This is a genomic window from Escherichia sp. WS1451, assembly GCF_046487365.1.
In the GTDB taxonomy this organism is placed as follows: domain Bacteria; phylum Pseudomonadota; class Gammaproteobacteria; order Enterobacterales; family Enterobacteriaceae; genus Escherichia; species Escherichia coli.
The window spans coordinates 1-41,606 of sequence record NZ_JBJQJP010000030.1; the positions used below are offsets into that span (position 1 = coordinate 1).

A 41,606-nucleotide genomic window follows, 5' to 3' on the forward strand; every position below is an offset into this window, starting at 1 on the left:
GTCATAAAACCGGTGGTTGTAAAAGAATTCGGTGGAGCGGTAGTTCAGTCGGTTAGAATACCTGCCTGTCACGCAGGGGGTCGCGGGTTCGAGTCCCGTCCGTTCCGCCACTTATTAAGAAGCCTCGAGTTAACGCTCGAGGTTTTTTTTCGTCTATATTTCTATTATTGCTTAAATCGCAAAAATCCTCTGCGTTTTACGCCCTTTTTCCGCAACATTCTAAAGCCCATAATCACTTCAGTTAACGAAAATAGCATTAAAAGAGGCATATTATGGCTATCCCTGCATTTGGTTTAGGTACTTTCCGTCTGAAAGACGACGTTGTTATTTCATCTGTGAAAACGGCGCTTGAACTTGGTTATCGCGTAATTGATACCGCACAAATCTATGATAACGAAGCCGCAGTAGGTCAGGCGATTGCAGAAAGTGGCGTGCCACGTCATGAACTCTACATCACCACTAAAATCTGGATTGAAAATCTCAGCAAAGACAAATTGATCCCGAGTCTGAAAGAGAGCCTGCAAAAATTGCGTATCGATTATGTTGATCTGACGCTAATCCACTGGCCGTCACCAAACGATGAAGTCTCTGTTGAAGAGTTTATGCAGGCGCTGCTGGAAGCCAAAAAACAAGGGCTGACGCGTGAGATCGGTATTTCCAACTTCACGATCCCATTGATGGAAAAGGCGATTGCTGCTGTTGGCGCTGAAAACATCGCTACTAACCAGATTGAACTCTCACCTTATCTGCAAAACCGTAAAGTGGTCGCCTGGGCTAAACAGCACGGCATCCATATTACTTCCTATATGACGCTGGCGTATGGTAAGGCCCTGAAAGATGAGGTTATTGCTCGTATCGCAGCTAAACACAATGCGACTCCGGCACAAGTGATTCTGGCGTGGGCTATGGGGGAAGGTTACTCCGTAATTCCTTCTTCTACTAAACGTAAAAACCTGGAAAGTAATCTTAAGGCACAAAATTTACAGCTTGATGCCGAAGATAAAAAAGCGATCGCCGCACTGGATTGCAACGACCGCCTGGTTAGCCCGGAAGGTCTGGCTCCTGAATGGGATTAAGCCTCTCTGACAGCTCCTCCGGGAGCTGTTTTTACATGCTCGCTAAGGAAATCGATAAAAGCCCGGATGCGTGTACTTACCGCACGGTCGCTGTAATATACGGCACTGAATGGCATTTCCACTGGCAATACTTTATCTGCCATTAACTCCACCAATTCTCCGCGAGCGATTTCTCTGTCGATCATGTAGTCGGACAAACACGCAATCCCGTTGCCACTCAGGCAAAGCTGTTTCAGTGTTTCCCCACTATTGGATGACAAACCGTACTTCACCTCATGTAATTGTCCATCACTACAGGCTATCGGCCAGGTATTGAGGGAAGCGGGTTCAGTGAATCCCAGGCAAATATGTTGCTTTAAATCGTCGATCGTTTCTGGCTTCCCGTAGCGGGAAATATAATCGGGGGAGGCGATAATTTTTCGATAACTGTTAAATAACGGCCTGGCACGTAAGCTGGAATCCGTTAACGTACCGGCGCGTATCGCGACATCCACTTTTCTTTCGATCAAATTAATAATCGTTTCGGAGGAGACTAGCGATAAAGTGACTTCCGGATAGCGTTCACGAAAAGGCTTAATCAACGGCATCAGAAAGTGCAGCACCACTGGAGTTGCGGCATCGATCCGTAACAGTCCACGCGGTGTATTACGCGTCTCCATAATTTCTGATTCTGCCGCTGCCATCTCCTGCAAAATTGACTGTACGCGACGAAAATAACGCTCGCCTTCTTCCGTCAGGCTAAGTTGTCGCGTGGTCCGATTAAGCAGGCTAACGCCAAGTTTCATCTCCAGCTTTTTCACCGCCCGGCTTACCGCTGAGTTTGCTTGCCCTAATTGTTCCGCTGCCCGGCTAAAGCTGCCGCTTTCGACGACTGAAACAAAAATGGCGAGTTCTTCCGACGTGGCTTTCATTTTTGCTCCTGTTGCAAAATAGAAGAGATATTTTGAATTTATTTGTCATTAAACCATCAGGATGCGAGATATGTCATCCGATTTAATGTTCTCAATAATGAGCAAATTTCTGACCGGTGTAAGCACTTGCTTACATAGCAATATACAATTGCTCGTTGAAAGAGTGAGCTAAAATCCCTATAACAGTAGAACCCTCCCGAGTGCGGAAGGGTTGACGTAATAGAGGTTTCAAAGTCAAAAGTGCGAAAAAACACCTATGCCATGCGCTATGTTGCCGGACAACCTGCGGAAAGGATCTTACCGCCGGGGTCTTTTGCGAGCATCGGCCAGGCATTACCACCTGGAGAACCGTTAAGTACCGAAGAGCGTATTCGGATCCTGGTGTGGAACATATACAAACAGCAACGCGCTGAATGGTTGTCGGTATTAAAGAACTACGGCAAAGATGCACATCTGGTGTTATTGCAGGAAGCGCAGACAACGCCAGAGTTAGTACAGTTTGCGACCGCTAACTATCTTGCCGCCGATCAGGTACCCGCTTTCGTGCTGCCACAACATCCTTCCGGTGTAATGACCCTTTCGGCGGCGCATCCAGTGTATTGCTGCCCGTTACGTGAACGAGAACCCATTTTGCGTCTGGCGAAGTCGGCCCTGGTGACGGTCTATCCATTGCCTGACACCCGCCTGTTGATGGTGGTTAATATACACGCCGTCAATTTCAGTTTGGGCGTGGATGTCTATAGTAAGCAGTTACTTCCTATTGGCGATCAGATAGCTCACCACAGCGGCCCGGTCATTATGGCGGGAGATTTCAATGCCTGGAGCCGTAGAAGGATGAACGCGTTATATCGCTTTGCGCGGGAAATGTCGCTGCGCCAGGTGCGTTTTACCGATGATCAGCGCCGTCGGGCGTTTGGCCGCCCGCTCGATTTTGTTTTCTACCGTGGTCTGAACGTCAGCGAAGCTTCTGTACTGGTTACGCGCGCTTCCGATCACAATCCGCTACTCGTTGAATTCAGTCCCGGCAAGCCTGATAAATAAGGTATGTCAGGTCTGCCACAGGGCAGACCAACGTTTGGCGCTGCCCTTTTTAATCAAACAATAAAAGGACAGCGCAATGACAACACAATCCCACCATGACCACGTAGAAAAGCAGTTTAGCTCGCAGGCCAGTGAGTATTTAACCAGTACCGTACATGCATCCGGGCGAGATTTACAGCGCCTGGCGGTGCGTCTGGCTGATTATCCTGATGCAAGCGTACTTGATATGGGCTGCGGAGCAGGGCATGCCAGCTTTGTCGCTGCGCAAAACGTGAGCGCGGTGGTGGCGTATGACTTATCTGCCCAAATGCTGGATGTCGTGGCACAAGCTGCCGAAGCCGGGCACCTGAAAAATATCGCCACCCGCCAGGGATATGCCGAAAGTCTGCCATTTGCCGATAACGCATTTGATATTGTTATCAGCCGTTATTCTGCCCATCACTGGCATGATGTTGGTGCAGCACTGCGAGAAGTGAATAGGATATTGAAACCTGGCGGTAGGCTGATTGTGATGGACGTAATGTCTCCGGGTCACCCAGTGCGCGACGTCTGGTTACAGACGGTAGAAGCATTACGCGATACCTCTCACGTACGAAACTACGCCAGCGGTGAGTGGTTGACGTTAATCAATGAAGCCAATCTGATAGTTGATAATTTAATTACAGATAAGTTACCGCTGGAATTTTCTTCATGGGTCGCGAGAATGCGTACGCCAGAAGCGTTAGTAGACGCTATTCGCATTTACCAACAGAGCGCATCGACAGAGGTGAGAACGTATTTTGCCTTGCAGAATGACGGCTCTTTCACCAGTGATATCATCATGGTAGAAGCACATAAAGCGGCATAAATAAAAAAGGCACCGGGGGAATCGGTGCCTTTTGATTATCTGATTTGTCAGGAATCTGGCATGTTGTTGTTTTTCACAAACAACGTCAGCTTATCGCCTGGTTGCAGATTCGCAGTGTCGCTGTTCCAGCGCATCACATCTTTGATGTTCACGCCGTGGCGTTTAGCAATGCTTGAAAGCGAATCGCCTTTGCGCACACGATAAGTAATGCTATCGCTGTTGTTTGCCAGTCGCTGTGCGCTACTGCCTGCGCCAATCGTCAAACTTTGGCCTGGCTTCAGCTTAGATCCGCGCAGTTTGTTCCACTGCTGCAAATCTTTGGTGCTTACGCCGAGACGTGAAGCGATACTTGAAAGCGTGTCGCCAGAGCGTACGGTGTAAACACGGCTGTTAAGCGGCGTATTGTCGGCAACCAGCGTCGACTGTACAGCAGCAATTTCGCCTGAAGCCAGAGATTCACGCAGTTGATCTGCATGCTTCTTTGGCACCATCACGTACTGCGGACCACTTGCGCCCAGCGTGGAGCCTTTCACGCCTGCGTTGAATGTCTTCAGCTTGCTGACGGAAATCCCCGCCATATCTGCAACCTTCGCCATTTCAACCGGGCTGCTCAGGTGCACACGCGCCAGAGCACGGCTTTCATCGGTCGTTGGCAGACGTACGCCATAACGCTTGCTGTTTTTGAGAATATCACTCAATGCCAGCATTTTAGGCACGTACTGCTTCGTTTCCTGCGGCAACGGTAACGACCAGAAGTCCGTGGATTTCCCACGCGCTTTGTTCGTTTTAATTGCCTTCATGACCCGACCTTCGCCGCTGTTATAAGCCGCTACGGTCAGAAGCCAGTCGCCGTCAAACATCTTGTTCAGACGCTGCATCATGTTCAGCGCGGCAGTTGTTGAAGCAACAACATCGCGACGCGCGTCATAATTGCGGGTCTGTTTCAAACCATAATTGCGCCCCGTGCTCGGAATGATCTGCCAGATGCCCGCGGCATTGGCGCCAGACGTTGCGTGAGGATCAAAAGCGCTCTCCACTATGGGTAGTAGTACCAGTTCCATAGGCATGTTACGTTTTTTAACTTGCCCGGCTATCCAGTACATATACGGCTCTGCCCGTAAAGTTACATCGTGGAGATAGCTCTTATTGCGTAAATATTTCTGTTTCTGTTCGCGAATCCGGTCGTTTTCCGGAATTCCCATCTTTAGCTCGTCGCCAATGAAAGCCCACAAGTCACCATCTGGCGCGATAGACGTCCCATCGTCCATCCATCGTGCCTGACTTGTAAACTTTGCTGCTTCCCCTTGACCAGCTGCAGAAAGGCTCTGTGCGTGCTGTTGAACGTTGCCGGTGCTCTGGCAACCCACGAGCAGGACAGAGGCGAGTAATATCGCTTTTGCCTTCATGTGTGTGTCAATAGTTGCTTAAAAGACGACCGATCATAACGGCGAACGGAGCCGATGACAAGAAAGTTTTATCAGAACCTATCTTTCTTTGACCTTAACCATGCAAAACGTTCTTCAGGTTGTTGCAATAATGTTTCTTCATTAATTACATTAATTAAATCAATATCTTCCGTTCTTAAAAAAACATTAATTTGCCGCTCATTTTTCAGAATTACGGGTAGTGTTATTTGATTTTTTGCCCGTAACTCCTTAACTTTACGATAATAATCATTTATGGACAAATCGTGCGGAAGAATACTCAAAGCAAACTTCATATTTGATAAGGTATATTCATGAGCACAACATACCAATGTATCGTCAGGTAACGCACTTAACTTTTTAAGTGATTGATACATTTGTGATGGTGTCCCTTCAAACAACCGACCACACCCACCAGAAAACAGCGTGTCGCCGCAAAATAGATAAGGTTTACTGAAGTAACAGATATGTCCTAAAGTGTGACCCGGTGTGGCAATTACACTAAATTCATGCCCTAAAACGAAGGCAGTTTCGCCATCTTTGACTACCTGTGTTGTTCCCTTATCTTGTGTCTCTTGTGGACCATACACCACAATTTGCGGAAACTTTTTCACCAGTTCTTTTACGCCGCCAACGTGATCGTGGTGATGGTGGGTGAGAAATATGGCCTCCGGTTGCCAGTTATTGGCGGCAATGGCGTTTAATACTGGCTCTGCGTCTCCGGGATCGACAATCAGGCAGCGACCTGCTTCATCATTCAAAACCCAGATGTAATTGTCATCAAAGGCGGGAATACTGTTAAGATTCATAGATTACCTCTCAGTGTGAAACGGAAGGTTGTGATGAAACCGGCAAGAGTCCCTCAAACTGTCGTGGCTCCTGATTGCTGGGGCGATTTGCCCTGGGGAGAGCTTTATCGCAAGGCGCTGGAGCGCCAGCTCAACCCGTGGTTCACTAAAATGTATGGTTTTCATCTGCTTAAGATTGGCAATTTAAGCGCAGAAATCAATTGCGAAGCGTGCGCGGTTTCTCATCAAGTGAATGTTTCTGCGCAAGGACTGCCCGTCCAGGTGCAGGCGGACCCACTTCATCTTCCTTTTGCCGATAAATCCGTTGATGTTTGTCTACTGGCACATACATTGCCGTGGTGCACCGATCCGCATCGTTTATTGCGTGAAGCCGATCGGGTACTGATTGATGATGGCTGGCTGGTGATTAGTGGCTTCAATCCCATAAGTTTAATGGGATTACGCAAACTTGTACCGGTATTGCGCAAAACCTCGCCCTATAACAGCCGGATGTTTACTCTGATGCGGCAGCTGGACTGGCTCTCTTTGTTGAATTTTGAAGTGCTACACGCCAGCCGTTTCCACGTTCTCCCGTGGAACAAACACGGTGGAAAACTATTGAATGCGCATATTCCTGCGCTTGGTTGCTTACAACTTATTGTCGCCCGGAAACGGACTATTCCTTTAACGCTAAATCCGATGAAACAGAGTAAAAACAAGCCACGAATTCGCCAGGCGGTTGGAGCCACCCGGCAATGTCGTAAACCACAGGCTTAAACTTCGACTTGATAGCCCGTATCTTCCAGTGTGGGATTCATCGCTGCGGCACGAGCCAGTTCATCGCAACGTTCGTTTTCTGGATGACCGGCATGGCCTTTAACCCATTCCCATTTGATTTGATGCTGCCCCAGCGCAGCATCAAGACGTTGCCAGAGATCGACATTTTTTACTGGTTTTTTGTCTGCTGTTTTCCAGCCACGTTTTTTCCAGTTATGGATCCACTGGGTGATACCCTGGCGGACATACTGGCTGTCGGTACTCAAAATGACTTCGCAATGTTCTTTTAACGCCTCCAGCGCGACAATAGCGGCCATCAACTCCATACGGTTGTTGGTGGTGCGGGTGTAGCCTGCGCTAAAGGTTTTCTCGCGTCCGCGATAGCGTAAAATAGCGCCGTAACCCCCAGGTCCAGGATTACCCAGACACGAACCATCGGTGAAAATTTCTACCTGTTTAAGCATCTCTGGTAGACTTCCTGTAATTGAATCGAACTGTAAAACGACAAGTCTGACATAAATGACCGCTATGAGCACTGCAATTACACGCCAGATCGTTCTCGATACCGAAACTACCGGTATGAACCAGATTGGTGCGCACTATGAAGGCCACAAGATCATTGAGATTGGTGCCGTTGAAGTGGTGAACCGTCGCCTGACGGGCAATAACTTCCATGTTTATCTCAAACCCGATCGGCTGGTGGATCCGGAAGCCTTTGGCGTACATGGTATTGCCGATGAATTTTTGCTCGATAAGCCCACGTTTGCAGAGGTAGCCGATGAGTTCATGGACTATATCCGCGGCGCGGAGCTGGTGATCCATAACGCAGCGTTCGATATCGGCTTTATGGACTACGAGTTTTCGTTGCTTAAGCGCGATATTCCGAAGACCAATACCTTCTGTAAGGTCACCGATAGCCTTGCGGTGGCGAGGAAAATGTTTCCCGGTAAGCGCAACAGCCTCGATGCGTTATGTGCCCGCTACGAAATAGATAACAGTAAACGAACGTTGCACGGGGCATTACTCGATGCCCAGATCCTTGCGGAAGTTTATCTGGCGATGACTGGTGGTCAAACGTCGATGGCTTTTGCGATGGAAGGAGAGACACAACAGCAACAAGGTGAAACAACAATTCAGCGCATTGTGCGTCAGGCAAGCAAGTTACGCGTTGTTTTTGCGACAGATGAAGAGCTTGCGGCACATGAAGCCCGTCTCGATCTGGTGCAGAAAAAGGGCGGAAGCTGCCTCTGGCGGGCATAAATACCTGTAAAAGGCGCTAAAATTAGCGACTTGGGCGATTTTTGCAGCAAACGATTCAAAAGATGAGAAAAACCGTTGACGAAGGGTGAGGCAATCCGTAATATTCGCCTCGTTCCCAACGGAACACAACGCGGAGCGGTAGTTCAGTCGGTTAGAATACCTGCCTGTCACGCAGGGGGTCGCGGGTTCGAGTCCCGTCCGTTCCGCCAATATTCAGAAAGCCCGAATCATTACTGATTCGGGCTTTCGTCGTTTTGGTGAAGCGAGAATTTTTCACTCCGCAAGTAAAACGAATATGATTTAAAAAATGGCCAGATAATATAAATTCTGGCCACTTCTGTTACTCCAGCGCATCCCATTTTTCCAGCAGTTCTACTGGAATTTCATTTATTACCTCCGAGAAGCGTTTTCCGACCAGGCGTTCTGCCTGGCGCAGCAAAGGAATGGTCGGGCTGCTCGGTTCGCTGTGCTCAAACCAGCGACGGATGACACGCAGGCGTTCCAGCGCGTCGTTCCGGTCGCGGATCTGCCGGGGTTCTGCGCCGGACATCGGCGATATTTCCTCCGCGATATGCACCGGTAGCGCAATCTGCTCTGATGATATCTCTTCAGTATGAACGATGGTGGTGCTCTCCGGCTGTTCAGCCACTGGTTGTGGCAGGATCTCCGGCGTGGTGGTCCGTATCGCTCCCGGCAACAGGGCCAGCAATTGTGTCAGACGGGATAGGTTCGGTGCCTGGTCATTCAGCGTTTCACGCGCATGGCGTTGCAGCCGCTCAGTGGTCTCTGCGGCCTGGCGAAAGGCATCCAGCGGCAGTTTGCCGCGCGCCTCCAGGTCGGCCAGTTGCTGGCGTACCGATTCTGGTGCCAGCGCATCCGCCGGGCGTGATGCAGACAGCGAACGCTCCACATCCCGTACCTGAAGGCGTATGGCAGCATTGTTTGACAGTGTAATGCCACGAATATCCGCTATTACGCCTTCATGGTCCAGCAACGCCGCCAGGGCGTTACTACGTGCCACTGCCGCCTCTTCGGCGGTGATATCTTCAGTCGCGAGCAGTTGAGGATGGATGGCGTTCGGGTACGTGGCGCACAACGTTTCCAGCAGCGCGAGCGCCTCCGCCAGTCCCCTGGCACCGGCCTGCTGGATACGGCAGCGCAGCAGGACAACCAGAATGCGGATATCTTTGCTGCGCGTCAGCAGGCGGCAGGCATCCCGCTCAAGCTCCGCCCAGTTAATGGTTTCCGGCGTACTGACAAAATCGCCGTATTGCGCTTCTTCACGCGGTGCGGCGCGCGTGAACAGTAGCAGGTATTCCGGATCGTACTCCAGATCCGGGCCGCAGGGGCATTCTGCCGAAATTGGGTCAGACAGGGATGTATCCATTAAATTATCCTCAGTGCGCCAGGTAGTGTTCTGGTTCGAAAATCATGCCCGTCACCGGGTTTTCGTGCATGGCTTTACCCGCCCATGCGGTCCAGCCCAGTTGGTACGAACCACCGGTAACAGCCGGAGGGGCGGCGTGGGGCTTTAGCTGTAGCTCAATTTCCCAGCAGTATTCAAAACCGCTAAAGGCGCGGACCAGTTCTGTCAGGACTGGCAGGTTATTGCCGCCAGGCAGAAAACGTTGGTAATCCTCCAGCGTCAGCGGGCCGATAACCAGCCGGAACTTATACTGCATGTCCGGCACGGCCTGGCCGATGAGTGCACCGTTGCCAATAACGGAAGAGGGGGCTGGCATCCCCAGCCGGGTGATCTCATCGTCCGCCACGGCTATCCAGTGCAGGACATACTCCTGTATCCGGAAAGGTACACCGAAATAGTGCGCCAGCGTGGTGGCCAGACCGTCCGGATTGCGGGACTCACGCACCAGATGGGCCGATGCCGCCAGGCGAGCGTGATCCGGCAACGGGCTGTCGGCGCTCTCCCGCAAATCCTGCCCGCTGAGGCTGGCGATATAAAAGGCAAAACGGTCATGTTGTGGTTTATCCAGACCGCCCCCAGCGGACTGGGCGCTGCGCCATGCCTGGTAAAACTGCGTCAGCCAGCGGTGATGAAAAAGATCAGAAAAACGGGTTAGCGTCGGGTCTCTTCGGCTTTCAGTCCGGTTGCGCGCCAGTTCGGTGTAGTGCAGCGGCAGTGGACCGTTCGGCCCCCACAGCCCGAGACTGTACAAACTGATGTGCAGCCGCTCTTCCTGCCAGCTCACACTGGCGATTTCCCGTGGCGCAAAGGTCAGCGCGGGAGTTTGTCCGAGGCGAAATTTTTCCATCCGTGGTTGCCAGGTGTTGCCTGCCGGAACAGTACACAACTGCACATCCACGCGGCGCATCAGGTTCAGAAAACCGTAACGCCAGGGGGTTTCCTGCGCCTGAGTGAAATCGTCGCTCATACGCTTCCCCGCTGTCCCGCCCTGGCAGGCCAGGTCATAATTTTGCCGCGCTGCATGCTGTGCAGCGTCATCTGCGAGAAGGTATTAATGGAAACATGACGGGCGATATAGTGCTCCAACACCAGACCGAACAGATACGGACTGATACCGGAGAACCCCTCCTCATCCACGGTCAGTTCACAACTGACGCCGCGCCCATAGACCAGCAGCCCGGAACCGGGCAGACGGCGGGTGACCGGGGTGGTGTTGCAGCCAATCAGGCTGCGCACCTGGCGCGACTGCGGACTGTCATGCGCCGGAATAAACAGGTTAAGCAGATCGCGCAGCGCCTGACCACCGGTACGGTGATCCAGATCGGCCAGCGGCAGATAGTTAAAGGATAACTGGCGGATCAACCGCCAGGCCATTTCACGTTCAGCCAGCGGAGGCTGCGGCGGACGCGGCGGACGGATAAGCCCCACGCCCGCCACAGGGATGGCCGCATCCACGGTCAGATCGTCCCGTCCATTGCGGGCAATAAGACAGGGCAGATCGCGGTTGGTGACCATAGCCGTGATGGTGATATGGCGCAGATTTTCCGGGTACGGCGCTTCATACTGGTCAACCAGCGACAGGAACACTTCTGATCCTGTATAGGAGGTGCGGGTGCCATAGCGGCGGGCATTTTCCGACAACCGGCGCGGCTCCCGGCGCAGGGAAAAATAACGTCCGTGATTGCCTTCATCATTATTGCGGGTGTGGTAGAGCGGGCGAAAGGCCATCTTCCGTGTGGTGTCAGTTTCCAGCCCTTCCACTTCCTGGACCGAGAACACCTCATAATCCAGCGGATGGGTTCTGTCCACCACCAGATGCTGTTCCGTCGTGCTGTGCGTGACATCGATCCGGGCGGCGACGCGGGGAAACAGGTTTATAACCGGGGTACAGAACAGGCTGAACTGTGCCGCGTTTGTCTGGTGGATCAGCCAGTCCGGCGGCAGGCGGTTCAGCAGGATAACAATCTCCGCCACGCCGCCGTTAATTTTCTGTAACCCGGCAGACAGGCCTGTCGGGGTGAAAAAAAAGAAGCGTTCCGGACAGGTAAAATATTCATGTAGCAGGTTATGGCCGTGAAACACATTCCACGCCAGCGGCAACAGTCCCTGATCCGGATCCAGGCCTTCGTACATAACGGGCTGTTTCAGATTCACATCCAGTGCGCCGTCAAAATGCCCCGGAATGCCAGCCAGGCTCGCGATGGCGCTGGTATGCAGTAGTTCGAACAGGTGTGAGGCCGTGCGCTCCTCGCCGCAGAGATAAAATGGCAGCTTGTTCAGCCCTGCAAGCTGACTGAACGTCAGTTCACCAAAGGTGCGCAGGGTAATACGCAGCGCACCAGCGACGTGAATGTTGGCTGGCAGGTAGCGGTGCAGGGCAGGCATATCCGGCGGCGCGGCGGTCAGCCGCACCTCTTCGATGGCAAGCGGCCACAGCGTCACATTCTGGCTGCTACGAAACTGGCAGGCGGTACTTTCGCCTTCCGGAATGGTGGAAAAAAAGGCCGTGTTGCGCGGGACGGTGAATCCCTTCGCCAGATCGCCTTCTTCCGGATCGGGATGAAGCTGCGCCACGCTCATTGAGGGCGTGGGTGTGACGTAATTGGGGCTGACCACTTCCAGCAGACGCTGGGTGAAACGGGGGAATTCAGCGTCAATTTTTAGCTGCGTGCGGGCGGTCAGGAAGCTGAAGGCCTCGACCATTCGCTCCACATACGGATCGGCAATATCCGTTCCCTGCATACCCAGTCGGGCGGCGACTTTAGGATGACGGGCGGCAAATTCGGCTCCCGTTTCCCGCAGATAGCTCAGTTCGCGGTTGTAGTATTCCAGTAGCCGTGGATCCATCGGTTTCTCTCTGAATTAAAAAAACGTAATGCGGCTCTGTTCCATATCCAGCGCGCTGCGTACCCGGAATGCCATCGGGTAGGGCTGCGTGAGGATCTCGCCGCGAATTTCAAACTGTAATGTGTTATGGCCGCTCTGGTGGCGCTCATCCTGAAGTGGGATGATTTGCAGGGTGGACGCTTTCAGCCGGGGTTCAAACCGGATGATGGTACGCAAAATGGCCCTGCGAATATCGTCCCACTTGTGTTCATACAGAAAGCTGCCCGCCAGTGGCGGCAGGCCGTAGTTCAGTACGGACGCTGCCGCGTCCGGATAACGTGCAGCATCAATATCATCTTCATGGCTGACGGTGTTGAGCAGAAATGACAAATCCCGGCGAATGATCTCCTTAAGCTGAACCGGGCTGACGCTGATATCGTGGTCGCGTTTCTGGTTTGGGGCATCATCACACAGGCGGTCAAACAGCGTGGGCAGCAGGTGATTGCCCGGACGCTGGCGGGAAGCGCTCACGCGTCGCTTCCTTCAGCGGTGTTAAAGGTACAGGTGGACAAATCCAGCAGGCTGATATCGCCGTGACCGGTGAGCCACACCCTCTGACCCAGCGCCTGTACCAGAGTCTCTCCCGGCCCGTCCTGCCAGACCGTTTCCCGGCACAGACGCAGGGAGTCGGCAGCCTTTTCAGAGCCGCTGTAGCGGGAAAACAGCCAGGCACTGTGTGTGTCGCCATTATTCAGTGTGACGTTGACGGGTTTCCAGATCAAATCGGTCAGATGCGCAGGCCGCGGCGATTTTAGCGAACAGATTTGTGAAAACGGCAGCCAGATATATACTCCGCCCGCGATGAGTTCGAGTACCGGACCGGTACGGGAGTCGCTGTCGCTAATCCAGTCAAATGCGCCGCCATTCCACTGCCCTGCAGTATCTGTTATGGCCTCAAGTGCGCGGCTGCGGTGGGCGTCAGCTTCCTGCGCTTCACCACGAGCGTTACAGGCGAGGGCGGTCAGCAGATCCTCCATCCAGGCGGGCGGCGGGAGAATACAATCGGGCCGCTGTTCTCCCTGAAAGCAGGCGTGGCGGTATATCTCACAGCGTATCAGCTCGCCAAATACCTGCGCTTCGCGGGTATAATTTGCGTCCATCCGGGCGCATAGCTGGATCTGTTGCAGTGCCCGCGACCAGTAGCCTGCCACGCACAATAACTGAAATAGGCTGTGGCGGCGGGAGGCCTGCGCCGGGTGCATCCTGACCTGCTGCTCTGCCATTTGAATGCCCTCCGCCACGGAATAATCCCGCAGCAGCGCCGACAGGGTAGCCGGTAGCTCGTTATTGTTTGTCATGAGATATCTCTCCGTGTTGTGCCGGGTTTATCCGATAATGGCTGTCAATGCCAATGATGCGATGCTCTTTGCGTGTCAGGTCGGGTAGAACGGTGTTATGCGCTGTTTCCGGTGCGCATTCCGGGGATAGCAGGTGCAGGATATCTGGGGGCGTCTTTTCGGCAGGCCAGGCGGTTTCCCCTTCGCCGGTGGCGTCCAGGACATCGAGAATAGCGTCAATGCTTAACCCGCCAGTGACCATATCCTGCAATGTCTCGGCTTCAGTGACCAGATCACGCAATGAATCCAGATCCTGTGAGGAGGGCTCTTCGTTAAAGGGAAAAGGATCAGCATGGCGATGAAGATCTTGTTCAGGAGATAACAACGCCTCGCGGTATTCCTGATAAAGTCGAGTCAGGGCATTTTCTTTTTGAGCATCTTCTCCAGTGGAGGAGGCTCCATGAACAGGAATGATATCGAATGGATTTTGTGATGTCAGATGCTGCTGCCTGAACCAATCCAGATCCAGATATTCGGTTATTGTTTCCGACATGGTGGCAGTCTGCGATGTCGTTTTTACTGCGCTCAGGCCCGGAGATGATGGATTGCCGTGCACAAGGCACCATGAAGATAACCCCCATTCTATCAGGTCGCCTTCATTCAGACGCATACGGTGATGAGGTTCCACAATCTGGTCGTTTACCGTACAGCAATATTCGGTAGACTGATTGATAATCCACCATGCTTCTTCGTGGCGGGTCAGACTGAGGGCAATCTTTACATCATCATTCACCGCAAAAACAGGAATCCAGGGTGAGGTAACGGTGAAGATAATTTGGGTTCCTTCAGTCGCGTAAATTGTGTTATCGGCGATCCCGTGCGCCTGTATTTTTTGGAGTCCCCACGTAATATTTGGTTTCATTGTGTATCACTGTGTAGAGTGTTTCTTTCAAAAGAATAAGTTTTCTAAATTTTAGATAAGCAATGCTGATCAATTTACTTTATCAATATAAGTTTTCGCGGAAATATATAGTGGCGATTTTCAAATTAATATATTCATGGTATGTATGAAATTGGCTTGCTCTATTGAATATCACCATGAAAAAGATACTACCTGCTATATTACATTGTGTTCTGTGATATGCATCATTGTTTCATTCGGCCTTTTTGATAATTCTATTAATTAGAAGTTTTAATCGGTACAGTTATGTTTATGTATCATTTATATGTTCTTACATCATTAGGTGTAACAGATGGACACTCCTGTTTCGCGCAGTGCACTGTATGGAAAGCTAACCAAATCTTTGTTTAGATCTTTGGAATCTGCGACGACGTTCTGTAAATTACGCGCTAATCCTTATGTCGAACTGACGCATTGGTTGCATCAGTTAATACAACAACCAGAGAATGACATTCACAATGTGCTTCGACATTATCAAATAACATCTGCTGATGTTGAGAAGGCGTTAATTCAGCAATTGAATATATTGCCTGCCGGAGCGAGTGTAATTAACGATTTTTCCCATCATATCGATCTTTCTGTTGACAAAGCCTGGATGTTGGCAAGTATCCGCTTTGGTGATCAAAAAATTCGTAGTGGATGGTTATTACTTGCCTGGTTAACCACGCCAGAATTGTATCGGGTGTTAAAAAATATCTGTGCGCCATTGGCAGGGCTACCGGTAGATGAACTATTAGATATTCTTCCGTCTTTAATCGCTTCATCTCCTGAATTAACAGAAATACCTTATGACGGCTCGGATTTAAATTTTGCAGTACCGGGAGAAGCTAGCCAGGTCTTTGCCGGCAAATCAACCGGAAGTAAATCCGCGCTGGCGAAATACTGCCAGGACATGACTGCGCTGGCCCGTGAAGGCAATATCGATCCGGTCACCGGCCGCGAACACGAGATCCGTACTATGACGGATATTCTGCTGCGCCGTCGCCAGAACAATCCGCTGCTGACCGGCGAGGCGGGGGTCGGGAAAACGGCAGTGGTGGAAGGATTCGCGCTGGCGATTGCCGGGGGGGAAGTGCCGCCTTCACTGCGTAACGTGCGGTTGCTGTCACTGGATGTTGGAGCGCTGCTGGCTGGGGCGTCCATGAAGGGTGAATTTGAATCCCGCCTGAAAGCTTTGCTGGAAGAGGCCGCGCGCTCGGCGCAGCCGGTGATACTTTTTGTTGATGAAGTTCACACCCTGGTGGGCGCTGGTGGTACATCCGGTACGGGGGATGCTGCCAACCTGCTGAAACCGGCGCTGGCGCGTGGCACTCTGCGCACCATCGGCGCAACCACCTGGAGCGAGTACAAACGCCATATCGAAAAGGATCCGGCGCTGACCCGGCGTTTTCAGGTATTGCAGGTTGCTGAGCCGGAAGAGGTTGCGGCTGTTGAGATGGTGCGCGGATTAGTCACCACGCTTGAAGAACACCATGATGTCCTGATTCTTGATGAGGCCGTGCGCGCCGCTGTACAGCTTTCTCACCGTTACATTCCGGCCCGGCAACTACCGGATAAGGCCATCAGCCTGCTGGATACGGCGGCGGCCCGTGTAGCGCTGTCGCTGCATACCCCGCCTGCGAGAGTCCAGTATCTGCGCCAGCAGCTCAACGCTGCCGAACTGGAGCAGGAGTTGTTATTAAAGCAGGAAAAAATGGGTATCCGCTCGGAGCGGGGCGATGTACTGACGGCGCGGATTATATCGCTTAATGCCGATCTTTCTGACACCGAAGCGCGGTGGCAGCAGGAACTGGAGTTGGTTCGCAGTTTACAGGAGCAACGCGGCGCAGCGCCTGGCGAGCGCGACGAAATCACTCTACAACAGGCAGAAACGGCATTAAGAGGCTGGCAGGGTGAAAACCCCGTCGTGTACCCGGAAGTCAGTGCAACCGTGGTGGCAGAGATTGTCTCCGACTGGACCGGTATTCCCGCCGGACGGATGGTGAAAGATGAAGCCAGTCAGATACTGGAATTGCCCACCCGTTTGGCGCAGCGTGTTACCGGGCAGATGGATGCGTTGGCGCAGATTGGCGAGCGTATCCAGACCGCGCGGGCGGGTTTAGGTGACCCGCGTAAGCCTGTGGGTGTCTTTTTGCTGGCCGGGCCGTCCGGAGTAGGCAAGACTGAGACCGCGCTGGCACTGGCAGAAGCAATCTATGGCGGTGAACAGAATCTGATCACCATCAACATGAGCGAGTATCAGGAGTCTCACACAGTCTCCACTCTGAAAGGCGCGCCGCCCGGCTACGTCGGCTATGGCGAAGGCGGTGTGTTGACGGAAGCGGTACGCCGCCATCCCTGGAGCGTGGTATTGCTGGATGAAATTGAAAAAGCCCATCACGACGTCCACGAGCTGTTCTTCCAGGTGTTTGATAAGGGGGCGATGGAAGATGGCGAAGGTGTCCACATCGATTTCAAAAATACCACGCTGTTGTTGACGACTAACGCGGGGGCGGAACTTATCAGCCAGCTCTGTGAGGATCCGGCGCTGATGCCTGATTCGGCAGGACTAAAAGAGGCGTTAATGCCGGAGTTACGTAAACACTTCCCGGCGGCTTTCCTGGGGCGTGTGACGGTTATTCCTTATTTACCGCTGGATGAGACCGCGCGTGGTGTTATTGCCCGCCTGCATCTTGGCAGATTGATGGATCGGATGGCGGAGCAGCATGGCGTTTCACTGGTGTATGGCGATGAACTGATTACGCATATTGTGTCGTGCTGCCCGATGCACGAAACCGGCGCTCGTTTGCTCATCGGCTATATCGAACAACATATCCTCCCACAACTGTCCCGTTATTGGTTGCAGGCGATGACAGAGAAAACGGCCATCACGCAAATCCGCATTCGTGTTGATGAGGATGAACAGATTATTTTTGAAACGGATTAATGGAGCATCCTTATGGCAAAAGAATTAAGTGGCGCACTGTGGGTCAGTCGCTTTCCTGGAAGTTCTTCCACTAATGATTTGCAGGGGACTTTTCGTGCATCGGTAGATAATTTTTTGCGCGCGCTTGGTAATGCGCGTGCAAGGGTCAGTATCTCTGCAACATATCGCCCTCCCGCCAGAGCATATCTCATGCACTGGTCATGGTTGATTGCTCATGAAATCGTTCAGGCAAAAAACGTCCCGGCGATGGAGGGGGTGGATATTGAGTGGGTTCACCCGACTGAGCAAGCCTCGCTTGAAGCGGCGCAGGCTATGGTTACGGCCTATGGTATGAATAATCTGAATGTCGCGCCTGCACTGAGCTCCAACCATACACGCGGTACTGCGATAGATATGAATATCAGCTGGAGCGGAACATTAACAATTGCGGGGAGCAATGGGCAGAATGTCGCAATTAATACACTGCCTCGAACCGGAATGAATGCCCAGCTTCAGGCGGTAGGTCTGGGTTACGGCGTCAGAAAGTTTGTAGGCGGAAATACAGATATACCCCACTGGTCAATTGATGGACATTAAGTATGACATTTCGTTATCCGGTGTTGTGGACATTCCTGTTAATGATGTTCGCTTTCAGTGTTCAGGGGGAACCGTCTTTACCACAGGATGTACAGCATTTTCTGAGTAATGCGGAAATGTGCCAGCATCTTGCTGGTGAATGGGACAGTTCTTTACCAGAGAAGGATAAAAGAGACATCGAAAAGGGGGTTGATACCTGGTGTCCTCCGGCAAAGAAATCACTCCCTGTGCTGCGGGAAAAGTACAAAGAAAACAAAGAGATTATAAAAATACTCTCTGCGTATGATTTTTAAACTGTACCGTCGAACCGCTCCCCTGGTGGTCGTCGGCTCACTGATAAGGAAATGAAGGATTATGGCTATCAACAACAGCGCGCAGAAGTTTATTGCCCGCAACCGCGCGCCCCGCGTGCAGATTGAGTATGACGTTGAGATTTACGGCTCCGAGAAAAAAATCGAACTGCCGTTTGTCATGGCGGTGCTGGCCGACCTGGCGGGTAAACCGCGTGAAGAGCTGCCACCGGTCACCGATCGTAAATTCCTTGATATTGATATCGATAACTTCAACGAGCGGATGAAAGCCATTGCGCCGCGCGTGGCATTTGCTGTCCCCAATACGCTGACGGGCGAAGGGCAGTTAATGGTCGATATCACGTTAGAGAATATGGACGATTTTTCGCCTGCGCAGATTGCCCGTAAGGTGGATGCCCTGAATCAGTTGCTGGAAGCACGTACTCAGCTTGCCAACCTGCAAACCTATATGGATGGTAAAGCGGGAGCAGAAAATCTGATCAACAAACTATTACAAGACCCAACGTTACTGAAAGCTCTGGCCAGCGCGCCAAAACCTGTCGCTCAACAGGAAAGTGTCTTATCAGGTGAAACGGGAACAGCAGACTAACTGCGATTTTATTAAGGAACTTTCATGGTAAACGATACTCTTCTGGCGACTGGCGACCTCTCTACTACGCAAACCACTGCCTATCAGGAAACGGAATTTGATTCGCTGCTGGATAAAGCCTTCCGTCCCAAGACACCTCAGGCAGCAAAGGCTGTTGAGGCGGCAGTTCAGACGCTGGCCCAACAGGCTTTGACAAATACGGTCACTGTTAGTGATGATGCTTATAAAAGTATTGCTGCGATTATTGAGCAGATCGATTTCAAATTAACTGAGCAGATCAAACTAATCCTGAGTCATCCAGAATTTCAGAAACTGGAGTCCTCCTGGCGTGGGATGGAACATTTGGTTTACAACACTGAAACCGATGAAAAATTAAAAATCCGCTTTATGAACCTTTCAAAGGATGAATTGCGGAAAAATATGAAACGTTACAAAGGGATCGCGTGGGATCAAAGCCCCATGTTCAAAAAGCTGTATGAAGCCGAATATGGGCAGTTAGGCGGAGAACCTTACGGTTGTATTATTGCGGATTATTATTTTGATCACACGCCACCGGATGTGGATCTGCTCGGCTCCATTGCCAAAGTGGCAGCCTCAGCCCATGCGCCGTTTATTGCCGGGGCCTCTCCATCAGTGTTGCAGATGGATTCCTGGCAGGAACTGGCTAACCCACGCGACCTCACCAAAATTGTGACCCAGAACCTCGAATATGCACCGTGGAACTCACTGCGTAAAAGCGAGGATTCCCGCTACATCGGCCTGACGATGCCGCGTTTTCTCTCCCGTTTACCTTATGGTGCGAAAACAAACCCTGTCGATGAGTTTGATTTTGAAGAAGATGCAGATGGCGCAGACCACAGCAAATACGTCTGGAGCAACGCAGCCTATGCGATGGGCGTGAATATCAATCGTTCCTTTAAACATTATGGCTGGTGTACGTTGATCCGCGGTGTGGAATCCGGCGGCGCGGTGGAAAACCTGCCCTGTCATACCTTCCCGACCGATGACGGCGGCGTGGACATGAAATGCCCGACGGAAATCGCCATCTCTGACCGCCGTGAAGCGGAACTGGCGAAAAATGGCTTTATCCCGCTGATCCACCGCAAAAACTCCGATTACGCCGCCTTTATTGGCGTGCAGTCTCTACAAAAACCGCAGGAGTATTACGATCCGGACGCTACGGCCAACGCCAATCTCTCAGCTCGTTTGCCATATCTTTTCGCCTGTTCACGGTTTGCGCACTTCCTCAAATGTATCGTGCGCGACAAGATCGGCTCGTTCAAAGAGCGCGAAGATATGCAGCGCTGGCTCAATGAGTGGATCATGAACTACGTCGATGCCGATCCGGTGAACTCCTCACAGGAAACCAAAGCTCGTCGCCCGCTGGCAGCTGCTGAAGTGGTGGTGGAAGAGGTGGAGGGGAATCCGGGCTATTACGACGCCAAATTCTTCCTGCGCCCGCATTTTCAGCTTGAAGGGTTAACAGGATCACTGCGTCTGGTGACAAAACTGCCGTCAGTAAAACAGGGTAATGCCTGATTTATTATATTTCATAAAGCTTGTGATGCAGATTTTTTAGAGGGTAAATAAAATGGGTAGGCCTTCATTTAATGAGGCATGGTCGGCATTTGGAAAAGTGAATTTTCCCGTTGCTGATGTCGGTCGTATAATTGGCGGGAATGTTGGGCAAAATATTTCAGGTGGCTATTTTGAAAATGCTTGTCCAATTCGTATGAGTTATGTTTTGAATGCTACGGGATTTCCGATATCCCGTAGTTCTCCCTATGCAACGGTTAGTGGTGCTGATAAGAAATTTTATATTTATCGCGTGAATGATATGATTGAACATCTGACCCAGATTATGGGAAAGCCTGATCTTGTCATTAATAATCCAACTCCTGGTGACTTTACAGGTAAAAAAGGCATCATTGTTGTAAAAGGCCATGGCTGGAGCAATGCTCGGGGACATGTAACATTATGGAATGGTAGTATTTGTTCAGATCAATGTCATCTACTAAATGATCCAGATAATGGAACATTTGTTCCTGAAGTCGGAATCCTGTGGATACTGCCATGAAATGGCTGAAATTAATATTTTGGGGCTTCTGTGGGCTACAGATATGTCAATTATCTTATGCTCAGGAAGCATTGACTGAAAAATATTCTCAGTCAGAGCTTTTACGCAATTGGGCTTTGAGCCATTGTTTGTCATTGGTGTATAAAAATGATGCCGTTCGGGATGATGCCAGAGCTACAGCCAGTGCTTATCTTGAATATGGTCAGCAATCTGTAGAAATTTATCGTGAAATAGATGCGATAGCGAGAAAATATGCATCATTAAAATATGATGGTTCTATAGCATCAGACTTCAGCACTATGAAATGTATAGATTTCATTCATGGAAATGAATTGGATGAGTTGATTTCCAGGAGTGTTAAGAAATGAAAGATATTCAATCCTTTATTCTGCCGATTCCATATGTGGAAGAGTGTTGTAAAGTAGTGGTTTATTTGTAAGCGGATAAACCAAAATTAATTTAAATAAAAAGGTGTGAAATATGTCTTATGATATTTTTCTGAAAATTGACGGCATTGACGGCGAGTCAATGGATGACAAACATAAAAATGAAATTGAGGTGTTGAGCTGGCGCTGGAATATCCACCAGGAGTCCACCATGCACGCGGGTAGCGGTCTGGGATCCGGCAAGGTATCCGTAACTAATCTTTCATTTGAACACTATATCGATCGCGCCAGCCCGAACCTGTTCAAATACTGCGCCTCAGGCAAACACATTCCGAAAGCCGTGCTGACCATGCGCAAAGCAGGCGGCAACCCACTGGAATACCTCAAATACAGTTTTACTGATTTGATCGTAGCAATGGTTTCGCCCAGCGGGAGTCAGGGGGGAGAAATTGCTTCTCGTGAGTCAGTCGAACTCTCTTTCAGCACCGTGAAGCAGGAATACGTGGTGCAGAACCAGCAGGGCGGCAGTGGCGGCACTATCACGGCAGGTTACGATTTCAAAGCTAACAAAGAAATTTAAGCAACATTTTCCCGGCCAGGTATATAGCCTGGCCGGTTTTTATTATTTGATTTTAAAGGAAATTACAGTGAATAAATGGCGTAACCCCGGTGGGTGGTTATGTGCGGTAGCTTTGTCTTTAGTCTTCCTGCTTTCCGGGTGCAGCATTGACAGCGACGACGTGCCGGACCTGATGTCACAAAGACTCGATCTGGTGATTAAGGCTTCCGATAAGGTGAATCCTGACAATCAGAAAAAAGCCGCGCCCATAGAGATACGCGTTTATGAACTGAAAATTGATGCAGCTTTCACGGCGGCGGACTGGTGGTCCCTTCAGGACAATGACAAGGCTGTTCTTGCCGATGATTTACTCCACCGCGACAGCTTTATCCTGCGTCCGGGCGAGGAGAAAAAATTACGCCGCGCCCTCAATAAGGAAACTACCACGCTGGGGATCCTCGCCGGATACCGCAATCTGGGAAAATCGGTCTGGCGGGCTACATATAAAATTCCTGATCCACCGGAAAAAAGTTGGTACAGCCGCTTTATGCCAAAGAAAAAAGTCGAACTGGATGCTGGCATAGAGCAAAGCGCCATAGTGATTAAAGAACGGGATGAGTAAATTATGAGTTGGAATAACCGGGTGGTCTGGAGTGAAGGACAATTTTTGTTGCCACAGATGTTTCAGCAGCAGGAACGCTATCTGGAACATGTCATTCATTATCGCAGTTTGCCTCTTTCACCTTTTTACTGGGGCTTCAATGAGTATGGTATTGGTAGTGAGGCGCTGAACATCGGAAAACTGGTACTTACGAAGGCTTCCGGGGTATTTGCTGACGGTACACCTTTTAATGCGCCGGGTCATACACCACTCCCGCCGCCGCTGACCATCCTTCCAGAACATCTTAACCAGTTGATTTATCTGGCTGTGCCAATACGTACGCCGAACAGTGAAGAAACCAGTTTCGACAATAACCCTGAATCACTGGCACGTTTTTCGGTACATGAAAGTGAAATCCGTGATGCCAATTCGCTGGGGCGAGGCGCGCAACTGCTGCAACTTAGCCACCTGCGCTTGCGACTGTTACCGGAAAAGGCGGTGACAGACGCGTGGATCGGCCTGCCGCTGACGCGCATCACGGCGCTGCATCCCGATGGTCGGGTCGATATAGACAAAGAGTTGATCCCGCCAGTGGCGAACTACCAGGCCAGTACGCTGATATGTACCTGGCTGTCGTGGATTAACGATCTGATAAAAATGCGTGCAGATTCGCTGGCGGAACGATTGACGGGGAGCGACAAACACGGTCATGAAGCGGCGGAAGTGTCGGATTACCTGCTTCTGCAAGTTCTTAATCGTTTCGGCCCCTTATTGATCCATATGTCGAAAACGCCGCTATCGCCTGAAGTACTCTATCGTAACCTCTGCGCACTGGCCGGAGAACTCTCTACCTACGTGCGTCCGCAAACACGTCGTCCGGAAGAATATAAAGAATATAAGCACCTGACGCCCTATGCCGGGCTGAAATCGGTGGTGGACGAGGTTCAGTATCTGCTGAATGCTGTGCTAATACGTGGGGCGCAGCGAATCCCTCTGGAAGAGGGAACTTACGGTATTCTCAATGCGGTGGTTGAACCTACCGAACTGTCAGATTTCAGCTCGTTAGTATTGGCGGTGAAGGCACAGATGTCCGCCGACACCTTACTACAACATTTTTCGGCTCAGACCAAAATAGGGCCGTCAGAACGCCTGCCGGAACTGATTCGCTCGCACCTTCCTGGTCTTGTTCTACAGGTGCTGCCAGTGCCACCGCGTCAGATCCCGTTCCAGTCCGGTTACATCTATTACGACATCCGCCGCGACGGCGTGTTGTGGGAACATATCGCCCGCTATGGTGGCATGGCAATGCATACCGCCGGAGAGTTTCCAGGGCTGGAGCTGGAGCTGTGGGGAGTTCGCGATAAATGACCGACGATATTCTGACGCAACCTGCGGTGAATACCCTGCAATTACAGCCTTCAATGAGGGGAACAAGGTCGCCTGATAATGACGGTTACGATACGCTCGTCCAGGACAGCCTTCGCAGGGAAGATATAAAGGTGGTGGTTGAAGACGGGCCAGATTTGAAGCTCCGCTTGGCTGAGATCACTGCTGCTGTGAATCCTCTTCTGGCGGCGGCCAGCCCTCTGTTATGCGCGCTGGCGCAAATGCCCCGTGAACTTTCCCCTGGTATTGTCGAACATTATCGCGCCCTACTGGAGCGTGAAGTCCGCCGATATCAGACGCTGTGCGACCAGGCAAACCTGCGCCGCGAACATGTGCTGGCGGTACGTTACTGCGTGTGCACGGCGCTGGATGAAGCTGCCAACAACACCGTCTGGGGGCGACGCGGTGTCTGGGCCGGGAAGAGCCTGCTGGTGACTTTTCATGGCGAAAGTGAAGGCGGCATCAAGCTGTTTCAGATAATCGGGCGTCTGGCCGCCAGCTTCCAGGAGCACAGCGATGTACTGGAAATCATTTACCACATTCTGGGACTGGGTTTTGAAGGCCGCTACAGTGTACGGCCTGACGGGCGTAAACAACTGGACGATATCCGCCAGCAACTGCTGACTCAACTGGTCCAGCGTCGCGATCCGATCACGCCGACGCTCTCGCCGGGTTTTGCCGGTGCCGTCAGTGGGCGAATGCGGCGGATGCGCCGGGTGCCGGTCTGGCTGAGCGCCGGAATCGCCCTGCTGGTGATGCTGACGCTGTTTGGCCTTTACAGCCACCGGATGAACCTCGCCACCGAAACCGTACAACAGCGTATCGACGCCATTGGTAAAAATCTTCCGCCGCCACCCGTTCCGGTGCATAAACTGCGGTTGAAAATCCTGCTGGCGAACGAAATCGCCCGTGGCCTGCTGACGGTGGAGGAAGATGACCATCACAGCCGTGTAATTTTTCGTGGAGATACGATGTTTATACCGGGGCAGAAAACCGTGAATGATGCGCTGCGCCCGGTGATTGACAAGGCCGCGCGTGAAATTGCGCGTGTGGGGGGCGCGGTGACGGTGACCGGCCACACGGACAGCCAGCCGATCCACTCCGCTGAATTCCCGTCCAACCAGGTATTGTCGGAAAAACGGGCGGCGGAAGTGGCTTCACTGCTGACGTCCGGTGGTATTCCGGCCAGCCGGATCCGGGTTGTCGGGAAAGGAGATACCGTACCGGTGACCGATAACCGCACTAAAACCGGACGGGCGCAGAACCGTCGGGTGGAAATTCTGGTGGTGGAGTGAATTAATATGACTATGGTTAGGTCAGAAAACTAACAATAAAATATGGTGTTCTGATCTGACTATTATTTTTTAACAAAAAGGAGATTGTGTAATGCATTGGGTATACAAAAGTAATGCACGTTTATTTTATTTAAATGGTAGCTATCAGTTCAATGCCAGATATTCTGGCAGACCGGGTTTTAAAGATGACTCTGTTAATGAGTGTGTAAGAGATAAGGGACCATTGCCAAGAGGTACATATACAATTGGACCTGCATTTTTTCATGCCAGAACAAGAGCATGGACGATGAGGCTCACGCCTTACCCCGAAAATCAAATGTGCGGGCATGACGGTTTCATGATACACGGAGAGAGTTCAGCCCATCCAGGAGAAGCCTCTGATGGCTGTATAATTCTGGATTTACCTTATCGCAAGGTTATTGCTGCCAGTACTGATAAAATATTAGTGGTTGAGGACTAATATGTTCAAGGTAATAATCTGCCTGTTAGCTGGCATACCTGCAATTTCATATGCACAAAATGATAGTTGCGCTACGGTTGGAGCCTCAATAGAGTTGTCGTTATTTGATGCAATGAAAAGTGATTTGAATATAAATTCTTCTACTATTTTAAGAGATAAAACAAGGGTAGACGTTCTTGATGTTTCTCCTGTGTCTAAGTTTTATGCAGAGTCTCTGGCTAAGATTGATTATGAGAAGGACAAAGCCAGAAATAAGAAGGCAATGTTAGATGAAAAATCGTATTTTGATAGCTACTATGAAAATCATGCCAAGTCTATTGTGGCAAAATATACCTATATTAACAATGACAGAGGGAAAGATGTTTTTATTGCATCCGGCATTATTAATGAAAATGAGTGTTCCGTAAGATTCAATGGCTATATTATTCTATCCAGAGAATTTTGATGTATACGCCTTATCCTTCAGGTTGCCTCTGCGTTGACTGCACTCGTTCACCCGAGTCACTTACCGGAATAAATGATTCGGGATCCTCTCGCTTGCCGCCTTGATGCAACTCGAATGATTTTGTATATAAATTAAAATATTGAGCATAAACCTTATAATGACAACGTTGTTGCGTGATGATGTAAATAAAATGATGCTGCGAAATTTTATTTTTCAGGTTTAGTGATGTTTCGGATCGCCATCTATTTTTTTGTGCTGAATCGGGAAAACATTTTCAGCTTGTGGCCTTTTATTGTTGATGATTACAATGTGGAGTTCTGAACAATAATGCAAAAATTTCTCAGTCTGCTGTTTTCCCGCCGCGCGCTGGCTGTTGTCGGCGTGGCGGTACTGGCGCTGCTGGTCTGGTTTATCGGGCCGCTGGTGGCGTTTGACACCGTGCATCCGCTCGCGTCTGTGGGAAGTCGGGTAGTCACCATCGTTCTGTTACTGATGTTCCTCGCACTGTGGCTGGTTAACTGGTCGATGAGCATCATTGGCGTGACGGTTCTGTGCCTGGTCATCGGTTTTGTTTCACCCCTGCTGTCCCTCGGTGATGTTCATCCATTTGCGCCGCTGTGGCTGCGTCTGACGCTTATCGGTCTGATCCTGCTGACGTATGCGCTGTATGGCCTGTACCGGCTGTGGCGGGCGCTGCGTCTGGATGAACAACTGCTGCGCCGTTTCCTGCATCCGCGTGGGGAAGACGTACCGGTGGAGGGGGAAATTAAAGCCGACCTGCGTACCGTCAGCCATATTGTCAACCGCGCCATCCGGCAACTGAAACAACTGCGTGTGGATCTTCCTGGCTGGCGAAAAGTCCTGGAAGGTAAGCGTTTTCTGTACGAGCTGCCGTGGTTTATGGTTATCGGCAGCCCCGGCGATGGTAAAACCACCGCGCTGCTTAACACCGGGCTACAGTTTCCGCTGGCGGAACAAATGGAGCAAACCGCGCATATTCTCACCGTGCCGGGCGGCGGCACGCTGCACTGCGACTGGTGGTTTACCAACGAAGCAGTGCTTATTGACACCGCCGGGCGCTATGCTCGCCACGATGACGGTGGCGAAATCAGTGCGACCCAGCGCAACGCCGGGGAGTGGCAGGGGTTTCTGGGACTGCTGCGTAAACACCGCCCCGGCGCACCGCTCAACGGCGTGATCCTGACGCTGAACGTGGCGGATCTGACCGCGCAGTCCCCGGCGGAACGGCTGGCTGCCTGTGCAGCTCTGCGTGCGCGGCTGGCGGAACTGCGGGAGACGCTGGGCATTCGTTTTCCGGTCTATCTGGTTGTCACCAAGATGGATCTGCTGCCGGGCTTTACGGAGTATTTCCGTGGGTTGACCAGTCACCTGCGAGCCCAGGTCTGGGGCTTCACCCTGCCTTACAGCCGCAGGCGTCACGCCAGCGATCCGCAGTCGCTGCATGCGCTCTGTGGCCGGGAACTGGCAAACCTGACACAGCGGCTGGATCAGGGGCTGGATACCCGGTTGCAGGAAGAATATGACCTTAAAAGCCGTCAGCGGCTCTACCGCTTCCCGCGTGAATTTGCCGCGCTGGGTGCGCCGCTGCTGGAAGCTATTGAACAGATTTTCCTCGATTCAAAATTTGATGCTACCCAGCTTAACAACACCCTGCGCGGCGTATTTTTCACCAGTGCCGCGCAGGCGCAGGCAGACGCGGTGGCCGATCAGACGGGCATCTGGCAGCGTTTTGTCCGGGCGATCAAAGGGAAGGCGGATTCCCCATCCCATACCCTGCCGGACGGCAACCGCAGCTATTTCCTGCACGATCTACTGACGCAGTTTATCTTCCGCGAAGCGCACCTGGTGGAGCCGAATCTTCAATGGGCCTGGCGTTATCGCCTGCTGCGTACCGGCGGGCATCTGCTGGTATTGGCGCTGGCTTTCTGGTTGTGGCAGGGAATGCAGGGTAGCCAGCAGGGTAACAGCGGTTATCTGAATGAAATCGCCAGCCGGACGACCCAACTGGATGGTGATGTCAAAGCCTATACCGGAAAACCTGCTATGCAGCCTGTTCCGGCCCTGCTGAACCAGGCGCGGGCGCTCTCTGCCTGGCCGGGGCTGGACCCGGACTCGCCGCCGCTGGCCTGGCGTTATGGTCTTTACAGCGTCCCGCCGGTGATGGAGAGTGTCGCATCCCTGTATGACCGCCTGCTGGACCAGCTACTGCTCCCTCCGCTGGTGAAACGAATGGAATACGTGCTTTCAGATGCGATTGCGCGTCAGGACAGCAAAGCCGCCTATGACGCCCTGCATGTTTATCTGCTGCTGAACCTCGATAAGGACCACGAGGACAAATACAACGCGGCGGAGATCCACGCCTGGGTGCTGAACGATCTGGACAACCGCGACAGCGTAGCGGAGTTTGGCGGTCGCGCAGCCGTGCTGGAGCATATTGACGCCCTGTTTGACGGCAGCCGCGTGGTGCATTCGCCCTGGGAAAAAGATGAGGGGCTGATCCGCCAGGCGCGGGCCTTCCTTGACGGCCATACCAGCACTGAGCGTATCTACACTCGAGCCCTGGCTTCCATGGAGAGCGAAGCACCGCAGGAGTTTTCGCTGGTTCGCGCTGTGGGCGCGGATGCGGGAACAGTTTTTGTCCGCACGGATGGCGCGCCGCTGGACAGGGGCGTGCCCGGCATCTTCACCCGCGAAGGCTACCGGGAACTGTTCGACAAACGGCTGTCGGAGTTTGTCGCCGCCGCATCAGCGGACGACGCCTGGGTGATGGGCCGGGAAAGTGCGCAAAAAAAAACGACTGATATTGTGATGAGCCAGTTGCCGGGGCAGGAACTCCCGGTTACCCGTGAGGTACGTCGTCTGTACCTGGCTGAATATGCTCGCCGATGGCAGGATTTTCTGGCAAGCATTCACAGCATCAACAGCGCCGGGGAGGACGGTAGCCCTGGACTAGCGTATGACCTTCAGGTGCTGCGTACTCTGGCCTCGCCGGATTCCCCGCTGATGCGCCTGAGTAAAGCGGTGGTGGAGCAGACCACGCTGGTGCCGCCGCTGGATGCGCAGGCCAGACAAAAGCAGATGGCCCAGCGCGCGCAGGACCGGCTCTCCGGCAATGCGGGAAAAGCGGTGCAGACGGCGAAGCTGTTGCAGGACATTCACCCGGAAGAGCGGCTGGAAAAATCACTGGTGGATGACCGTTTCGCCGCCCTGCGGGAAGTGGTTTCCGGGCAGACGGACAGCGGGCAGGGCGGCGGCGTGCCGCAATTAAATTCGCTGCTGACGATGCTCAATGAGTACTACACCCAGCTCACTATTGCCGACAGTGCGCTGGCTGCGAGCACTCTGCCGGGGCGCATTTCTGCGGCGGATAAACTGCAACTGGAGGCGGCAAAACTGCCCGCGCCGCTGAAAAATATTCTGCTGGATCTCACGCAGCAGGGAACGCGAAAAATCAACGCCGGCACCGGTGAAGTGCTGAACGCGCAGATGGAGGCGGTGATCGGTGATGAGTGCCGCGACGCCATCGACGGGCGCTACCCCTTCACCGACAGCCCGCAGGAGGTCAGCGCGGACGATTTTAACCGTATCTTTGCCAGCGGCGGCGTGCTGGATGCCTTCTGGACGAAGCAACTGGCCCCACTGGCGGATACCGCCAGCAACCCGTGGCGCTACAAACCGACCGAAGGCAACATGACCTTACAGGGTCCAGACCTGACGCCGTTTCAGGAGGCGAAACAGATCCGCAGCGTGTTTTTTAACGGCGACGGAGGGAAAAAGTTCTCATGGGCGATGCAGGTCCGCGTCGTGGATATGGACCCGGCCATCACCGAACTGGTGATTGACATTGACGGCCAGGTACTGCGTTACGCTCACGGCCCGGTCAGGCCGCTGAAAGTGAACTGGCCGGGTCCGCGCAACGGCTCAATGGCGGAAATAACCGCCAGCCCGCGCATCCGCCAGGACACCTCGACGCTGCTGACTAATGGACCGTGGGCGCTGTTTCACCTGCTGGATGCGGGAAAAGCGCAAGAAACGGCGGTACGGGGAACACAGCAGGTGGAGTACAGCTTTGACGGGCGGCGGGTGATACTGGAAATCACCGCCGGACGGGATTTTGACCCAGTGGATCGCGGACTATTACAACGCTTCGCCTGCCCGGAGCGAGCGCTGTGATACGCCGGGCGGCGGCAGTATCGTTGGCAGACTACCGGACCCATGTGACTATGCTAAAGGCTGCATTCACGGATGTCTTGACGTGGAGTTGTATGCTAAAACAGGCCGTTGCACCAGGTGAGCAAAAAGGCACCATTAATGTCACTTATATACTGAGATGGCAGGGCAACGACGCAACAAAACTATAAACTTTCTTAAACCGACGTTATAGCGACCATCCTACTACCGTGATTCTGGAAGCATGATATGCAACAATATACGCGTTTTTTTATTATTTTTTTGTTATATGCCATGTCAGGAAATGTTTTTGCTGATATCAGAAAAAACACAGGAACTATTGACCCCGATTATATTAATCTCAGTGCGCAGGAATTTTTGTCATTTTATGCTCGTGGAACGTCACAGGAAAAAGAAAATGTTCTGATGTATGTCCTTGGTGTGAGTGATGCGACAGAAAGTAAAACCTGGTGTGGATATAATAAGATTAATGAAATAGAACTTTATTCATCGGTACTGACATATCTTAATCAGCAGTCGGTTAACGATATGAATATGCGAGCTTCAACTCTGATTGAACAAGCGATGGTCAGGCTGTTTCCCTGCCCGGATATGGCATCACCGGAAAAAAAATCTCCCCGGCATTCATCTGTTTCACACCTGACCTCTGGCGCGTTCGATCTGAACGGAGATGATTTTTTCCGCTTCTGGCAGTCAGATAACAGGCAGGATAGGCTTAATGCGAAAATCTATCTTTTGGGTATAGAAGATGCCACGGAAAGAAAAACATGGTGCGATTATAAAACGATTAAAACAGTTACACTGGATGAGATTATTTACTGGTATTTCAGAAAAAAAACGTCAGATAAACTGAATGAACGGGCTGCAAATATTATTATTGAGGCACTAAGTAAACACTCCTGTGATAAAGGAAATAATAAATGAAACCTTCATTTTTCACACTTAAAAAAAACCATTACTCATCAGTTCAGATTGATGGTGATGTTTTGTACAGTGAAGTGGGTTATAACTATGAAGCACTGCAACAGCAAAATGCTGGTTATGTAAATACCTGTGCCACACGTATGAGTCTGGCGCTGATTAAATCAGGCGTCAGCTTTAACGGGCGACTGACGATCAAAAGTGGTGACTGGAAAGGGAAGAAAATAGAAACCGGTGCGAAATTACTGGCAGATCAGCTTTCCCGAGCTGATGTTTTTGGAAGACCAGTTATCTGGTGTGACTCAGAAAAATTTAAAACAGACACCAGTAATAAAAGAGGAGTGGTCTTTTTCTGGAAAATTACGGGTTACGGTGGCGGTCATATAGATCTTATTGAGCCTTCTACCACAGGTGCTATATGTCATTCACATTGCTATTTTAGCTGCAAGGAAATCTGGTTCTGGGAACTGAATTAACAATTTTATTGGAAGCTGATTCCTGTTCTCTTTGTTGGGGGGATGCCTGAGCGATTTTATTATAAATGCTCTGATTCCTGTGGAAGAAAATTAATCCTGATATCTGACTTTATTATTGAAATGAAGAATTATGTTCTGTATTACCGGGAATTGCTGAAAAACTTCACCTGTCCGGTAAGGACGTTGTGATGCGCCGGGCAGAGATATCGGCCCCGGCGATGTTCGGCAGACTGCCGGACCAGCGGGACTATGTGCGCTGGCGAGTGAGCGCGAACGAAGGGCAGGTGTGGCAGGCGTGGCTGAACCAGCAAACGTGGCTGGGACAGGGACGGCATATTGTTCTGCCGGAAGGAACGGATGCTGCGAAGGCCGGAACAAATGACGGCTGGATGCACCTGTCACCACGTGAGAAAACGGCACTACCGGAGCACCACCCATTGCCGTGGAGTTTTGTGCTGTCGCCGGGATTTCTCCCCATTGGCGGGCGCGATGAGTGGCTGACCGGGGTCCTGACCGCCTCGCGTGACAGTACGGGCAGGCCGTGGCCACTGGTGATTTACCAGCGTGTCGGGCGGGAATGGCTGGAAGAGAGCCTGGATGACACACAGGGCTGGCTGTACTGGCTGGCGCAGTTGACGGCAGCTCATGTCTCACCACAGACAGAACGCTGCGGTCGACTGGCGGAGCAGACAGACCAGCTCTGGGCGATGTGGCGACCGGGGCCGCGCTGGGCGCAGTGGCTACGCGGCTTACGACGTGTACCGCAGCGTAGCCGGGAACTCACCGGCCTGCCGGACGTGCCGGTAGTGGAACTGCCCGGTGTGCGCCACCTGCCGTGGCCGGGCTGGCCGGACAAAATGCTGACGCAGGCGCAGCAGGGGCAGGGCTGGTTGTGGCAGCAGAACAGCGAGGGGCGGTATGTGGATGCGCTGCGGTTGGAAAAAAATAATCTACCCACGAATGCTGAGAATAGCTATACAAAAATATGACGATAAACGTGTAGATGGGGAAACAAATATCCCCATGAACTTCAAGTTGATTGCTATCTGTTGACTTCAGGCTACCCTTGGTCCCGTCTGCGTTGGTGGGTAAGCAAGCATCTTCAGGTTTATTGGATATATAGCAATATAAGGAGGTGAACATGGGTGACTCTCATGATGAGGCTATTCAGCAGGCATACGATGCTTATGACGACTTAATGCTGGATAAACGATATATCAGGGACAATGATGCCTGGGGAGATTTAAGAATTGACCGTGAAAATGGTGCAATCTCATTGTTGCTGAGATGGAAATATAATTGGATAAAAAGATGGGATGCAAAAACTGACTGGACAGATTTGGAGAAAAATGCCTTTCATGGGAAAGTTATTTTTGTCATTAATCAAACATGGAATAATAAGATTTTTTTATCCGTTTCTGGGAAGTCTGAGTTTGCCAGTAAGTTTAATGGTAAGGATTTATCTTTCTCAATAGAAATAATTCAGACTGATCGTCATGGGTATTGGGATGTGGTGGTGTTTAAAATTGATAATGATGATCCAAATAGTTTTCGACAGAGTTCCATTGTCTGGAATAGTCGATACGTTGAACTTGACTCTAAAGATATAGTTGCAGCAGCTAAATGTCTTGGCTCATCAAAAGTTTGCCATGAGCAAATAGGGCTGTCTCACGAGCTTGGGCATATTATTGGATATCTTGCTGATGAATACTATAGTGATGATGCAGATAAAGCAACTACACCATTCTCCGGGGACGCCAGTGCGTTAATGAATATTGGTATGGAACTGCGCTCTCGTTATATGAGAAATGTCATTGAGCGGTTAAATAGAATGGTTCCGGGTTCTAATTTTTTTGTGAAAAGCGTAAAAAAATGAAACTAATATACGCTGTGATAATTTTTTTGATAGTGGGTGGGGCGAAAAATAGCATGTCTGATATTCCTGGGCATGCTTATCTGAATGCGAGTGGTGTGTATAATGGAGTTGAAGAGAATGTTCTATTAAATAACTATGGTCAGCCAGCGTATGAATTTATAAAGCCTCGTTATAAATTTGTCGGTGAGTATTATATAGAAATTGAAAACACCTATCGCTCAACGAATACTGAATTCAGAAATATTCCCATCAAAGAAATGTTTTGGCATTTGCGGGGGGATTTAAATCTGACATGTTTTTTTCATTATAAAGATGGACAGTGGCGGGTTATTTCTTATTTTTTCTGGCAGCCGGGCGCTAAATTCTAATCCGATATTAAAGGAATAAATATCATGAGTTTTGTATCTACGGGTAACAAACCAGCTGGAAACGGTGGACCCGTCATCACCACACCACCAATAGCTGGCGAAAGTGGCGGTATGAGCACAGGTTCAGCCGTAACCGATGTATCTGGTGCCGCCGAGGAGATGGCAGAACAGGCAGCGGCGGACCTGTTTGGTGCGTTGCCGGAACCGTCAGGTCTGGTTAAAGCCGCAGTAGCTGCTGCGCAGGCTGCCGCTGCAGCAGCAGGGATCTCGGATATGGCTGGTGCAGTTCAGGATGCGGCGGCGTCGCTTGCTGCCGGTGGTCCGGGGGCGCATAACGTCACAGTAAGTGGTAGTGCGGTGCCGCCGCAGCTGCTTTTGTTTGCAGGCATGAATGGTTCGGAAGGGCTTGGAAACCTGTTTTCCTACACAGTACAGCTTAAAACCCCGGATACCCTGAACCTCGGATATGTCTCCCCCGCCGCCAACCTGCCGCTCAAGCCGATGGTGGGCAAAGACCTGTGCGTCAGTATCGAACTGGACGGCGGCGGCAAACGGCATATCAGCGGGCTGGTGACAGCGGCGCGGGTGGTGGGCCATGAGGGCCGCTCGGTAACGTATGAATTACGCCTTGAGCCGTGGCTGAAACTGCTGACCCATACCAGCGACTACAAATCGTTCCAGAACAAAACCGTGGTGGATATTCTCGATGAAGTACTGGATGAATATTTCTTTCCGGTGGAAAAGCGTCTGGTGGAAAATTATCCCCCCCGCGCCTGGCAGGTGCAGTACGGCGAAACCAAGGCAGGGTTAAGACGTAAGATGATAAAAGCAGCCATGGACAGAAACTACCTCGCGTCAGTCCTTGCGGGGCGGGCTTTCGTAATCTTGCCCTGCAGTGAAGGACGGTATGTGGATGCGCTGCGGCTGAAGGGGCAATACTCGTAATATATAAAATAATATTTTTCCAGATAATATTTTCGATACAAACAATTAGTATTTAATGAGAGTAAAATGACCAAGCTTAAATATGATGAGAATAGTTTGCTGGCCGAATACTATGAAAAAACAAATATTGATGGCGATATCATTATACATAAGGATGGTAGGAGGGCGTATTTATTAAATCAAAATACTGGTTCGATTACGGCTGTGATAAGATGGAAGTATGAGTGGTATAAAGATAATACCGTTACAGATGACTGGGCTATATGGGAAAAAGCTATTTTTATGCGAGCGATATATTTATCTGTTCAGCAGGCATGGAATGGGAAAATAACTTATTCTGTTTCCGGTGAATCTGAGTTCGCTAAAAAATTTCAGGGTAAAGCTTTGCCTTTTGATGTAAGAATAATTTCTGCATCTCAGAATGAAGATTGGTTGGTTATTGCAACAAATGTTTTGTCTGGTGCTGATTTAAGAACATATGTTGATTTTAAAAACAGTACGGTTCATGTTGATTCAGCGGACCTGGAAAAAGTGGCGAAATGTATTAACTGTAATAATACGTTGCAAGTAAATATGCCTCATGAAGCCGGACATGTACTTGGTTACTTAGATGATGATTATGATTCTTCGTCTCCGTATGTTGGAGATATTAGTGGGTTGATGAATGTGGGAATGGAGCTTCGGGAACGATACCTTAAAAACGCAACTATAATGTTGAATGTCATAATGCCTGAAACTAAATTTACTTTATTGAATGTAACCAAATGAAATTTTTCTGTATTATAGTGATTTTCCTTTCAATAACTTACATAACTACAGTGAATGTTTTCTCGCCTTCTGCAGTTGCTCAATCCACCAAATATTATGAAGAAAATGATATACATGATGGAAGTAATGACATCTTTTTTATGAAGAAATATGGGCCGCCTGCTCATGAGTTCGTGAGGCCACGATATAAATTTGTTGGTGAGTATTATATCGGCTTGAATCAAACTTATCGCATAACAGATCCTGAATTTCAAAATGTTCCTATTAAGGAAATGTTCTGGAATTTGCAGGGGGATTTGAATCTGACATGTTGGTTTCATTATAAAGACGGGCAATGGAGAGTGATTACTTATATTTTTTGGCCACCAGGGGCTAGATTTTAATCCGGTATTAAAGGAGCAAATATCATGAGTTTTGTCTCTACGGGTAATAAACCAGTTGGAAACAGTGGACCCGTCATCACTACACCACCAATAGCTGGCGAAAGTGGCGGTATGAGCACAGATTCAGCCGTAACCGATGTATCTGGTGCCGCCGAGGAGATGGCAGAACAGGCAGCGGCGGACCTGTTTGGTGCGTTGCCGGAACCGTCAGGTCTGGTTAAAGCCGCAGTAGCTGCTGCGCAGGCTGCCGCTGCAGCAGCAGGGATCTCGGATATGGCTGGTGCAGTTCAGGATGCGGCGGCGTCGCTTGCTGCCGGTGGTCCGGGGGCGCATAACGTCACAGTAAGTGGTAGTGCGGTGCCGCCGCAGCTGCTTTTGTTTGCAGGCATGAATGGTTCGGAAGGGCTTGGAAACCTGTTTTCCTACACAGTACAGCTTAAAACCCCGGATACCCTGAACCTCGGATATGTCTCCCCCGCCGCAAACCTGCCGCTCAAGCCGATGGTGGGCAAAGACCTGTGCGTCAACATTGAACTGGACGGTGGCGGAAAACGGTATATCAGCGGGCTGGTGACGGCGGCGAGGGTGGTCGGCCATGAGGGCCGTTCGGTAACGTATGAATTACGCATTGAGCCATGGCTGAAGCTGCTGACCCATACCAGCGACTACAAAGCATTCCAGAATAAAACCGTGGTGGATATTCTCGATGAAGTACTGGATGAATATTCCTTTCCGGTGGAAAAGCGGCTGGTGGAAAATTATCCGCCCCGCACCTGGCAGGTGCAGTACGGTGAAACGGATTTTGATTTCATCCAGCGCCTGATGCAGGAGTGGGGAATTTACTGGTGGTTTGAGCACAGCGAGAACAACCATACGCTGGTGCTGGCGGATGCCATCAATGGTCATAAAGCGTGCCCTGACTCGCCACTGGTGGAGTGGCACCAGGAAGGGCTGAAACTGGACAAGGAATTTATCCACACCATTACGGCCAGTGAGAGGCTACGTACTGGAAAGTGGGTGATGGACGATTTTGATTTTATGAAGCCTCGTTCGCTGCTTAAAAGTACCGTGGCTAGTCCGCGTGATACCGGTCATGCTGAATACGAGCATTATGAATGGCCTGGTGATTACTTCACTACGGGCGAAGGTGAGATGCTGACGCGCATTCGTATGGAAGCGCAGCGCAGCCCCGGCAGCCGGGTTGGCGGGGCGGGGAATATCCGCACCCTCATGACGGGTTACACTTTTACGCTGATTAATCATCCAACGGCAGAAATCAATCAGGAATACCTGCTGGTACAGACCACGCTATTTTTACGGGATAACGCGCAGCACAGCGGCCAGGATCAGCATTTTACCTATGTCACCACGTTTGAACTGCATCCCACCTGCGAAGTCTACCGCCCGCAGCGAACGCTGAGCAAACCCCACACTAAAGGCCCGCAGAGCGCCATCGTCACCGGCCCGGCGGGGCAGGAAATCTGGACGGATAAATATGGCCGGGTGAAGGTGCAGTTTGGCTGGGATCGCTACGGAAAGAATGACGAAAACAGCTCCTGCTGGATCCGAGTGAGCTACCCGTGGGCAGGGAAAGGATTCGGCATGATCCAGATCCCGCGTATTGGTCAGGAAGTGCTGGTGGATTTCAAAAACGGCGACCCGGATTTACCCATCATCGTGGGGCGCACCTATAACCAGGACACCATGCCGCCCTGGGGGCTGCCGGGCATGGCGTCGCAGAGTGGGATATTCAGCCACTCATTGCAGGGAGGGCCGACTAACGGAAACATGCTGCGCTTCGATGACAAAACGGGTGCGGAAGAGGTGAAGTTCCATGCGGAAAAAGACCTGAATACCACGGTAAAAAACAATGAAACCCACACGATCATGGTCGATCGCACAAAAACCATTGTCAAAAATGAAACCATCAGCGTGGGAGAAGATCGCAATGCCACCATCACAAAAAATGATGGTCTTTCCGTCAAACTAGCTCAAACCATCAATGTCGGGACGACCTATCGTCTGGATGTTGGCGATCAATTAACTCTTCGCTGCGGCAATGCAGCGCTTGTATTACACAAGGATGGCTCGATTGAGTTTTGTGGAAAACAACTTTTACTTCACACCAGCGATGTTATGCAACTCATTGGCAGTGGCATTGATATGAATCCAGATGGCGGCACAGCCATGACTGCGAATGATATTGCCCCGTTACCTTCCCCGGACGTTTCTGAATAAAAAAATATAAAAGGAATTTTTTCTATGACCAGCCTTTACCATATTCAGGAGGGCTGCTTTACCCTGCCTGAAACTTTTCTTGATCGTACCGTCAATATTTTCGTCCCGGCGAGTAATGAGCGGGCCTCCCCCAGTCTGAATATTTCCCGTGACACTCTCAAACCCGATGAAAACCTGACCACCTATATTGACCGCCAGATAGTCTTGATGAAAAAAAACCTGGGCCAGCACCGGGTACTTTCGCGGGGAACGGCACTGGCGGGAACTGGCGAAGCTGCCATGACAGGTGAACAGATTCTCGCAACTCATCGTTCTGGAAACACAGAAGTGTACCAGCGTCAGGCCGGGTTTATCTCCGGGCCCGGAAAGGTACTGGTGTTGACGCTGACCAGTCAGTGTCCTTTTGATGAGCACTCTGACCAGCTATGGACTGCCTGGTTGACCAGTTTTCAGCCTGCTAAAAGTTAAAACAACATGGAGGTGTTGTCATGTATGAAGCCGCACGGGTGGATGACCCTATCTACCACACCAGCGCTCTCGCCGGGTTTTTGATTGGGGCTATCATTGGCATTGCCATTATTGCCGTTGCCGCCTTTGCCTTTTTTACCTGTGGTTTTTTTGCCGGTCTGGTGCTGGGTTTTCTTGCTGACCAGATAGCGTCCGGAGTCCTTCAACTGGGGGAAGCCATCGGGCGCTCGATACACTCCACCGCGGGAAAAATTCTGACCGGCTCTCCCAATGTCAGCACCAACAGCCGACCTGCTGCCCGCGCCGTACTGAGTACGGTGATATGCGAAGACCATTCTCCGGAAATCCGTATCGCCCAGGGTTCCTGCAATATCTACATCAACAGCCAGCCCGCCGCCCGTAAGGATGACCACACCGAATGTGATGCAGTGATTGAGGACGGTTCTCCCAATGTCTTTCTCGGCGGCGGTACGCAGACGGTACTGGAAATCAGCCCGGAAATCCCTGACTGGCTGCGTCAGGTGGTGGATGTGCTGTTTGTGGTTGCCGGAATGGTTGGCGGACTTGCCGGAGCCGCACGCCAGGCGGCAAAGCAGGGGACAAAATTCGGCACCAAATGTGCGGCCAAATTTATTGGTGGCGAAATAACCGGGATGGCCGTTTCCGAGGTCGCTATGGGGTTGTTCAGCAACCCAGTGGATGTCACTACCGGGCAAAAAATCCTGCTGCCGGAAACGGACTTCACCCTGCCGGGACGGCTGCCCGTCACCTGTTCGCGCTTCTATGCCAGCCACCTGGAAACTGAAGGATTACTGGGCAGAGGATGGCGGCTGAACTGGGAGATAAACCTGCGTGAGGATGAAACATTTATCACCTTCATCGGTGTACAGGGACGGGAACTGAGTTATCCGAAAGCAATGCTGACGCCGGGCCACCAGATATTCGATCCGGAAGAGCAATTTTATCTGAGCCGCCTGCATGACGGGCGCTATGTGCTGCATTACACCGACCGCAGCTACTACGTGTTTGATGAGTTTGATGACCACGGCGTCGCACCGTTACTTTTTATGGAAACACCGTACCGGCAGCGAATTGCTTTCGGGCGTGAGAACGGCAGGCTGGTGCGGGTAGCCTCCAGCAGCGGACACCATCTGTTATTGCACCGCACGATGACGCCAGCGGGGGAACGCCTGTCGCATATTGAACTTGTGAAGGGCGGGCGTCCCGGCAACCTGGTGGAATATCGTTACGACGATAACGGGCAACTGACCAGCGTGGTGAACGGGGCAGGTATGACGGTACGCCAGTTTGCCTGGGAAAATGGCCTGATGACAGAGCACCGCAACGCGACGGGCTTTACCTGTACCTACCGCTGGGAAGAGATTGAAGGTTTCCCCCGCGTGGTGGAACACACGACCAGCGACGGCGAGCATTACCGCTTTCAGTACGATTTTGCGGGCGGGCAGACGGTGGTAACCGGCAGGCCGGAGCAGAAGTGGCAGTGGTGGTTTGATGAAGAGACGTATGTGACCGCGCACCGGACGCCGGGCGGCGGACTGTACCGCTTCACGTACAACGAAAACCATTTCCCGGTCGCCGTGGAACTCCCCGGCGAACGCAGGGTAACGCTGGAATACGACACTCTGAGCCGGGTGGTGAAAGAGACGGACGCGGCAGGGCGGGTGACACAGACGCAGTGGAACGGCAGCTTTGCTGAAATCACACGCCGGGCGCTGGATGACGACCACGTATGGAAGGCGGATTACAACGAACACGGCCAGGTAATACGGGAGACGGACCCGGAAGGGCGCATCACGCGCTACGGGTATGATGAACAGGGGCTGGCGGTCAGCCGCACGGATGCGCGGGGCGGCGAGGCTGCGCTGGTGCACGATGCGCGCGGCCAGCTGAGGCGTTACACCGACTGTTCAGGGCGCGCCACGGACTATGAATACGATGAGGGCGGCAACCTGACGGCGGTGACGGACGCGGAAGGGAAAACGGTACGTATCCGCTATAACCGTCTGGGGCTGCCGGAGACGGTAAATCATCCCGGTAAACAGCAGGACCGTTACACCTGGAACGCGCTGGGGTTACTGAGCAGCCACCGTCGCATCACGGGTAGTGTGCAGTCCTGGCAGTATACGCCGCGCGGGCTGCTGGCGCTCCACGTAGATGAAGAGAAACGGGAGACGCGCTGGCATTATACCGCGGAGGGATGGATTGCCAGTCTGAGCAACGGCAACGGAGCGCTTTACCGGTTCAGTCACGATGCGGACGGACGGCTGACGGGAGAACAGCGCCCGGACGGTCTGATACGGATGTTTGTGCTGAATGCGGGCGGGTTCCCGGTCATCATCCAGACGCAGGGTACAGAAGGCGGGGTGCGTAATGAGCGGCAGGAGCGTGATGCGCTGGGCCGCCTGCTGCGCAGTGACACGCAGCACAGTACACGGACCTTCAGCTACAACCGTCTTGACCAGATAACGGAAGTGACGCTCACCCCGACGAAAGAAGGGGAACGGCTGCACTACATGCAGGCGGACACGGTGCGTTTTGCGTATGACCGCAGCGGCTGGCTGACGGCAGAGCACAGCGTGCACGGCAGCATAAAATATCAGCGTGACGCCCTGGGCAATCCCACCGACATCACGTTACCGGACGGG

General features: G+C 51.6%; 39 protein-coding genes, 2 tRNA genes and 2 pseudogenes. 33 read left to right on the plus strand and 10 right to left on the minus strand.

Annotated elements, in window-relative coordinates; genetic code table 11:
* Positions 1 to 33: 33 nt before the first annotated feature.
* Together ACJHX7_RS23690 and dkgB are read left to right on the plus strand one after the other, a co-directional pair.
* A tRNA-Asp gene (locus ACJHX7_RS23690) sits at positions 34 to 110 on the plus strand.
* 162 nt (positions 111 to 272) lie between these two features.
* On the plus strand, positions 273 to 1,076 hold the full coding sequence (gene dkgB / locus ACJHX7_RS23695; protein WP_000997062.1) for a 2,5-didehydrogluconate reductase DkgB: 804 nt from the start codon (positions 273 to 275) through the stop codon (positions 1,074 to 1,076).
* Here dkgB and yafC read toward each other — a convergent pair.
* Complete coding sequence (yafC, locus tag ACJHX7_RS23700; RefSeq protein ID WP_000648568.1) at positions 1,073 to 1,987, minus strand: DNA-binding transcriptional regulator YafC; 915 nt, start codon at positions 1,985 to 1,987, stop codon at positions 1,073 to 1,075. The genes dkgB and yafC overlap by 4 nt on opposite strands.
* 240 nt (positions 1,988 to 2,227) lie before the next feature.
* Here yafC and ACJHX7_RS23705 point away from each other — a divergent pair, with 240 nt between their 5' ends.
* Both ACJHX7_RS23705 and ACJHX7_RS23710 read left to right on the plus strand, forming a co-directional pair.
* Positions 2,228 to 3,028, plus strand: coding sequence for an endonuclease/exonuclease/phosphatase family protein (locus tag ACJHX7_RS23705; protein ID WP_001230983.1), 801 nt, complete (start codon positions 2,228 to 2,230; stop codon positions 3,026 to 3,028).
* A gap of 76 nt (positions 3,029 to 3,104) precedes the next feature.
* Positions 3,105 to 3,875, plus strand: coding sequence for a class I SAM-dependent methyltransferase (locus tag ACJHX7_RS23710; protein WP_000211702.1), 771 nt, complete (start codon positions 3,105 to 3,107; stop codon positions 3,873 to 3,875).
* 47 nt (positions 3,876 to 3,922) lie between these two features.
* Here the strand turns inward: ACJHX7_RS23710 and mltD are convergent, their stop codons facing one another.
* Together mltD and gloB are read right to left on the minus strand one after the other, a co-directional pair.
* Positions 3,923 to 5,281, minus strand: a complete 1,359-nt coding sequence (mltD, locus tag ACJHX7_RS23715) for a murein transglycosylase D (RefSeq protein ID WP_000644685.1) — start codon at positions 5,279 to 5,281, stop codon at positions 3,923 to 3,925.
* 71 nt (positions 5,282 to 5,352) lie between these two features.
* Positions 5,353 to 6,108: a hydroxyacylglutathione hydrolase gene (gloB, locus tag ACJHX7_RS23720; RefSeq protein WP_001052732.1), complete on the minus strand. Its 756-nt coding sequence runs from the start codon at positions 6,106 to 6,108 to the stop codon at positions 5,353 to 5,355.
* Positions 6,109 to 6,141: 33 nt separating this feature from the next.
* On the opposite strand from gloB, the gene ACJHX7_RS23725 reads away from it, so the two are divergent.
* Complete coding sequence (locus ACJHX7_RS23725) at positions 6,142 to 6,864, plus strand: class I SAM-dependent methyltransferase (RefSeq protein ID WP_001308373.1); 723 nt, start codon at positions 6,142 to 6,144, stop codon at positions 6,862 to 6,864.
* Here the strand turns inward: ACJHX7_RS23725 and rnhA are convergent.
* On the minus strand, positions 6,861 to 7,328 hold the full coding sequence (gene rnhA, locus ACJHX7_RS23730) for a ribonuclease HI (protein ID WP_000917883.1): 468 nt from the start codon (positions 7,326 to 7,328) through the stop codon (positions 6,861 to 6,863). The two genes, ACJHX7_RS23725 and rnhA, sit on opposite strands and share 4 nt — an antisense overlap.
* Before the next feature lie 64 nt (positions 7,329 to 7,392).
* On the opposite strand from rnhA, the gene dnaQ reads away from it, so the two are divergent.
* Both dnaQ and ACJHX7_RS23740 read left to right on the plus strand, forming a co-directional pair.
* The gene (gene dnaQ, locus ACJHX7_RS23735) at positions 7,393 to 8,124 is read left to right on the plus strand and encodes a DNA polymerase III subunit epsilon (RefSeq protein ID WP_001308374.1); all 732 of its coding nucleotides are present in this window, start codon (positions 7,393 to 7,395) and stop codon (positions 8,122 to 8,124) included.
* A 132-nt stretch (positions 8,125 to 8,256) separates the two neighbouring features.
* Positions 8,257 to 8,333: transfer RNA gene (locus ACJHX7_RS23740), tRNA-Asp, on the plus strand.
* Positions 8,334 to 8,464: 131 nt separating this feature from the next.
* Here ACJHX7_RS23740 and ACJHX7_RS23745 read toward each other — a convergent pair.
* From ACJHX7_RS23745 to tagK, 6 genes are read right to left on the minus strand one after another with little or no spacing between them, the layout of a single operon-like run.
* On the minus strand, positions 8,465 to 9,511 hold the full coding sequence (locus ACJHX7_RS23745; protein WP_032170716.1) for an ImpA family type VI secretion system protein: 1,047 nt from the start codon (positions 9,509 to 9,511) through the stop codon (positions 8,465 to 8,467).
* A gap of 10 nt (positions 9,512 to 9,521) precedes the next feature.
* Positions 9,522 to 10,517 (minus strand): type VI secretion system baseplate subunit TssG, encoded by a 996-nt coding sequence (gene tssG / locus ACJHX7_RS23750; RefSeq protein WP_094030473.1) that lies wholly within the window; start codon positions 10,515 to 10,517, stop codon positions 9,522 to 9,524.
* The gene (gene tssF / locus ACJHX7_RS23755) at positions 10,514 to 12,397 is read right to left on the minus strand and encodes a type VI secretion system baseplate subunit TssF (protein WP_094030472.1); all 1,884 of its coding nucleotides are present in this window, start codon (positions 12,395 to 12,397) and stop codon (positions 10,514 to 10,516) included. The genes tssG and tssF overlap by 4 nt, the downstream gene beginning before the upstream one ends.
* A gap of 15 nt (positions 12,398 to 12,412) precedes the next feature.
* On the minus strand, positions 12,413 to 12,907 hold the full coding sequence (tssE, locus tag ACJHX7_RS23760; RefSeq protein WP_001276638.1) for a type VI secretion system baseplate subunit TssE: 495 nt from the start codon (positions 12,905 to 12,907) through the stop codon (positions 12,413 to 12,415).
* Entirely contained in the window at positions 12,904 to 13,734 is an 831-nt protein-coding gene (locus ACJHX7_RS23765; RefSeq protein WP_094030471.1) for a type VI secretion system accessory protein TagJ, read from the minus strand. Before ACJHX7_RS23765 ends, tssE begins: the two co-directional genes overlap by 4 nt.
* Positions 13,721 to 14,635 (minus strand): type VI secretion system-associated protein TagK, encoded by a 915-nt coding sequence (tagK, locus tag ACJHX7_RS23770; RefSeq protein ID WP_094030470.1) that lies wholly within the window; start codon positions 14,633 to 14,635, stop codon positions 13,721 to 13,723. Before tagK ends, ACJHX7_RS23765 begins: the two co-directional genes overlap by 14 nt.
* A gap of 331 nt (positions 14,636 to 14,966) precedes the next feature.
* On the opposite strand from tagK, the gene tssH reads away from it, so the two are divergent.
* The 26 genes and pseudogenes from tssH to ACJHX7_RS23900 all read left to right on the plus strand — a co-directional run.
* Complete coding sequence (gene tssH / locus ACJHX7_RS23775) at positions 14,967 to 17,600, plus strand: type VI secretion system ATPase TssH (RefSeq protein ID WP_094030469.1); 2,634 nt, start codon at positions 14,967 to 14,969, stop codon at positions 17,598 to 17,600.
* 12 nt (positions 17,601 to 17,612) lie between these two features.
* Positions 17,613 to 18,176, plus strand: a complete 564-nt coding sequence (locus tag ACJHX7_RS23780; protein WP_083575636.1) for a peptidoglycan-binding domain-containing protein — start codon at positions 17,613 to 17,615, stop codon at positions 18,174 to 18,176.
* A gap of 2 nt (positions 18,177 to 18,178) precedes the next feature.
* Positions 18,179 to 18,469 carry a hypothetical protein gene (locus ACJHX7_RS23785; RefSeq protein WP_000144227.1) on the plus strand — a complete coding sequence of 97 codons (291 nt, stop codon included), beginning with the start codon at positions 18,179 to 18,181 and terminating at the stop codon, positions 18,467 to 18,469.
* 61 nt (positions 18,470 to 18,530) lie between these two features.
* The gene (gene tssB / locus ACJHX7_RS23790; protein WP_000996814.1) at positions 18,531 to 19,076 is read left to right on the plus strand and encodes a type VI secretion system contractile sheath small subunit; all 546 of its coding nucleotides are present in this window, start codon (positions 18,531 to 18,533) and stop codon (positions 19,074 to 19,076) included.
* Positions 19,077 to 19,100: 24 nt separating this feature from the next.
* Positions 19,101 to 20,615: a type VI secretion system contractile sheath large subunit gene (gene tssC / locus ACJHX7_RS23795; RefSeq protein ID WP_410231713.1), complete on the plus strand. Its 1,515-nt coding sequence runs from the start codon at positions 19,101 to 19,103 to the stop codon at positions 20,613 to 20,615.
* A 52-nt stretch (positions 20,616 to 20,667) separates the two neighbouring features.
* The gene (locus ACJHX7_RS23800; RefSeq protein ID WP_021580507.1) at positions 20,668 to 21,153 is read left to right on the plus strand and encodes a type VI secretion system amidase effector protein Tae4; all 486 of its coding nucleotides are present in this window, start codon (positions 20,668 to 20,670) and stop codon (positions 21,151 to 21,153) included.
* Positions 21,150 to 21,521, plus strand: a complete 372-nt coding sequence (locus ACJHX7_RS23805) for a T6SS amidase immunity protein Tai4 family protein (RefSeq protein ID WP_094030468.1) — start codon at positions 21,150 to 21,152, stop codon at positions 21,519 to 21,521. The genes ACJHX7_RS23800 and ACJHX7_RS23805 overlap by 4 nt, the downstream gene beginning before the upstream one ends.
* Positions 21,522 to 21,633: 112 nt before the next feature.
* Positions 21,634 to 22,119, plus strand: coding sequence for an Hcp family type VI secretion system effector (locus ACJHX7_RS23810; protein WP_000119441.1), 486 nt, complete (start codon positions 21,634 to 21,636; stop codon positions 22,117 to 22,119).
* Positions 22,120 to 22,186: 67 nt separating this feature from the next.
* A complete protein-coding gene (gene tssJ, locus ACJHX7_RS23815) occupies positions 22,187 to 22,720 on the plus strand; it encodes a type VI secretion system lipoprotein TssJ (protein WP_094030467.1) in 534 nt (177 codons plus the stop codon).
* A gap of 3 nt (positions 22,721 to 22,723) precedes the next feature.
* Entirely contained in the window at positions 22,724 to 24,067 is a 1,344-nt protein-coding gene (gene tssK / locus ACJHX7_RS23820) for a type VI secretion system baseplate subunit TssK (protein ID WP_001316112.1), read from the plus strand.
* Positions 24,064 to 25,380, plus strand: coding sequence for a type VI secretion system protein TssL, long form (tssL, locus tag ACJHX7_RS23825; protein ID WP_094030466.1), 1,317 nt, complete (start codon positions 24,064 to 24,066; stop codon positions 25,378 to 25,380). Before tssK ends, tssL begins: the two co-directional genes overlap by 4 nt.
* 91 nt (positions 25,381 to 25,471) lie before the next feature.
* Positions 25,472 to 25,840 (plus strand): tlde1 domain-containing protein, encoded by a 369-nt coding sequence (locus ACJHX7_RS23830; RefSeq protein WP_094030465.1) that lies wholly within the window; start codon positions 25,472 to 25,474, stop codon positions 25,838 to 25,840.
* A gap of 1 nt (position 25,841) precedes the next feature.
* Positions 25,842 to 26,285, plus strand: a complete 444-nt coding sequence (locus ACJHX7_RS23835; RefSeq protein WP_042106309.1) for a hypothetical protein — start codon at positions 25,842 to 25,844, stop codon at positions 26,283 to 26,285.
* Between the two features lie 327 nt (positions 26,286 to 26,612).
* The gene (gene tssM / locus ACJHX7_RS23840) at positions 26,613 to 30,479 is read left to right on the plus strand and encodes a type VI secretion system membrane subunit TssM (RefSeq protein WP_062864333.1); all 3,867 of its coding nucleotides are present in this window, start codon (positions 26,613 to 26,615) and stop codon (positions 30,477 to 30,479) included.
* Positions 30,480 to 30,725: 246 nt separating this feature from the next.
* A complete protein-coding gene (locus ACJHX7_RS23845) occupies positions 30,726 to 31,421 on the plus strand; it encodes a Rap1a/Tai family immunity protein (protein ID WP_094030463.1) in 696 nt (231 codons plus the stop codon).
* Positions 31,418 to 31,894, plus strand: coding sequence for a T6SS effector amidase Tae4 family protein (locus tag ACJHX7_RS23850; RefSeq protein WP_042106405.1), 477 nt, complete (start codon positions 31,418 to 31,420; stop codon positions 31,892 to 31,894). The genes ACJHX7_RS23845 and ACJHX7_RS23850 overlap by 4 nt, the downstream gene beginning before the upstream one ends.
* 188 nt (positions 31,895 to 32,082) lie before the next feature.
* Positions 32,083 to 32,883: a TagF domain-containing protein gene (locus ACJHX7_RS23855; RefSeq protein ID WP_094030462.1), complete on the plus strand. Its 801-nt coding sequence runs from the start codon at positions 32,083 to 32,085 to the stop codon at positions 32,881 to 32,883.
* Positions 32,884 to 33,035: 152 nt separating this feature from the next.
* Positions 33,036 to 33,770 (plus strand): hypothetical protein, encoded by a 735-nt coding sequence (locus tag ACJHX7_RS23860; RefSeq protein WP_042106403.1) that lies wholly within the window; start codon positions 33,036 to 33,038, stop codon positions 33,768 to 33,770.
* Positions 33,767 to 34,138: a hypothetical protein gene (locus ACJHX7_RS23865; RefSeq protein WP_052431198.1), complete on the plus strand. Its 372-nt coding sequence runs from the start codon at positions 33,767 to 33,769 to the stop codon at positions 34,136 to 34,138. The genes ACJHX7_RS23860 and ACJHX7_RS23865 overlap by 4 nt, the downstream gene beginning before the upstream one ends.
* Before the next feature lie 24 nt (positions 34,139 to 34,162).
* Positions 34,163 to 34,936, plus strand: a pseudogene (locus tag ACJHX7_RS23870) (phage late control D family protein); the annotation flags it as partial.
* Positions 34,937 to 35,008: pseudogene (locus ACJHX7_RS23875) on the plus strand (hypothetical protein); the annotation flags it as partial.
* 141 nt (positions 35,009 to 35,149) lie between these two features.
* Positions 35,150 to 35,851 (plus strand): hypothetical protein, encoded by a 702-nt coding sequence (locus tag ACJHX7_RS23880; RefSeq protein WP_172837113.1) that lies wholly within the window; start codon positions 35,150 to 35,152, stop codon positions 35,849 to 35,851.
* The gene (locus ACJHX7_RS23885) at positions 35,848 to 36,234 is read left to right on the plus strand and encodes a hypothetical protein (RefSeq protein WP_094030461.1); all 387 of its coding nucleotides are present in this window, start codon (positions 35,848 to 35,850) and stop codon (positions 36,232 to 36,234) included. Before ACJHX7_RS23880 ends, ACJHX7_RS23885 begins: the two co-directional genes overlap by 4 nt.
* A gap of 24 nt (positions 36,235 to 36,258) precedes the next feature.
* Positions 36,259 to 38,472 carry a type VI secretion system Vgr family protein gene (locus ACJHX7_RS23890; protein ID WP_094030460.1) on the plus strand — a complete coding sequence of 738 codons (2,214 nt, stop codon included), beginning with the start codon at positions 36,259 to 36,261 and terminating at the stop codon, positions 38,470 to 38,472.
* A gap of 24 nt (positions 38,473 to 38,496) precedes the next feature.
* On the plus strand, positions 38,497 to 38,940 hold the full coding sequence (locus tag ACJHX7_RS23895; protein ID WP_094030459.1) for a DcrB-related protein: 444 nt from the start codon (positions 38,497 to 38,499) through the stop codon (positions 38,938 to 38,940).
* Positions 38,941 to 38,960: 20 nt separating this feature from the next.
* Positions 38,961 to 41,606, plus strand: a 2,646-nt coding sequence (locus ACJHX7_RS23900; RefSeq protein WP_410231714.1) for a DUF6531 domain-containing protein, incomplete at its 3' end; no start/stop codon positions are given.

Excerpts from the sequence above, each read along its gene's own strand:
- yafC (WP_000648568.1), bottom strand. The coding sequence starts at position 1,987 with ATGAAAGCCACGTCGGAAGAACTCGCCATTTTTGTTTCAGTCGTCGAA.
- ACJHX7_RS23780 (WP_083575636.1), top strand. The coding sequence starts at position 17,613 with ATGGCAAAAGAATTAAGTGGCGCACTGTGGGTCAGTCGCTTTCCTGGA.
- gloB (WP_001052732.1), bottom strand. The coding sequence starts at position 6,108 with ATGAATCTTAACAGTATTCCCGCCTTTGATGACAATTACATCTGGGTT.
- ACJHX7_RS23865 (WP_052431198.1), top strand. The coding sequence starts at position 33,767 with ATGAAACTAATATACGCTGTGATAATTTTTTTGATAGTGGGTGGGGCG.
- ACJHX7_RS23880 (WP_172837113.1), top strand. The coding sequence starts at position 35,150 with ATGACCAAGCTTAAATATGATGAGAATAGTTTGCTGGCCGAATACTAT.
- mltD (WP_000644685.1), bottom strand. The coding sequence starts at position 5,281 with ATGAAGGCAAAAGCGATATTACTCGCCTCTGTCCTGCTCGTGGGTTGC.
- tssL (WP_094030466.1), top strand. The coding sequence starts at position 24,064 with ATGACCGACGATATTCTGACGCAACCTGCGGTGAATACCCTGCAATTA.
- tssH (WP_094030469.1), top strand. The coding sequence starts at position 14,967 with ATGGACACTCCTGTTTCGCGCAGTGCACTGTATGGAAAGCTAACCAAA.
- dnaQ (WP_001308374.1), top strand. The coding sequence starts at position 7,393 with ATGAGCACTGCAATTACACGCCAGATCGTTCTCGATACCGAAACTACC.
- tssB (WP_000996814.1), top strand. The coding sequence starts at position 18,531 with ATGGCTATCAACAACAGCGCGCAGAAGTTTATTGCCCGCAACCGCGCG.
- ACJHX7_RS23830 (WP_094030465.1), top strand. The coding sequence starts at position 25,472 with ATGCATTGGGTATACAAAAGTAATGCACGTTTATTTTATTTAAATGGT.
- ACJHX7_RS23765 (WP_094030471.1), bottom strand. The coding sequence starts at position 13,734 with ATGACAAACAATAACGAGCTACCGGCTACCCTGTCGGCGCTGCTGCGG.
- ACJHX7_RS23855 (WP_094030462.1), top strand. The coding sequence starts at position 32,083 with ATGCGCCGGGCAGAGATATCGGCCCCGGCGATGTTCGGCAGACTGCCG.
- dkgB (WP_000997062.1), top strand. The coding sequence starts at position 273 with ATGGCTATCCCTGCATTTGGTTTAGGTACTTTCCGTCTGAAAGACGAC.
- ACJHX7_RS23850 (WP_042106405.1), top strand. The coding sequence starts at position 31,418 with ATGAAACCTTCATTTTTCACACTTAAAAAAAACCATTACTCATCAGTT.
- ACJHX7_RS23745 (WP_032170716.1), bottom strand. The coding sequence starts at position 9,511 with ATGGATACATCCCTGTCTGACCCAATTTCGGCAGAATGCCCCTGCGGC.
- tagK (WP_094030470.1), bottom strand. The coding sequence starts at position 14,635 with ATGAAACCAAATATTACGTGGGGACTCCAAAAAATACAGGCGCACGGG.
- ACJHX7_RS23895 (WP_094030459.1), top strand. The coding sequence starts at position 38,497 with ATGACCAGCCTTTACCATATTCAGGAGGGCTGCTTTACCCTGCCTGAA.
- ACJHX7_RS23885 (WP_094030461.1), top strand. The coding sequence starts at position 35,848 with ATGAAATTTTTCTGTATTATAGTGATTTTCCTTTCAATAACTTACATA.
- tssM (WP_062864333.1), top strand. The coding sequence starts at position 26,613 with ATGCAAAAATTTCTCAGTCTGCTGTTTTCCCGCCGCGCGCTGGCTGTT.
- ACJHX7_RS23890 (WP_094030460.1), top strand. The coding sequence starts at position 36,259 with ATGAGTTTTGTCTCTACGGGTAATAAACCAGTTGGAAACAGTGGACCC.
- ACJHX7_RS23860 (WP_042106403.1), top strand. The coding sequence starts at position 33,036 with ATGGGTGACTCTCATGATGAGGCTATTCAGCAGGCATACGATGCTTAT.
- rnhA (WP_000917883.1), bottom strand. The coding sequence starts at position 7,328 with ATGCTTAAACAGGTAGAAATTTTCACCGATGGTTCGTGTCTGGGTAAT.
- tssG (WP_094030473.1), bottom strand. The coding sequence starts at position 10,517 with ATGAGCGACGATTTCACTCAGGCGCAGGAAACCCCCTGGCGTTACGGT.
- ACJHX7_RS23845 (WP_094030463.1), top strand. The coding sequence starts at position 30,726 with ATGCAACAATATACGCGTTTTTTTATTATTTTTTTGTTATATGCCATG.
- ACJHX7_RS23835 (WP_042106309.1), top strand. The coding sequence starts at position 25,842 with ATGTTCAAGGTAATAATCTGCCTGTTAGCTGGCATACCTGCAATTTCA.
- ACJHX7_RS23710 (WP_000211702.1), top strand. The coding sequence starts at position 3,105 with ATGACAACACAATCCCACCATGACCACGTAGAAAAGCAGTTTAGCTCG.
- ACJHX7_RS23810 (WP_000119441.1), top strand. The coding sequence starts at position 21,634 with ATGTCTTATGATATTTTTCTGAAAATTGACGGCATTGACGGCGAGTCA.
- tssF (WP_094030472.1), bottom strand. The coding sequence starts at position 12,397 with ATGGATCCACGGCTACTGGAATACTACAACCGCGAACTGAGCTATCTG.
- ACJHX7_RS23725 (WP_001308373.1), top strand. The coding sequence starts at position 6,142 with ATGAAACCGGCAAGAGTCCCTCAAACTGTCGTGGCTCCTGATTGCTGG.
- tssC (WP_410231713.1), top strand. The coding sequence starts at position 19,101 with ATGGTAAACGATACTCTTCTGGCGACTGGCGACCTCTCTACTACGCAA.
- ACJHX7_RS23805 (WP_094030468.1), top strand. The coding sequence starts at position 21,150 with ATGAAATGGCTGAAATTAATATTTTGGGGCTTCTGTGGGCTACAGATA.
- ACJHX7_RS23785 (WP_000144227.1), top strand. The coding sequence starts at position 18,179 with ATGACATTTCGTTATCCGGTGTTGTGGACATTCCTGTTAATGATGTTC.
- tssK (WP_001316112.1), top strand. The coding sequence starts at position 22,724 with ATGAGTTGGAATAACCGGGTGGTCTGGAGTGAAGGACAATTTTTGTTG.
- ACJHX7_RS23800 (WP_021580507.1), top strand. The coding sequence starts at position 20,668 with ATGGGTAGGCCTTCATTTAATGAGGCATGGTCGGCATTTGGAAAAGTG.